36 protein-coding genes and 3 tRNA genes are annotated in these 43,179 nt (G+C 59.9%); 18 read left to right on the forward strand and 21 right to left on the reverse strand.

Annotated elements, in window-relative coordinates; all coding sequences use genetic code 11:
* Positions 1 to 4,149 precede the first annotated feature (4,149 nt).
* From RIN13_RS13905 to rpmH, 8 genes are all read right to left on the reverse strand, one after another.
* Positions 4,150 to 5,430, reverse strand: a complete 1,281-nt coding sequence (locus tag RIN13_RS13905) for a ParB/RepB/Spo0J family partition protein (RefSeq protein ID WP_309107934.1) — start codon at positions 5,428 to 5,430, stop codon at positions 4,150 to 4,152.
* Positions 5,431 to 5,495: 65 nt separating this feature from the next.
* Positions 5,496 to 6,560, reverse strand: a complete 1,065-nt coding sequence (locus RIN13_RS13910; protein WP_309107935.1) for a ParA family protein — start codon at positions 6,558 to 6,560, stop codon at positions 5,496 to 5,498.
* 86 nt (positions 6,561 to 6,646) lie between these two features.
* Entirely contained in the window at positions 6,647 to 7,297 is a 651-nt protein-coding gene (gene rsmG, locus RIN13_RS13915; RefSeq protein ID WP_309107936.1) for a 16S rRNA (guanine(527)-N(7))-methyltransferase RsmG, read from the reverse strand.
* A gap of 18 nt (positions 7,298 to 7,315) precedes the next feature.
* Positions 7,316 to 7,882, reverse strand: a complete 567-nt coding sequence (locus RIN13_RS13920) for a R3H domain-containing nucleic acid-binding protein (protein WP_309107937.1) — start codon at positions 7,880 to 7,882, stop codon at positions 7,316 to 7,318.
* Positions 7,882 to 8,856, reverse strand: a complete 975-nt coding sequence (yidC, locus tag RIN13_RS13925; RefSeq protein ID WP_309107938.1) for a membrane protein insertase YidC — start codon at positions 8,854 to 8,856, stop codon at positions 7,882 to 7,884. Before yidC ends, RIN13_RS13920 begins: the two co-directional genes overlap by 1 nt.
* A gap of 16 nt (positions 8,857 to 8,872) precedes the next feature.
* On the reverse strand, positions 8,873 to 9,268 hold the full coding sequence (gene yidD, locus RIN13_RS13930; protein WP_375164777.1) for a membrane protein insertion efficiency factor YidD: 396 nt from the start codon (positions 9,266 to 9,268) through the stop codon (positions 8,873 to 8,875).
* Complete coding sequence (gene rnpA / locus RIN13_RS13935) at positions 9,261 to 9,671, reverse strand: ribonuclease P protein component (RefSeq protein WP_309107940.1); 411 nt, start codon at positions 9,669 to 9,671, stop codon at positions 9,261 to 9,263. Before rnpA ends, yidD begins: the two co-directional genes overlap by 8 nt.
* A 40-nt stretch (positions 9,672 to 9,711) precedes the next feature.
* Positions 9,712 to 9,849, reverse strand: a complete 138-nt coding sequence (gene rpmH / locus RIN13_RS13940) for a 50S ribosomal protein L34 (protein ID WP_062008104.1) — start codon at positions 9,847 to 9,849, stop codon at positions 9,712 to 9,714.
* 464 nt (positions 9,850 to 10,313) lie between these two features.
* Between rpmH and dnaA the strand changes: the two genes are divergently transcribed.
* From dnaA to RIN13_RS14000, 12 genes are all read left to right on the forward strand, one after another.
* Positions 10,314 to 11,735, forward strand: coding sequence for a chromosomal replication initiator protein DnaA (gene dnaA / locus RIN13_RS13945; RefSeq protein ID WP_309107941.1), 1,422 nt, complete (start codon positions 10,314 to 10,316; stop codon positions 11,733 to 11,735).
* Between the two features lie 537 nt (positions 11,736 to 12,272).
* Positions 12,273 to 13,397 (forward strand): DNA polymerase III subunit beta, encoded by a 1,125-nt coding sequence (gene dnaN, locus RIN13_RS13950; protein ID WP_309107942.1) that lies wholly within the window; start codon positions 12,273 to 12,275, stop codon positions 13,395 to 13,397.
* A gap of 27 nt (positions 13,398 to 13,424) precedes the next feature.
* Complete coding sequence (gnd, locus tag RIN13_RS13955) at positions 13,425 to 14,309, forward strand: phosphogluconate dehydrogenase (NAD(+)-dependent, decarboxylating) (protein ID WP_309107943.1); 885 nt, start codon at positions 13,425 to 13,427, stop codon at positions 14,307 to 14,309.
* Between the two features lie 35 nt (positions 14,310 to 14,344).
* Positions 14,345 to 15,541 (forward strand): DNA replication/repair protein RecF, encoded by a 1,197-nt coding sequence (gene recF / locus RIN13_RS13960; RefSeq protein WP_309107944.1) that lies wholly within the window; start codon positions 14,345 to 14,347, stop codon positions 15,539 to 15,541.
* A complete protein-coding gene (locus RIN13_RS13965; RefSeq protein WP_309107945.1) occupies positions 15,534 to 16,100 on the forward strand; it encodes a DciA family protein in 567 nt (188 codons plus the stop codon). Before recF ends, RIN13_RS13965 begins: the two co-directional genes overlap by 8 nt.
* A gap of 422 nt (positions 16,101 to 16,522) precedes the next feature.
* The gene (gyrB, locus tag RIN13_RS13970; RefSeq protein WP_309107946.1) at positions 16,523 to 18,610 is read left to right on the forward strand and encodes a DNA topoisomerase (ATP-hydrolyzing) subunit B; all 2,088 of its coding nucleotides are present in this window, start codon (positions 16,523 to 16,525) and stop codon (positions 18,608 to 18,610) included.
* A 59-nt stretch (positions 18,611 to 18,669) separates the two neighbouring features.
* Positions 18,670 to 21,402, forward strand: a complete 2,733-nt coding sequence (gene gyrA, locus RIN13_RS13975) for a DNA gyrase subunit A (protein WP_309107947.1) — start codon at positions 18,670 to 18,672, stop codon at positions 21,400 to 21,402.
* Complete coding sequence (locus RIN13_RS13980) at positions 21,399 to 22,031, forward strand: DUF3566 domain-containing protein (protein WP_309107948.1); 633 nt, start codon at positions 21,399 to 21,401, stop codon at positions 22,029 to 22,031. The genes gyrA and RIN13_RS13980 overlap by 4 nt, the downstream gene beginning before the upstream one ends.
* An 84-nt stretch (positions 22,032 to 22,115) precedes the next feature.
* Positions 22,116 to 22,189 (forward strand) — tRNA-Ile (locus RIN13_RS13985).
* A 59-nt stretch (positions 22,190 to 22,248) separates the two neighbouring features.
* Positions 22,249 to 22,365, forward strand: a complete 117-nt coding sequence (locus RIN13_RS13990) for a DLW-39 family protein (RefSeq protein ID WP_309107949.1) — start codon at positions 22,249 to 22,251, stop codon at positions 22,363 to 22,365.
* 72 nt (positions 22,366 to 22,437) lie between these two features.
* A tRNA-Ala gene (locus RIN13_RS13995) sits at positions 22,438 to 22,513 on the forward strand.
* An 80-nt stretch (positions 22,514 to 22,593) separates the two neighbouring features.
* The gene (locus RIN13_RS14000) at positions 22,594 to 23,502 is read left to right on the forward strand and encodes a DMT family transporter (protein WP_309107950.1); all 909 of its coding nucleotides are present in this window, start codon (positions 22,594 to 22,596) and stop codon (positions 23,500 to 23,502) included.
* Positions 23,503 to 23,524: 22 nt separating this feature from the next.
* Here RIN13_RS14000 and RIN13_RS14005 read toward each other — a convergent pair whose 3' ends face one another.
* Together RIN13_RS14005 and RIN13_RS14010 are read right to left on the reverse strand one after the other, a co-directional pair.
* Entirely contained in the window at positions 23,525 to 24,397 is an 873-nt protein-coding gene (locus RIN13_RS14005; protein WP_309107951.1) for a glycosyltransferase family 2 protein, read from the reverse strand.
* A gap of 123 nt (positions 24,398 to 24,520) precedes the next feature.
* A complete protein-coding gene (locus RIN13_RS14010) occupies positions 24,521 to 25,507 on the reverse strand; it encodes a hypothetical protein (RefSeq protein WP_309107952.1) in 987 nt (328 codons plus the stop codon).
* 154 nt (positions 25,508 to 25,661) lie between these two features.
* Between RIN13_RS14010 and RIN13_RS14015 the strand changes: the two genes are divergently transcribed.
* Positions 25,662 to 26,207, forward strand: coding sequence for a peptidylprolyl isomerase (locus tag RIN13_RS14015; protein WP_309107953.1), 546 nt, complete (start codon positions 25,662 to 25,664; stop codon positions 26,205 to 26,207).
* 10 nt (positions 26,208 to 26,217) lie between these two features.
* Positions 26,218 to 27,102, forward strand: a complete 885-nt coding sequence (locus RIN13_RS14020) for a rhomboid family intramembrane serine protease (RefSeq protein WP_309107954.1) — start codon at positions 26,218 to 26,220, stop codon at positions 27,100 to 27,102.
* 727 nt (positions 27,103 to 27,829) lie between these two features.
* Here RIN13_RS14020 and RIN13_RS14025 read toward each other — a convergent pair.
* Positions 27,830 to 28,435, reverse strand: coding sequence for a DNA-3-methyladenine glycosylase I (locus tag RIN13_RS14025; RefSeq protein ID WP_309107955.1), 606 nt, complete (start codon positions 28,433 to 28,435; stop codon positions 27,830 to 27,832).
* A 46-nt stretch (positions 28,436 to 28,481) separates the two neighbouring features.
* Positions 28,482 to 28,733, reverse strand: coding sequence for a cell division protein CrgA (locus RIN13_RS14030; RefSeq protein ID WP_247041683.1), 252 nt, complete (start codon positions 28,731 to 28,733; stop codon positions 28,482 to 28,484).
* A gap of 173 nt (positions 28,734 to 28,906) precedes the next feature.
* Here RIN13_RS14030 and RIN13_RS14035 point away from each other — a divergent pair, with 173 nt between their 5' ends.
* Genes RIN13_RS14035 through RIN13_RS14045 form a run of 3 tightly spaced genes read left to right on the forward strand, consistent with a single transcriptional unit; the run spans position 28,907 to position 30,485 of the window.
* Complete coding sequence (locus RIN13_RS14035; RefSeq protein ID WP_309107956.1) at positions 28,907 to 29,677, forward strand: class E sortase; 771 nt, start codon at positions 28,907 to 28,909, stop codon at positions 29,675 to 29,677.
* A gap of 2 nt (positions 29,678 to 29,679) precedes the next feature.
* Positions 29,680 to 29,850 carry a hypothetical protein gene (locus RIN13_RS14040; protein WP_247041681.1) on the forward strand — a complete coding sequence of 57 codons (171 nt, stop codon included), beginning with the start codon at positions 29,680 to 29,682 and terminating at the stop codon, positions 29,848 to 29,850.
* A complete protein-coding gene (locus RIN13_RS14045; RefSeq protein ID WP_309107957.1) occupies positions 29,847 to 30,485 on the forward strand; it encodes an aminodeoxychorismate/anthranilate synthase component II in 639 nt (212 codons plus the stop codon). Before RIN13_RS14040 ends, RIN13_RS14045 begins: the two co-directional genes overlap by 4 nt.
* A 109-nt stretch (positions 30,486 to 30,594) precedes the next feature.
* On the opposite strand, the gene pknB is transcribed toward RIN13_RS14045, so the two are convergent.
* Genes pknB through RIN13_RS14080 form a run of 7 tightly spaced genes read right to left on the reverse strand, consistent with a single transcriptional unit; the run spans position 30,595 to position 40,214 of the window.
* On the reverse strand, positions 30,595 to 32,514 hold the full coding sequence (pknB, locus tag RIN13_RS14050; protein WP_309107966.1) for a Stk1 family PASTA domain-containing Ser/Thr kinase: 1,920 nt from the start codon (positions 32,512 to 32,514) through the stop codon (positions 30,595 to 30,597).
* A gap of 31 nt (positions 32,515 to 32,545) precedes the next feature.
* On the reverse strand, positions 32,546 to 34,357 hold the full coding sequence (locus RIN13_RS14055) for a protein kinase (protein WP_309107958.1): 1,812 nt from the start codon (positions 34,355 to 34,357) through the stop codon (positions 32,546 to 32,548).
* Positions 34,354 to 35,811 (reverse strand): penicillin-binding protein 2, encoded by a 1,458-nt coding sequence (locus tag RIN13_RS14060; protein WP_309107959.1) that lies wholly within the window; start codon positions 35,809 to 35,811, stop codon positions 34,354 to 34,356. The genes RIN13_RS14055 and RIN13_RS14060 overlap by 4 nt, the downstream gene beginning before the upstream one ends.
* The gene (locus RIN13_RS14065) at positions 35,808 to 37,268 is read right to left on the reverse strand and encodes an FtsW/RodA/SpoVE family cell cycle protein (RefSeq protein ID WP_309107960.1); all 1,461 of its coding nucleotides are present in this window, start codon (positions 37,266 to 37,268) and stop codon (positions 35,808 to 35,810) included. The genes RIN13_RS14060 and RIN13_RS14065 overlap by 4 nt, the downstream gene beginning before the upstream one ends.
* A complete protein-coding gene (locus tag RIN13_RS14070; protein ID WP_309107961.1) occupies positions 37,265 to 38,977 on the reverse strand; it encodes a protein phosphatase 2C domain-containing protein in 1,713 nt (570 codons plus the stop codon). The genes RIN13_RS14065 and RIN13_RS14070 overlap by 4 nt, the downstream gene beginning before the upstream one ends.
* Positions 38,978 to 38,979: 2 nt before the next feature.
* Complete coding sequence (locus tag RIN13_RS14075) at positions 38,980 to 39,471, reverse strand: FHA domain-containing protein (RefSeq protein ID WP_309107962.1); 492 nt, start codon at positions 39,469 to 39,471, stop codon at positions 38,980 to 38,982.
* Positions 39,468 to 40,214, reverse strand: coding sequence for a DUF3662 and FHA domain-containing protein (locus tag RIN13_RS14080; RefSeq protein WP_309107963.1), 747 nt, complete (start codon positions 40,212 to 40,214; stop codon positions 39,468 to 39,470). Before RIN13_RS14080 ends, RIN13_RS14075 begins: the two co-directional genes overlap by 4 nt.
* A 365-nt stretch (positions 40,215 to 40,579) precedes the next feature.
* On the opposite strand from RIN13_RS14080, the gene RIN13_RS14085 reads away from it, so the two are divergent.
* Positions 40,580 to 40,662, forward strand: a tRNA-Leu gene (locus tag RIN13_RS14085).
* 99 nt (positions 40,663 to 40,761) lie between these two features.
* On the opposite strand, the gene RIN13_RS14090 is transcribed toward RIN13_RS14085, so the two are convergent.
* Entirely contained in the window at positions 40,762 to 41,469 is a 708-nt protein-coding gene (locus RIN13_RS14090) for a FadR/GntR family transcriptional regulator (protein ID WP_309107964.1), read from the reverse strand.
* Positions 41,470 to 41,479: 10 nt separating this feature from the next.
* Positions 41,480 to 42,607 (reverse strand): mandelate racemase/muconate lactonizing enzyme family protein, encoded by a 1,128-nt coding sequence (locus tag RIN13_RS14095; RefSeq protein WP_309107965.1) that lies wholly within the window; start codon positions 42,605 to 42,607, stop codon positions 41,480 to 41,482.
* Between the last annotated feature and the right edge of the window lie 572 nt (positions 42,608 to 43,179).

The raw sequence follows: 43,179 nt of genomic DNA on the forward strand, positions 1-43,179 counted from the left end.
CATGGGCTGACACCTTGTTGCAACGTTCACCGCCGAAACCGACCACGGCCGGCCCAGTCGATAGAACGTTGTCCTTCCCAGCGTTCAAAGACAAGGATTCCGCCACTGCATTGACAGGTGAGGTTCTTAAATCCCGGTGATCAACACGATGGTCCGAGAGCGCTCTTTCGGGGTGCCGTGAGGTGACCAGGGTGGGCGGTTCGGCGATATAGTCACCGCTATGTCTGCGCGGGAGCCCGACACCACATCACCGACACCCAGAGTTACCACAACTGGAGCAACCAACGATTGCACCAGGACCTCTATATCGATGATCGGGAAGTCAGCGCCCATCCGCATCCAATGTTTCACGTGAAACAGAACGCCACCACCGGACGCAAGCCAAGCTGCTGCCAGCAGGGCGGCGGCTATACCAGCAGGCCACTCCTCCTATCCGTATGTTTACGGTAGTCCCAGCCATCTCCGGATAGGACGTGGGCAGGACAAGAGTTCGCGACGGAGGCTCTGGAGGCCTTGATTGTGTGAAGCCTCGCAAAGACCGGAGCCAAGACCTCCCAATGCTTATGGTGCCCTAGGACTAACAATCCTGCGGCGGACTCCAGTTCCCCCATGGAAGTGACCGCACCGCCATCTGCCCGAGGCGCCGCACGTGCACGTCTAGGGACCGAGCGCGCGGAGATGCGGGGGCGAACCGGAGTTGCGGATGAGGGAAGACGGTACACAATTCGGGCCAAAACGAGAGGTCGTGTTCCGGGACTTGAAGCAATCCCGACAGCACTTTTCTTGTCCGATGCATTTTCGCCAAAAACATTGAGCCAGTCTTGGTGGCCGTAACGGGGTGACTAATCCACAGTCACCAGGAAAGTTATCCACAGCGTTACCCACAGGCGAGTGAGTCGAAATTCACAGGGGTGCTTCGGGACCGCACTGGCATCACGAACCACAAACTACTGCAAACTAGCGGTGGCCGAGTACCGACGGCGCCGAGTATACACACGCCATTGACACCGCAGCCCGGCCGGCTTCTCACGAAGGCGGGGAAACGACCCTTTTAGGGCGTCTTTACGCTGTCACTTGGGCCGTTTAGCCGGTGGGTTGTCTCAAAGCCGTCGTTTCACGTGAAACATCCAATGAAGCCCCACACGTGACTCCGAGGTGCAGTCAACCAAGGAGTCCCAACCGTCCCGCACGTGCCGCCACGACATGGCCAGACCCAACACTTGTCCACAAAGTTATCCACAGGGATATCCACCACGCTATCCACTATCTTCCCGGTTATGCACACCGCACGAAGTAGACGCCGCAGGGACGAGACAGCTGTTCCTGAACGACCGATAAAGGACAAACTCGGGGGCAGCGCCAGCGCGTCCCGCCAAAGACAATTTATGAGGATAACCCATATAGGCGTTGAGGAGCACGTACCAAGCGACTTGGTGTTGCCTGTCCCGGCGGGCCGGAGCTGATAATTAGCAGGGACACAGACGCGGCGGCATACGAACCTGGGGGCGCGTCGGAGACCGATCGGAGAAATCAGGCCCGCAAAGTTATGAGTGGACTTGAATGATCTTTGGTGCTGAAAGCTGCGTGAACGATTCATTGAGAGATCTAGTAGAAGCAGACTCTTAGCCGGCAGCAGCAGTGGGGAGAGCGACGGCCGCCTGGTCCGCGGTCGGGGGAAGGACGGGAGGACTGCGGGAGTAGTGCATATAGTCTGCCTCGCTAGAACGGGGTTCTGGAACGCTGATGGAGCTAGTCAGGCGCAAGGCTCGGGGATGGCCAGGGGCGACACTAGGCACCATCGGATGGTTCCGACGGTGGCCGCTCTGTTCCCCGACAGCTTCTGGTTACGGTTAGAGGGAATATCCAGGTCCTCTTGTTCAAGGCAGCTGTCGTCTGGGGCTGACCCATGGGTGGCGTTGCTACTGATTCAGACGCATTGATATCATCCACTGGATCCAACCCTCGTCGTGTCGCCACACCCGGCCCTAGTCGCCTTTCGCGCCCGGGCTGGGCGGATCGCGTGCTGCCGGAGGGCCCTTGGTGGTGGTCTCCGTGGATGAACACCATATCCATTCCCGGGCATCCCAACTATTCCCTAGGAACGGGTAGACATGCACCATCGTTGGCTTGCAGCGACGACCAGAGAGCAGTCCCTGGGTTGCTACTCGTCCTGGTTATTGCAGAGCCGCTGGTATCGGTGACATGCTCGGCTCTGCGGGGGAGTCGGGAACTCGATCGCCGTACCCACGCCTACTAGCGCTCACTGTGATTCGGCTCTTGTTCTTGATAGCGGACCAGCTGTTTGACCGCAACATTCTTAGCCAAAAGCCAGCAGCCCTGTCCGAGTGTTCCACTGAACAGGACCATACTGCTGCTGTCGGCAAGACTGTGCTTCGTGATTCCTGCCCGGGCTGGTGTAGGAATCGCGTTTCACGTGAAACACTCAATTAATGTGTGCCACGATCTGGTAGTGCTCCAGGCCCGCGGCGGCGGCGGGCAACGTCGGAACACGTAACCCGTCGGCGCAGTGTTTGTCGAATGCCCCCACCTAGAACGCAAAAGCCAGCGACTAAAAACGCTGAATACAGATGACAATTCCGTTCTGCGTTAGCCTTCCCGTATACAGGTGACCACGCAAAATCTTGAAGCAATTGCTTCGACCGGCGGCCCGTCTGGCCGCGAGGTTGCCGCTGATGGGGTGTTCCAGGCTTCGAGGGGAAGGATGACAACTAAGGAACACACGAGAACCAGTGACGACTCTTCCCGCAACGTATCCGAATCCTCCGAGCCAAAGAGTGGCAGGGAACCGGTAGGGTGCCGATCTTGAAAGTCTGATTTGTTGATTGAGTGGCAGTTCGATCGCTCATCGGCGGCTATCGGCTTGAAGCGCCGGCAGGCTCCCAGGGCTGCAAACTGATGCAGGCATGCTTCCTTCACCACCGTTTCACGTGAAACAGTGAGCATTTTGGCGCCCGGAACAAGGACCGTAGATATCTTCAATAAATAGTTCGTGCTTGGGGCTCTGGAGGCTTCTCTTGCAGGACACATGTATGCTGATCAGGCGAGTGCGATTCACGGCCCAAGGTGACCGAATAGGACTAAGGCTGCCGACTCATAGCAGCGAGGATGCAGACGTCTCGCAGGTTGCTCGACTACACCACCCATACAGCCGTGTTCGCTGTCATTCGTTCGTATTTCGCGATCAGTAGCCCTGCTCTAAGTTGCTAAAAAGCATCGGCGCTGTAGCCACACCATTACGCCTGGGATGCCAACGCACCGGCACAATCCTGTGGACATGATCCCAATACTGCTTAGTTGATATCCATCGTTCCCATGAAGATTGGGACTAAAGCTATCTGACACTTTGAGCAGTTGACTGCAGTGCCCGATGAGCTCCCTGTCTCCCTATCTTTCACGTGGAACCCGCCCCTAATGAGGTTCTGAGCGGGCTCGTCAGAACCGGAGGTCCATTCGCCGCGTGTATGTTCGCCGCTTTGCCACTCGTGTACAAGGCTGCGACGATTTGTTTCTCGTTCTTATCCAGATCGACTGGTTTCACGTGAAACATCGCGCGGACCCTGGACCCGTCCTCAGATTCGTGAGCTAGTTCGGTCTGCAGCGCATTCTGTAGGTTCATTCCCCGCCGCCAGTGAACCTTTGCTGGCTGCCGGTGACTCTCAGACCAAAGCGTTTTCAAAGCCGCTAGTCCACAGAATAGAAACAAGAGAACACTACAAACACCAGTCCCGGGATCATTCGCCATCAATTGACCGCAGCGTTCTCACCAGGTGACCATATTCAGTTGTCCCACAACACAAGCAGGTAGGGGACAGGATTCGATGGACTCCGCTAGCAAGAGAAACAGCGACATGCGAAAGAACACTGGCTCCCCTTAGCCGTGGCCTTAGTCTGAACCTGGGAAGCGGCACTATCGATGGCCAAACCTTAAAAGTTCAGACGAGGGCTCGAACTCGAAGGCCGCGATGCTCTAGCGAAAACACTTCCCACCAACAGCACAGTCGACCGGAACAGGCGCGGAGATATCCTTAACCCGGCTGCCACGAAGGAGTCGGCGCCCATCAAGTGGCTTTCCGGTTAATGACCAAGGGGCCTGTTTCACGTGAAACAAGCCCCTTCAACGCGATAGATTCAGTTTTCCGAGTTGGGAGCAAGAACTTCCATGATGCGATTGAGGTCCTCAACGCTTGCAAACTCGATGCTGACGCGGCCTTTACGTGCACCCAGGGAAATCTTAACGTTAGTATCCAACCGGTCAGAAAGGGACGACGCAAGATAGTCCAAGCGCTCGTGCCTTGCCCCCGGGCGCGGAACGTTGTTCTTAGTCGGAGTAGCCGGCGCCTGGTAGAGGGTGACTGCTTCCTCGGTAGCGCGGACGGACATCCCCTCTGCCACAATCTTCTGAGCAAGGCGTTCCATTGCAGCGGCATCAGGCAGTGAAAGCAAGGCCCGCGCATGACCGGCAGATATCACACTGGCTGCCACGCGCCGCTGGACCAAGGGAGGGAGCTTCAGTAACCGCAGTGTATTGGAGACCTGTGGGCGTGAACGGCCGATACGGTCTGCCAACTGCTCATGGGTTGTCCCAAAGTCCTCAAGCAACTGCTGGTAGGCAGCTGCTTCCTCCAATGGGTTCAGCTGGCTTCGATGCAGGTTCTCGAGGAGTGCATCCCTGAGCAGATCGTCGTCAGTCGTGTCACGGACGATCGCAGGGATGGTAGCCAGGCCGGCGGCCTGTACTGCACGCCAGCGACGTTCGCCCATGACAAGCTCATACGGTTCTCCACCCTTTTCGGTTGAGGTCCTTACCACAATTGGCTGGAGGACACCGATTTCACGAACGGAGTGCACGAGCTCCGCCATGTCGTCTTCATCGAAGACAGAACGGGGCTGTTTACGGTTCGGGTGAATATCCTTGACGGGAATTTCAGCAAAGCGGACCCCGGGGACTTCAACGAGATCGACTTCCTGGCTCAGGTCCGAAGTCTCCACGATGCCATCGTCGTCGGACGGAGGTGTCTCACCAATATCCGTGCTGGGAGCATTGTCCGCTCGGGGATCAGCGTCCTTCTCGGTTGCCTTGGCCTGGACACCCCCCGGGGTAGTTCTCGGTGCCGACGCGCTCTTCCTCGCACCAGAAGCTGTTGTCTTCGCTGGCCCGCTGGTTTCCGTGCCTGCTGCCTTCTTTGTTCCACGCGCAGCTGGCCTCGCCGGCTTGTCCTCCGTTGGAGCCGGGAAAGCGTCGACCTCGCTCGGAGGAGTGATCGCCGAGGCGGTCTTCCGGGCTTCAGGAAAGAAAAGATCCACAGGCCGAGACGGCGACGGTGACCCGTTGCCGGATCCGTTGGTCGGCGCGGAACTTGGAATGAGTGCTCCAAGTCCACGGCCCAGGCCGCGTCTCTTTTCGCTCATTGGATAATTCCCTCCATTGGACGAGCCGGGAAGTCCTGGCTCTGGTTGGTGCAATTCTTGAAATTCTAGCGTTCAGCAATTTCGGCGGCAGCTTCCAAATATGAAAGTGCGCCGCTGGAGGAGGGGTCATACGTCATCACGGTCTGTTGATAGCTGGGTGCTTCCGAAATACGTACAGAGCGCGGAACCACGGCGCCCAGGACTTGCTTCGGGAAGTGCTGGCGAACTTCGGCCGCCACCTGGGCTGCCAGGTTGGTGCGTCCGTCATACATCGTTAGGAGGATTGTTGATACCTCGAGATCTGCATTCAGGTGCTTCTGGATCATCTCGATGTTTTTCAGCAGCTGACTGAGGCCTTCCAGTGCGTAGTACTCACACTGGATGGGGATGAGAACCTCATCAGCAGCACAGAATGCGTTGACAGTGAGGAGGCCGAGGCTGGGTGGGCAGTCGATGAAGATGTAGTCGAGGCGTTCCTCGCCGTTCTTCACGCGTTCCTTGGCGTAGACGTCAATGGCCCTGCGAAGTCTCTGTTCCCTAGCGACCAAGGAGACCAACTCAATCTCTGCGCCGGCGAGGTGGATTGTGGCGGGAGCACAAATCAGGTTTTCGATGTCAGGGCAGGGAGCCACAACTTCATGCAGCGGCATGTCATTGATCAGAACGTCGTAGATGCTGTCGACGTCAGCGTGGTGTTCGACACCGAGGGCCGTCGAGGCATTGCCCTGGGGATCAATGTCTATCACAAGTACATGGAGTCCGGCGGCAGCCAGGGCGGCAGCAATGTTGACCGTCGTGGTGGTCTTTCCCACGCCGCCTTTTTGATTGGAGACGGTGAAGACGCGGGTCTTCTCAGGTTTAGGAAGCTCACGCCCCAGAAGCCGTTCACGCCGCCTGTTCTCGTGGGCAAGGTCCCTCGCGATGGGGCTGGAGTCGTCCATGGTATCCATAACGTTACTGAGCCCCCCGGAGATAGTTTCACGTGAAACTGCAAGGCTGGCTTCCTCGAAAATCGAGCCAGCACGGAATGGCGGCAAAGCCTGAGTCGTGGAAGGCGCGACCATGGCACGCGCTGACCCCAGAGACACAAACGGCGGAATCCGCTGCGTGGAGGCTTCGCTACTCGTCATGTGACACACTCACTCTCATTCGGCTTTTCATGCCGTTCACTAGCCTAACTGCTTACCCCTCCAGACGAATGGCGCATTGCCAGCGACTAGGCGATCTTTTGAGCTGACCTCACGATGATTCGCACCACGGTTGTGGGCTCCTCCAGGAGTTCCTGCCCAACAACTACAACCGACGTCTCAACGCCTCCGAGTTTTCGGATGACCTTGGCGGCTTTATCAATCTCTTCGTGAGCGCTTCTGCCCTTGATAGCCACTACCTCGCCCTGTCCTGCAAGGAGCGGGATGGTGAGCCCGGCCAAATTCGAAAGGGCGGAGACAGCCCTGGCGGTAACGACGTCGGCAGTTACCATTCCTACGGCCAGTTCGGCCCGTGTCCGCATCACTGTGACGTTATCGAGACCGAGATCATCGACGACTTCCTGCAGCCAGATCACTCGCCGCTCAAGAGGTTCGATGAGCGTCAGTTCCAGGTCAGGCCTGGCGATCGCAAGACACAGCCCCGGAAGTCCGGCACCGCTTCCCACGTCAGCGACGTGGCTGCCATGCGAAATTTCACTTTCAATCACGGCGCAGTTCAGGACGTGACGGCTCCAAAGGCGAGGAACTTCACGCGGACCAATCAGTCCACGTTCGGTGCCGGATGTGGCAAGGTGCTCCACGTACCTCTTGGCAAGATCCAGTCGGTCCCCAAAGATGGTAACGGCAGCCTTGAGTTCAGTTTCGGTCAGTTCAACCATGATGAGCAGCCTGGAGTCTTAGTCGGCGGACACAACGATGTGCCGGCCAGCGCCTTCACCTTCGGACTCGCTAACGAGTCCCAAATCGGCAACTGCGTCATGCACGATCTTGCGTTCGTAGGCGCTCATCGGTTCCAGTGCAACTGCCTTGCCTGATTCCTTGACTGCCGCGACCGCATCTTCAGCAATTTTCTGAAGGTGGCCAGCGCGTTCCTGACGATATCCATTGATATCCAGAACAAGCCGCGAACGATTTTCTGTAGCCGAGAGGACCGAAAGCCGGGTCAGCTCCTGGAGTGCTTCCAGCACCTCGCCGTCAGGGCCTACAAGGCTCTCCAGGCCGGACGAATCATCCTCAGCCACGATGGAGATATAGGTGCGTCCGTTACGGACTTCAATGTCAATGTCACCGTCGATGTCCGCGATATCAAGCAGCTCTTCCAGGTAGTCAGCTGCGACGTCGCCTTCTTCTTCCAGGCGGGTTGCCGAAGACCCCTTGTCCGGGTTCCCGGCGTCGTTCTGCGCATCGTCCTGGTCTTCAACAGCCTCAACGGGCGTGGATTGTTCGGTGCTTTCGACAGACATTACTTCTTCTTCCTGTTCTTACGTTGTGGCTGGACGCGCTGGCTCCTGGCTTCGACAACGGCAGCGGCGGCAGCGGCTTCGGCTTCAACCTTTTTTCCGCCCAGGATGGGCAGGGCGGGCAGCCCCTTGGCGGCACGGCGCTCGGCGAGGGCCTTGGCGGCCGGGGAACCCGGCGTCGGCATACGACGGATCACAAAGAACTGCTGGGCCATGGTCCAAAGGTTGGTGGTGGTCCAGTAGATCAGGACACCGATCGGGAAGTTGATACCACCCACGCCGAAGACGATCGGCAGGATGTACAGCATCATCTTCTGTTGGCGCATGAAGGGGCTGGCCATGGCTTCTTCAGACATGTTCTTGGCCATGATCTGCTTCTGGGTGATGAACTGCGAGGCAGTCATGGCCAGAATCATCACGATTGAGAGGATCCACACCGCGACCACGTTGCCGCCAGGGGGTGTTCCATGAAGCAGCGTGGCTGACAGCGGAGCGCCGAAAATGCTCGACTGATCGAACTGCACTACCTGTTCGTGGCTCATTGCGCCGATGCCCTTGCCGGCCACGGCATTCGAGCTAATGCCAGAAAGCACCTGGAAGAGGGCGAAGAAGAACGGCATCTGGATCAGCATGGGCAGGCAGGCCGAGAACGGGTTGGTGCCGTGCTTCTTGTACATGGCCATCTGCTCCTGCGCCATGGCCTGGCGGGACAGCTGGTCTGTTTTGCCCTTGTACTTGTCCTGGAGCTTCTTCAGGTCCGGCTGCAGGAGCTGCATTCCGCGCTGGGCCTTGATCTGCTTGACGAACACAGGGATCAGGGCCGCACGGATCACCAGCACCAGCCCGATGATGGACAGCGTCCAGGTCCAGCCGTTGGCGGCGGGCATGCCAATGGTGCTCAGGCCCTCATGGAAGCCCACCATGATGATGGACACAAGCCACTTGAACGGAAACATGATTGTTTCAAAGAAGTCCATACGATATCCCTATTCGTCAGGCCGCAGCGCGGCCTTCTCCATCAGTCTGAGCAGCCAGGTACTTGTCCGGATTATTCAGCACAACAATTGTGGGGGTCTGGTTTTCAGGCCATTCCCGGTGGCCGGCGGGGACATGGTCCACACCACCGGCATTCCATGGATGGCAGCGTCCAAGACGGCGGACAGCAAGCCAGCTTCCCTTGACGGCGCCATGGACGGTGATTGCTTCCAGGGCGTAGGCCGAGCAGGAAGGAAAAAATCGGCAGACCTGACCGTAGAGGGGGGAAATCACCTTGCGGTAGGTCTTAAGCAGAACGATAAGGACGTTCCGCGGCAGATCCCAAATGAATCGGCCCAGGAGCAACGCTGTGCCTGGGATGAAAGGGACGACGGCGGCACTAGGCTTATGCACGCGGTGTCCCTTCCTGTTGGATCTCGGTTGAAGCCGCTGAAGCGGCCCGGGAAAGGCGGCCATCCAGCCGTTTCATGGTTGATTCCAGAGCGGCCTTGTAATCTGCCGACAACTGGTCCCAGCTCGCGGTTGCGGATGCAGGCAGAGCCCTCACCACAATCGCGAAACCGGCAGGATATTCCTGCAACGACAAAGCAGCCGCTTCTCTCAGTCTCCTCTTAACGAGGTTCCTGACCACAGCGTTCCCGACACTCTTGGAAACGATGAATCCGAACCGGCTGGGTTCATCGGCAGCAATAGCTACCGTATATAACACTACGTTCCGGCGTCCATTGCGGGCGCCGGAACGTACAGTATTTGAAAAATCGGTTGAAGTCCTCAGACGGTTCCTGGTGGCTAGCACCTTTAAACTCGCACAGGGATGTTGACCGACGAGTCAGTATTTAGGCCGACAGTTCGATGCGTCCCTTGCCACGACGGGCAGCCAGGATGGCGCGGCCGGCACGGGTACGCATACGAAGGCGGAAGCCGTGCTTCTTGGCTCGACGGCGGTTATTCGGCTGAAAAGTCCGCTTGCTCACGTTAGTTACTCCAGTGGATCAAAGGTGCGCCCACCCGATCAAAAAGGGGAAGAACTGGCCGACGCTAAGTTTTGTATATGTCCGCTGCTCTCAGCTCCTGATGCGTATGGCGCCGGGAGGTTCAATGAGGTCGAAAAGCGGACACAAAGGACTTCACAACGTTAGGGCAATAAGCCACCCCCAGTCAAACTGGAAGGTACAAGCAAGGCTGTCCCCAACTGTGGTTAACCCCTTGTTTCTGCCTGTGGATGAAGTGGGTCACAAGGCCGGTTTCTGAACAACAACAGTGTAATTATCCACAAGGCACTTCCCAGCTATCTTCTGGCCTTTTCATCCCCTAGAGTGGCCCAGTAGCCGATTATCCACGGTCTGTGTATAACCCTGTGGATGAAGCTGAACCAGAACCCTGGTTTCACGCTTGTGGCTGCCGGTAATGCAGGCAAGCAAGTTTGAGGGAACCATCCATGACAGTAGACGAAGCCAACCACGCAAATACTGTCGGAAGTTCCTGGCGCCGGGTTGTCACGCTTATGGAACAGGACCACAGGGTGTCACCCCGGCAACGTGGCTTCGTTATTCTCGCCCAGGCACAAGGGCTTATTGGCTCCACCCTCCTGGTTGCTGTTCCCAATGAGCTCACCCGAGAAGTTCTTCAGACCCAGGTGAAAGATGCCCTGGACGATGCCCTCCGCAACGTTTTCTCCGATGACATCCGCTGTGCTATCGACGTCGACACAGATTTGGTCCCCCTTCACACGGAACCGGAGCCCGTCGTCGAACTTGCCCTCTCCGCTGATGCGGCCGTGGAACTCAAACCACAGCCCATGTTGCCCAGCACTTCCCACGAATTCGGCCGGCTGAACCCAAAGTACGTCTTTGACACGTTCGTGATCGGTTCCTCCAATCGCTTCGCGCACGCGGCTGCCGTAGCAGTGGCTGAAGCTCCAGCCAAGGCATACAACCCGCTGTTCATCTATGGCGACTCCGGTCTGGGTAAAACCCACCTCCTCCACGCGATCGGCCACTATGCGCGGCGCCTGTACAGCGGGATCCGGGTCCGCTACGTGAACTCCGAGGAATTCACGAACGACTTCATCAACTCCATCCGCGACGATGAGGGTACAAGCTTCAAGACCACATACCGGAACGTCGACGTCCTGCTCATCGATGACATTCAGTTCCTGGCGGGCAAGGACCGGACGCTGGAAGAGTTCTTCCACACGTTCAACGCCCTGCACAACAACAACAAGCAGGTTGTGATCACCTCCGACCAGCCGCCCAAACTGCTGGCAGGGTTTGAGGACCGGATGAAATCGCGGTTCGAGTGGGGCCTCCTTACGGATATCCAGCCGCCCGAACTTGAAACGCGTATTGCAATCCTCCGGAAGAAAGCACTGAGTGAGGGACTATCCGCGCCGGACGATGCCCTTGAGTACATCGCCTCCAAGATCTCAAGCAACATTCGTGAGCTGGAAGGCGCCCTTATCCGCGTCACTGCCTTCGCGAGCCTCAACCGCCAGCCCGTTGACGTAGGCCTTGCCGAAATGGTGCTGAAGGACCTGATCACCGACGACGGCGCCCAGGAAATCACGTCGAGCCAGATCCTGACGCAGACAGCTGACTACTTCAAGCTCAGCATGGAAGAGCTTTGCAGCAAGTCCCGCACCCGCACTCTGGTGACCGCACGCCAGATCGCCATGTACCTGTGCCGCGAACTGACCGATATGTCCCTGCCCAAAATCGGGCAGGAGCTGGGCGGCCGCGACCACACCACGGTGATCCACGCCGACCGCAAGATCCGCGAACTGATGGCCGAGCGGCGTGTGATCTACAACCAGGTCACTGAACTGACCAACCGGATTAAGCAGCAGCAGCGCAACTCCTGACCAGGACCGACGCCCGCAACTCCTACCTTATTAACAGGGGCATGTGGATAAGCCTGTGGACAGTTAAGGGGACAACCCCGTCCAATGGGCTTAAAACCCTTAAGCCATCTGTGGATCAGCGAAACGGCCGAAAAAGTTGTCCCCATCCACACCCTGTTTAAAACCTGCTCCACCCACAATCCATGAACAGGGCAGAACCGCGGAACCATACTGCCGGATCGGGTTATCCACAGTTTCCACAGCAGTTATTAACACTACTAATCCCAAAAAATTGAAATTCCCTCAAACAACAATTTCCTGACTTGTACCTTCCGGACGCCAAACCCCCTGCTCGAACCACCACGGCGCCAACCGGGGATGGGTTAATCCCGGATCTTCGGGCTAAGCTGTCAGCAGCGCTCCCATCCTTGGGACTTTCTGTGGTGGTCCATGTGAAAACCATGCAGGTCCGACGGTGGGGGCACATGGTTTTGGGGACCTTCAGCCTGGAGCTCCCCGATCAGAAACGACAGCAGCAATGAAAGGCGGCACCCTTCCGTGAAGTTCAGAGTCGAACGGGACGTCCTGGCAGAAGCCGTCACATGGACAGCCCGGTCGTTGTCTCCGCGGCCGCCCGTCCCGGTACTCTCCGGACTTTTGCTCAAAGCCGAAGCCGGAACCGTCAGCCTGTCGAGCTTCGATTACGAAACCTCCGCGCGGCTCGAGATCGCTGCGGATATCGCGGACGAAGGAACCATCTTGGTCTCCGGCCGGCTCCTGGCAGACATCTGCCGCAGCCTTCCGTCCGCTCCCGTGGACATCGAAACCGACGGCAACAAGGTCACGCTCACGTGCCGTCGCAGCAGTTTCCACCTTGCGACGATGCCTGAGGCTGAGTATCCGCCCCTTCCGGCTCTGCCCGCCATCAGCGGCACAGTTTCAGGAGATGCCTTCGCGCAGGCCGTTTCACAGGTGATTATCGCGGCGAGCAAGGACGACACTCTACCCATCCTCACAGGCGTTCGGATGGAAATTGAAGACGACCTCATCACGCTGCTGGCGACCGACCGGTACCGTCTGGCGATGCGCGAAGTGCCCTGGAAGCCAGTCACGCCAGGCGTCTCAACAAGTGCACTGGTCAAGGCCAAAACACTCAACGAAGTAGCGAAGACCCTTGGCGGCAGCGGTGACATCAACCTGGCCCTGGCCAACGATGACAGCCGGCTTATCGGTTTCGAAAGCGGCGGACGCACCACCACCTCCCTGCTGGTTGATGGTGATTACCCCAAGATCCGCTCACTTTTCCCCGACACAACACCGATCTACGCCACGGTGCGGACCCAGGAGCTTGTTGAAGCAGTCCGTCGTGTTTCCCTGGTTGCAGAGCGGAACACTCCTGTGCGGCTTGCCTTCAGCCAGGGGCTGCTAAACCTCGACGCCGGCACCGGTGAGGACGCGCAGGCTTCAGAAGAACTTGAAGCCCAGCTCACGGGAGAGGACATCACCGTGGCCTTCAACCCGCATTATCTGGTGGAAGGCCTCAGCGTGATTGAAACGGCGTTCGTCCGGTTCTCCTTCACCACCGCCCCCAAGCCGGCCATGATCACGGCTCAACGCGAGGCCGACGGCGAAGACCAGGATGACTACCGGTATCTCGTGATGCCAGTACGCCTTCCCAACTAGAACCATCAGCGCAGAGAAGGGTTTCCCGTGCACATCGGACTAATCGGCCTTGGCAAAATGGGTTACAACATGCGCGAACGGCTTCGTCAAGGCGGCATTGAAGTCACAGGTTTGGATAGAAACCCCGAGATCACGGATGTAGCCTCCGTCGATGAGCTCATCGCGGCCGTACCTGCACCGAGGATTATCTGGGTCATGGTTCCGGCCGGCGAGATTACAGATTCTGTCATCAGCAACCTCGGCGACAAGCTGGAAGCCGGGGACCTCGTCATAGACGGCGGAAACTCCCGCTTCACTGAAGACCAGAAGCATGCGGCTTCCCTTGCCGAAAAAAGCATTCACTTCGCTGACTGCGGAGTGTCCGGTGGCGTGTGGGGACTGAAGAACGGCTACGGCCTGATGGCCGGCGGCGAGGCGGCCGACATCGAGCGAGCCATGCCGGTTTTTGATGTGCTGCGGCCAGAAGGAGAACGCGCCGACAGCTTCGTCCACGTGGGCGGGGTGGGAGCCGGGCACTACGCCAAGATGGTTCACAACGGGATCGAGTACGGCCTGATGCAGGCTTACGCCGAAGGCTACGAACTGCTCGCGGCCAAGGACATCGTCGTGGATCTGCCCGGCACGTTCCGTGCCTGGCAAAAAGGCACAGTGGTGCGCTCGTGGCTCCTGGACCTCATGGTGAAAGCCCTGGACGAAGATCCCGGCCTGGCCTCCATTGACGATTACGTTGAGGATTCAGGCGAAGGACGCTGGACTGTCGAAGAGGCAATTGCGAACGCCGTCCCGGCACCTGCAATTACGGCAGCTCTCTTTGCGCGCTTCTCATCCCGGGAGGACAACTCGCCGGCTATGAAGATGGTTTCCGCCCTGCGCCAACAGTTCGGCGGCCACGCCACCCGCCCGGCTAAATGAGGGTGATACGCCGCCCTCAAGGATTCTGAAAAAGCGTGTACCTACAGCACCTTTCCCTGACTGATTTCCGCAGCTATGCCCAGGTGGACCTGACCTTGGAACCGGGGATCACCGTGTTGTTGGGTTCCAATGGCATCGGAAAAACGAATCTGATGGAAGCCATCGGTTATCTCGCCACTCTCAGTTCCCACCGGGTGAGTTCGGATGGTCCGCTCCTTCGTTTCGGTGCAGACCGGGCCCTGATCCGGGCAAAGCTGGTCCGGGGCGATCAGTCAACGGTCCTTGAACTTGAGATCAACGCCAGCCGGGCCAACAGAGGAAGAATTAACCGCAGCAATCCGGTGCGCTCCAGGGATCTGCTGGGAATATGCCAGACAGTCCTCTTCGCCCCCGAAGACCTGGCGCTGGTCAAGGGCGACCCTTCAAACCGCCGTCGCTTCCTCGATGAACTTCTCGTCAGCCTTTCGCCTCGTCATGCCGGAACCCGGAGTGACTACGACCGCGTGCTGAAACAACGCAACGCCCTTTTGAAGTCTGCCCGGACGGGTAGATTCACGGCTGGACATGAAGCAACACTTGATGTCTGGGATCAGCATATGGCAAGGGCCGGCGCTGAACTCCTGCATGCCAGGCTTGAACTCGTTGAGCGGATCCGCCCCCACCTGGGAAGTGCGTACGAGCAACTGACTGACGGGTCAAAGGCGGCCGGAGCCGTGTATCGCTCAACACTGCTGACCCAACTGGACGACGACGGCGCCACCCCGGTTTCGGGAACCGCCCCTGCCGAGGCCGGGAATAGGACCGAGGATCTGGGAAGACTGTCTGTTGACGAACTGACTGACCGCTACGTTGAGGCCTTCGCCGCTTCGCGCCGAAAGGAACTTGAGCGCGGAATCTCCCTGGTAGGGCCACATCGGGACGAGCTGGAGCTGGTTCTTGGTGATGCGCCTGCCAAGGGATACGCCTCCCACGGGGAAACCTGGTCCATGTGCCTGTCCCTGAGGTTGGCTTCGTACTATGTGATGCTGGATGACACCCGGACCGGCGGGTCCGCCCCCATCCTTATTCTCGACGACGTTTTTGCGGAGCTGGATGTACAGCGTCGGCGTAAACTGGCTGCAATCGTCAGCGGTGCCGAACAAGTGCTGGTTACAGCCGCCGTCGACGCCGATATTCCGGAAGAGTTGGCTGGGCGGCGGGTGAAGGTCATCCCAGGAGGAATCGATGAATAGGGACGACAGGAGTGCCGGCGGCCTGCAACCGGGCCGTGACCCTGATGAAATCGATGCTGCCCAGGTGGCACTGAACCGGATGAGGGAAGCCGCGGCCGCCCGGGGTGAAATCCGACGTGCCGCTCCCCGCGCGGGCGGCAATCTGCAGAAACCAGGGCGCAGCGAGAGGGGAACCCGGGGGTTCACCCAGTTCCACGGAACAGGCCGGGATCCTTTAGGCCTTGGAAAAGTGGTGGGGCGGCTGGTTGCCGAACGCGGTTGGACTTCCCCGGTGGCCGTGGGTTCGGTCATGGCTGAATGGGCCACCCTTGTTGGCCCGGAGATTTCTGCGCACTGCACGCCGGAAAGTTTTACTGATACCACGCTGCACGTCAGATGCGATTCCACGGCCTGGGCAACCCAGCTTCGCCTGCTCAGCATCAGTCTGCTGGAGAAGTTCCGGACCGAGCTGGGCGATGGAGTGGTGACAAGCATCAAGGTACTTGGCCCGGCAGCGCCAAGCTGGCGCAAGGGCGGACGCACTGTGAACGGACGCGGACCGCGCGATACCTATGGATAAGCAACACGCGTTGTACGGCCGTACCGGGATGATTGGTGCTCCAGGCCGCCGTCCAGACTCTTGAAAAATGCACAAACGGCGTGTAGGGCGCTTCAAAGGCCCCGAGTCGTATAGGCACCCATTCGGTGGAGTGTTCGGCCCTTCCAGCGTGGACCAATGGCCTCTCGTGGGCACGTTGGGTCCGGAAGGGGCGCCGAAATGCGGGATTGAGCGCCGTTACACGGTAGAATGGTCGGAGATAACTGGACGCCGGTGAAGCGTTGACTGAGTCCGTTTTCCTGCGTGTTCCAGCGTTGCGGGGGGCGGTCTGCCAGTCAGCCGAGTAGCCGGCGTCAACAGTGACGTGCCTGTTGGCGGCTGCGATCTCCCCTCGAGATGGCAACGGCCGGCCATCATCGATTACAGAGGAGTCGAAAGCGCCTGTGTCTAACGACAATACAGAAACCCTGACAGCGGAGTTCGCAGAAGAAATTCCTAATCCGGATACACCGGTGGATAAGGCGACTCCAAGGGAATACGGCGCCAGCGACATCACGGTCCTCGAAGGCCTTGAGGCTGTTCGTAAGCGCCCCGGCATGTACATCGGTTCAACCGGACTCCGGGGCCTCCACCACCTTGTGTACGAAGTGGTGGATAACTCCGTTGATGAGGCGCTGGCCGGATATTGCACCCACATCGAGATCACGCTGCAGGCGGACGGCGGCGTCAAGGTTGTGGACGACGGCCGCGGCATTCCGGTGGACCTGCACCCCACGGAGAAGAAGCCCACCGTGGAGGTCGTTATGACCATCCTGCATGCCGGTGGCAAGTTCGGCGGCGGCGGATATGCAGTATCAGGCGGCCTGCATGGCGTGGGTATCTCCGTGGTGAACGCACTTTCGAGTCGTGTGGATACCGAGGTACGCAGGCAGGGCCATGTCTGGCGGATGTCCTTCGCTGACGGCGGCAAGCCCCAGGGCGGGCTGGTGAAAGGCGAAGAAACCGACACCACCGGAACCACCCAGACGTTCTATCCGGATGCCGGCATCTTCGAGTCAACCGTGTTTGATTTTGAGACCCTGCGTGCCCGGTTCCAGCAGATGGCCTTCCTCAACAAGGGCCTTCGCATCACCTTGACGGATGAACGCCAAGCCGCGGCCGGCGTTGACGAGGCCGGGGACCTGAACCTGGATACCGTCGTTACCGAGGGTGAAATCACTGCTGAACACCGCACGGTGGTGTACCAGTACAACGACGGCCTGCTTGATTACGTGAAGCACCTGAACTCCAGCAAGAAGGTTGATGTAGTCCACGAGGACGTCATCGCTTTCGAGACTGAGGACACGGAGCGGCACATCGCCGTCGAGATGGCCATGCAGTGGACCACAGCGTACTCGGAAAGCGTCCACACTTACGCCAACACCATCAACACCCATGAGGGCGGCACCCACGAAGAGGGATTCCGTGCAGCGATGACCTCCCTCATCAACCGTTACGCGCGTGAAAAAAGCATCATCAAGGAAAAAGAAGAAAACCTTACGGGTGACGATATCCGTGAAGGCTTGACGGCCGTCATTTCAGTCAAGCTCGCAGAGCCCCAGTTTGAAGGGCAGACCAAAACCAAGCTCGGAAACTCCGAGGTCAAGGGATTTGTGCAGCGCGTGGTCACGGACCAGCTCGGAGACTGGCTGGAGCGGAACCCTGGCCCGGCCCGGGACGTGATCCGCAAAGCCATTTCCGCGGCCCAAGCCCGCATGGCTGCCCGCAAAGCGCGCGACAATGCGCGGCGTAAGAGCCCCCTGGAATCATTCGGGATGCCGGGAAAGCTTTCTGACTGCTCTTCGAAGGATCCGGAAAAGTGCGAGGTCTACCTCGTGGAGGGTGACTCAGCAGGCGGTTCGGCCAAGCGAGGCCGGAACCCGGAAACCCAGGCCATCCTGCCGCTTCGCGGAAAGATCCTGAACGTTGAACGCGCCAGGCTGGACAAGGCACTCGGCAACAACGAAGTGCAATCGATGATCACTGCCTTCGGCACAGGCATCGGTGAAGACTTCAACCTTGCCAAGCTCCGGTACCACAAGATCGTCCTGATGGCGGATGCTGACGTTGATGGCCAGCACATCACCACCCTCCTGATGACGCTTCTCTTCCGCTACATGCGCCCGTTGATTGAAAACGGATTCGTGTATCTGGCGCAGCCGCCGTTGTACCGGATCAAGTGGTCCAATGCTCCCCACGACTACGTCTACAGCGACCGGGAACGCGACGCCAAGCTGGTATCCGGCCAGGCCGCCGGCCGCAGGATTCCGAAGGACAACGGAATCCAGCGCTACAAGGGTCTGGGCGAAATGGACTACACCGAGTTGTGGGACACCACCATGGACCCGGACCGGCGAACCCTGCTCCAGGTAACCATGGAGGATGCAGCAGCGGCCGACCAGACTTTCTCCGTTTTGATGGGCGAGGATGTTGAATCACGCCGGAACTTCATTCAGCAGAACGCCAAGGACGTCAGGTTCCTGGATATCTAGAGCTTTTACGGCCTGGCTATTCTTGAACCGACATATACCTGAAATGGAATTAATGAACCATGAGTGATGAAACACCTGAAGTTCCCGACGAGTCCGGCGACGCCTTGGAGCCCGTAATTGAAGGCAATGTGCTGATCGACCGTGTAGAGCAAGTGGACCTGCAGACGGAAATGCAGCGGTCCTACCTTGACTACGCCATGGCCGTCATTGTTGGCCGTGCGCTCCCCGACGTGAGGGACGGCCTGAAGCCTGTCCACCGCCGCGTCCTTTACGCAATGTTCGACGGCGGCTACCGCCCGGATCGCTCCTTCAACAAGTGCGCCCGTGTGGTCGGCGAGGTGATGGGGCAGTATCATCCGCACGGTGACACGGCTATCTACGATGCTCTGGTCCGCCTGATCCAGGACTGGACCATGCGGTACCCACTCGCGTTGGGGCAGGGTAACTTTGGCTCACCCGGCAACGATGGCGCAGCTGCTCCGAGGTACACGGAAACCAAAATGGCTCCGCTGGCCATGGAAATGGTTCGCGACATCGATGAGGAAACCGTCGATTTCCAGGACAACTATGACGGTAAGAACCAGGAACCTACCATCCTTCCGGCGCGGTTCCCCAACCTGCTGGTCAATGGGTCCTCGGGCATCGCCGTCGGCATGGCCACCAACATCCCGCCGCACAACCTCCGCGAAGTTGCTGACGGCGTGCAGTGGTACCTGGCCAACCCGACGGCCAGCCGCGAGGAGCTGCTCGAGGAGCTGCTGCTGCGCATCAAGGGCCCCGATTTCCCCACAGGCGCGCAGATTCTGGGCCACCGGGGCATTGAGGACGCCTACCGGACCGGTCGGGGTTCAATTACCATGCGTGCCGTGGTCAACGTCGAGGAACTCCAGGGACGAACCTGCCTGGTAGTTACCGAGCTGCCCTATCAGGCCAACCCGGACAACCTTGCGATCAAGATCGCTGAGCTGGTCAAGGACGGCAAGATCCAGGGAATCGCTGACCTCCGCGATGAAACCTCAGGCCGTACCGGTCAGCGCCTGGTTATCGTGCTGAAGCGCGATGCCGTGCCAAAGGTGGTGCTGAACAACCTTTACAAGCACACGCAGCTGCAGGACAACTTCTCTGCGAACATGCTGGCGATCGTGGATGGCGTGCCGCGGACGCTCAGCCTGGATGCTTTCATCCGCCACTGGGTGACCCATCAGCTTGATGTCATTGCCCGCCGCACGCGTTACCGCCTGCGCAAGGCCGAGGAGGAAGCGCATATCCTGCGCGCACTCCTGAAGGCGCTGGACATGCTCGACGAAGTTATCGCACTGATCCGTGCGTCCAACACCACGGAAGCGGCCCGCGATGGGCTGATGCAGTTGCTGGACATCGACGAACTCCAGGCACGCGCCATCCTGGACATGCAGCTGCGCCGTCTCGCGGCCCTGGAACGTCAGAAGATCCAGGACCGTCATTCGGAACTTGAAGCCCTCATCACTGAGTACAACTCCATCCTGGCCTCCGAGGAGCGTCAACGGGAGATCATCAGCAACGAGCTGGCCGAGATCGTAGCTAAACACGGTGACGACCGCAGGACGCACATCCTGATGGGATTCGACGGCGACATGTCGATGGAAGACCTCATTCCGGAAGAGGAAATGGTGGTCACCATCACACGCGGCGGCTACGTCAAGCGGACCCGGAGCGATAACTACCGCTCCCAGCAACGCGGCGGCAAGGGCATCAAGGGTGCCCAGTTGCGCGGCGACGACGTCGTGGAGCACTTCTTCGTCACCACTACCCACCACTGGCTCTTGTTCTTTACCAACCTGGGACGCGTTTACCGTGCCAAGGCCTACGAGCTCGCCGAAGCCGGCCGTGACGCCAAGGGCCAGCACGTGGCGAACCTGTTGGCGTTCCAGCCCGACGAACACATTGCCCAGGTCTTGGATCTCAAGGACTACCAGCACGCGCCTTATCTGGTCCTGGCCACCAAGCGCGGACTGGTGAAGAAGACGCGGCTGGAGGATTACGACACCAACCGTTCCGCTGGTGTCATTGCCATCAACCTGCGTGACGGCGATGAGCTGGTATCGGCTCAGCTGGTTTCGGAAACAGATGATCTGATGCTGGTCTCACGCAAGGGCCAGTCCATCCGCTTCACGGCGACCGACGATGCCCTGAGGCCGATGGGTCGGGCAACATCCGGTGTTACGGGCATGAAGTTCCGTGAGGATGACGAACTCCTCGCTGCCAACGTCATCACCGAAGGATCCTACGTATTCATCGTCACCGATGGAGGCTATGCCAAACGGACCGCTGTCGAAGAATACCGCCTTCAGGGCCGCGGTGGCCTTGGCATCAAGGTGGCTAAGCTCGCCGAAGGACGAGGCGATCTTGTGGGCGCCCTGATTGTCCAGGAAGAGGATGAGGTTCTGGTGGTCATGGAGGGCGGCAAGGTGGTCCGGTCCTCCGTTGCGGGTGTCCCGGCCAAGGGCAGAGACACCATGGGTGTCATCTTTGCCAAGCCTGACAAGAATGACCGCATCATTGAGGTAGCCAGGAACAGTGAAAGAGGCATTGAGGGCGAGGACGACGCCCTGGATGAGGACGCTGACGAAACCGGAAGCCTCGCTGACGTCGCGGAGGAAACTCTGGCTATTGCTGCTGATGACGTAACGTTGGCTGAAGATAACGGATCACGCGAGGGATCCGCAGAAGCAGAATCAGTACTCTCCCTGCCGTCCGATGCTGAATCGGACGGGGATGTGCTGGACGAAGACACTACCGGAGGTAACGAGTGAGTAATTCCGACTCATATCCCAATCCGAGCAGCGGCGTTCCAGGCGGAACCCGTCAGCCGGTGACCGCTCCGCGGGTGAATGCCCCAGTGCGTCCGCAGCAACGACCCAGCACCCCCCCGGGTGCACCGGCGCAGCGGCCTCCCGCTCCAGGTCAGCGTCCTGCCGCTCCCGGACAGCGCCCCACAGCCCCGGGACAACGTCCTGCAGCAGGCCAGCGGACCGGTCAAAACACGGCCGGACTCATCAAACCTGCTCCCAAGGCAAAGGTCCGAAGGGCGCGGCTTCTCGTCAGCAAGGTTGACCCTTGGTCAGTGTTGAAGATGGCCTTCCTGCTGTCCGTAGCCTTGGGTATTGTCACAGTGGTCGCGGCAATTGTCCTGTGGACCGTGCTTGACCTCACAGGTATCTTCGATCAGGTGGACAGCCTGCTGGGCACTCTCGCCGGTTCCGAAGGCGGCGGCTTTGAGCTGAAGAAGGTCGCATCCCTCGGACAGGTGGCCTCCTTTGCGACGATCATCGCCGTCGTGAATGTGGTCCTGCTGACAGCCCTGTCCATGTTGTCCGCGGTGCTTTACAACATCTCAGCCACCTTGGTGGGCGGTATCGGCGTCACTTTGACGGACGATTAAGAGCTGGATTTCCACCCAAAAGCCTCGATTTGAGATCGGGCCGGGATGTGCTGTAAAGTCATATCTCGGCCCGATGAGGCATCGGGGCGTATAGCTCAGGCGGTTAGAGCGCTTCGCTGATAACGAAGAGGTCCCAGGTTCAAGTCCTGGTACGCCCACGGAACCTGCACAGGTTCAAGGAAAGATTCAGGTAAAACTGGGTCGGAACGGGGTGCATGTGAAGAAGTTGCTGGTTGTTGCAGCGGCGGTCGCAGGCGTCCTGCTCTACAGGAAAGTGCAGGAATCCGAAGCCCGGAAAACAGTCTGGAGCGAATCAACCGATACGGTTGACTAGCGCGGACTCCCGGTCCGGAAGCTGGCAAGAGGCTTCCTGGAACTGGGGTATGATTGACGGGTTGCTTGTTATGGGGGCATGGCGCAATTGGTAGCGCACCTGCTTTGCAAGCAGGGGGTTCGGGGTTCGAGTCCCCGTGCCTCCACCATAAGAATGAGTCCCGGCCAGCAATGGCCGGGACTCATTGCTTTAACCGCTGGCCAAGATGGGCCGGGCTACAGTGGGCAGGTGACGTTTCTTATCGCGGCTCTTGGGGTGCTGGGAGTAGCCTCCTCGGGGCCGCTCATCGCCGGGACGCTTGGTGCCACCACTGTCAGTGCCCTGGCCATAGCTTTCTGGCGCAATGCAATCGGTGCTGCTGTCATGGTGGCTCCGGTAGTGGTCCGGGATCGGCACGAGCTCGGACGGATCAGGGCCTCTGAGTTCCGTTGGTGCCTTATTGCCGCAGTTGCGCTGGCCTTGCACTTCGCCTGCTTCATCACGTCCCTCCAACTGACGTCGGTGGCCGCTGCGACAGCCCTCGTCTGCCTGCAATCCGCCTGGATTGCAGTGATTCAGTTGTTCCGCGGGATCAGACACAGCTGGACGGTGTTGGCAGGGTTGGCGATTGCCTTTGTTGGCGTCGTGGCGATCACGGGATTCGATATGGGAAGTTCACCGGAGGCGCTGGCAGGGGACTTGCTGGCCGTCGCTGGAGGTGCGCTGGCCGGCCTGTACACCCTTGCTGGAGGAAAGGCCCGGCAGACCATGACTACAGGTTCGTACACGACCCTCTGTTATGGAATGTGTGCCGCCGTGGTTGCAGTGTTGGCCTTGTTCTCCGGCCAGCCCCTCATTGGGTTCGAAGCTGCCGGCTGGTTGGGTATCGTCGCCATCACAGTCTGCGCGCAGTTGGTGGGCCACACCGCGTTCAACCATTTGCTGGCGACCATGAGTCCCCTCTTGGTATCGATGATCATCCTGCTCGAGATCCCTGGCGCAGCTCTGCTCGCAGCCGTGTTCCTGGCGGAAACCCTGCCCGCCGGCACCTACGCCGGCCTGGCTCTGATCCTGGTTGGCCTCGCCGTCGTCGTGGCCGGACAGCGCAGCTCCGCCCGGAAAGCAGTGCCCCGGCTCGCGGAGCTTGGTACGGACTGATCCGGGGAATGCCCGCGAGAAGCTATTGCCCACCGCGGGTCTTGGGCTGGGCAGTATTCACTGTGTGGATCGCCCGCAGCAGCTTGGCCGGGAAATAGACCGAGAAGAACACCACCATGGGAGCCTTCAGGGCCATTTTCTTCACGTTGTGCGCTTTATAGGTGCGGTCGAAGCGCGTTACGTAGTAGCGGTAGTCCCGAGGCGAGTCTTCCAGACGCCGGGCTGACATTCCGGACACCATTTGGGGCCAGTACTGCACCTTGAGTTCATGGTCTGCCAGGTGGAGCGAAAGATCGATGTCCTCGTGCATCTCGTCTTTTTCGTCACGGCACGTCTCTTCCCGGATGGTCTCCCACGCCGAGCGGCGCATCGCCATGTTGGAGCCAAAGAGGAAGTGGTACTGGTGTTTGGCCAGCTTGAGCATTAGCTGGCGCATTTTGTCATCAGCCTTGAGCCCGAAGCGGCGCATTGGCATGTCGTAGTAGACCACGGGGCCTGTCGCGGCCTGGACGGACGGGTCCTTGAACGCTTTTTGAACCTGTTCCACCCAGTCAGGCTCAAGGACCGAGTCCGCATCGATACGGCCCAGAATGTCGCTCCGGGCGTGATCCAGTCCGAAGTTCCTGGTGGGGATCAGGCCTTGTTCCTTGTGCTGGCTGAGCAGGATGATGGGACTTTCAGGATATTCGAGCTGCATCTGCCGAACAATCTTGGCGGTGCGGTCCTTGGACTTGTTGTCCACCACGATGATTTCGTCGGCCGGAACAGATTGGTATACGGCAGCAATCAGGCATTGCCGTATGACGCTCTCCTCGTTGAAGGCCGGGATAACAATGGAAACGCTCGGCAGGGGGTCAGCGTTCGAGGTATCCTCGGGGGCTTTATCGGGTGACATCAGTCCAAATTTAGCACCCATAAGGTTGTCCTCAGCCGGTACCTGACGGTTTCCAACCGCAGAAAGGGCCCCGCCTCGGCGGAGCCCTTCCCAATTTTCAACCCACCGCGCGGGTGGTATCAGTTACTTCCCAGCGGGCTTTTCCGCCTCACTGGTTCCGTTCGTGTTCATGCCGGCGGCGATGTTTTTCACAGCAGTCTTGGCGTCCGTGGCAACCTTGGCGGTGGCGTCGCTGGCAGCGTCCACGGCGTCGCCGGCGGCCGAGGCAACGCCGCGTGAGGAGGCGGCTGCTTTGTCAGCGACGTCGGCGACTTCCTCACCCGTATCTGCCACCACACCGGTTGCCGCATGCTTGCCATCAGCAAGGGCATCGCCCACGGACGTCGCAGGAACCGGAGCAGGAGTCACCGGGGTGGTGCCAACAGGGGTGGGCGTCTTCCAAGGATCCTCCACGGGCTTGGAGGCCTTCCAAGCCGCGACACCTGCTGCTACGGCAGCAGCGATCACTCCGAAGATCAGCAAACCGCGGTTCTTCGACTTCGGAGCTGCAGCCTTTTCCTTCGTGACGGCGCGGGTGGCTTCAGCAGCGGCGGCCTTCAGCTGGTGGCTGGTGGTCTGTGCCTGCTCCTGGATCGTGTGGACAATTCCCACGTCACCAAGCTTCTGGGCCACTGCGTCCACACGAGCCGGGGCATTCTCCAACGTGCGATGGACGACGTCGGACGCCTGGCCGATCTGATCTGAAAGGCGCGGCAGGTATTCCACTACAACGCGGTCGCGGGCGTTGGCGATGACCGGGGTGGCTTTATCCAGAGCCTCGTGAAGCCGCGGAGTGGCGCCCTCTACTACGTCATGGATCTTCGGCGCCAAGGTGGCCAGGCCATCCTGGATACGGGGGGTGACGGTGGCAACGCCGTCGGCCAGGTTATGGGCCGCCGACTTCAACCCTTCCTGAATCTTGGGAGAGGCGGTGTCAATGCCATGCTGCAGGCGGGGAACTGCCCAGTCCACCGCAGCCTCCACGCGGGGGCCGGCCCAGTCCTTGGCATTCTCTACTGCGGAGCTCACTGACTGCTCCACGTCGCGGGCAATACGATCCGATTTCTTCACAACTACCTCCCGATTAATGTGGCGGTTCTTTCGTTAGCCTACGTGGATTGAACCTCACCGGCTATTCTTCAGCGGCAATTCCAATGGATTTCACCCAGCGCGGAACTCCCGTCCAGACTCTTTGCACCCGTACCCACCATGGAAGAATGGCTTTATGACTGCCATCGCAACTGCAAAAGCAACCATTCACACGAGCCTCGGCGACATCGTCGTCAACCTCTTCGGCAACCACGCGCCCAAGACCGTCAAAAACTTCGTCGGACTGGCAACGGGCGAGCAGCCCTGGACGCACCCCGAAACCGGTGAGGACAAGACCGGTACCCCGCTGTACAACGGCACCATCTTCCACCGCATCATCAAGGACTTCATGATCCAGGCCGGCGATCCGCTGGGACGCGGCGTGGGTGGACCGGGCTACAAGTTCGACGACGAAATCCACCCCGAACTGACCTTCAACGCACCCTACAAGCTGGCCATGGCCAACGCCGGAATCCAGATGGGCAAGGGCACCAACGGCTCGCAGTTCTTCATCACCACCATCCCCACCGACTGGCTGCAGGGCAAGCACAGCATCTTCGGGGAAGTTGCTGACGAGGAATCGAAGAAGGTAGTGGACGCCATCGAGGGCGTCCGTACCGGCATGGGCGACCGTCCCGTCGAGGACGTCACCATCAACAGCATCGACATCGAACAGCTCTGATTCAGCCCGCATGAGTTACGGAATACCGGCGGCCGAGCCGTCCGCCCAGATCCCGGTTTGTCCCAGGCATCCGGATCGGCCTTCTTACGTCAGGTGCCAGCGCTGCGGCCGGCCTGCGTGTCCGGAGTGCCAGCGGGCGGCCGCCGTCGGGTTCCAATGCGTTGACTGCGTCAACGAAGCAGCGCGGGCCACGCCGGGTATCAGGACCGTTTATGGCGGCGCCGTTGCCACGGGCCGGCCGTTGGTGACATTCGCCATTATCGCCGTCTGTGCATTTGTTTACGTGCTGCAGTGGGTGGTTCCCGGACAGTTTGTCTACGAACAGTTCGCCTACAACAACGCATTCGTCAGCCCGGAATACCCTAAATTCGAGCCGTGGCGGATGCTGACCTCGGCCTTCCTGCACTCCCAGGGATTTATCCTCCACATTGTGCTGAATATGTACATGCTGTGGATGTTCGGCCAAGTCCTTGAACCGCTGCTGGGCCGCGCACGCTTCTTGGCCGTCTATCTGATCTCAGCCCTCGGGGGCTCTGTTGGTTACCTCATGCTTACCCCGCTTTACACGCTTGGGCAGGACAGCCTCTATGGAGTGGTCGGCGCTTCGGGCGCAATCTTTGGACTCTTCGGCGCCATGCTGGTGGTCCAGAGGCACCGGGGCGGAGATACGCGGCAGCTTTGGGTCCTGATCGCTATCAACGGGGTCATCGGCTTCATGGTTGCAGGCATCGCGTGGCAGGCTCATTTGGGTGGGCTGGTCACCGGTGCCGCATGCGCCGCTGTCGTTGCCTATACGCCCAAGGGCAAGCAGCGGGGGCTCCTTCAGGCCGCTGGACTTGTGCTGGTACTGGCGGCTCTGGTGGCCCTGTCCTGGTCCCGGGTGGCAACAGCTTAGGTTCCTTATTTCGCAACCCTATCCCCCGGTGGCCTAAAGGCCGCCGGGGTTTTTTGTGGCTCTGATTATCCGGCCGATGTCTCGTGGGAACAGGCGGGCCCTCGGTTCCTCGAACTTATCCACAGGGCTTATCCACAGTGTGCGTAACTTACATGGATGTAGTTCAGCTCGTCCGTCAGGACAGAAGCCCAATGCTGGCGGCTTTTCACGAGTCGAAGGCGGCATTGTCCCCAACTGTGGATAAGTGAGGAGGACCGGACTGTTCTTAAGTGGACAACTTTTTCCACCTCCAAGGTCCTTTGTTAACGCTCCAAGGGCGCCTTGGTGCTCAAATCCACAGAATTATCCACAGGTGTTAATAACGCAGGCCGCCAAAGGATGCGCGGTATTCCTTGCTGCTGGGCGGAAATGAGTGGTGAGTAGCGGTTAGCAGGAGATCTTATCCCCAACTGTGGATAAGTTTGTGGAAGCCCTGTGGAGAAGAACGCTCCGCAGCCCGCGGCGTTGGAATATCTTAGAAGCTCCTTGGATATCCACACGCCAATCCACAGTGTTAATAACTTACAAAAATGTCATTCGGTATGGAACTTCAGAGTTGTGGCGTCTACAGGGGCCCACGAGACGCTGTGGCCCGGACTTATGCACACTGTGGATAACTTTGCCCACAGCAGGCGGGTCAGCCTCTCAACGAACCGTCAATAATGCAGCCTTCACGTTCTGGCTGTGCTTACGAGCTCCAGATGCCGGACGAGCCTCTCCTGTGGCTGTCCACAAGATGGGTGTCGATCATCCCAATGGCCTCCATCAGGGCGTACATCGTGGTTGGTCCAACGAACACAAATCCGCGCTTACGGAGGGCCTTGGACAGGGCGATTGACTCAGGCGACGTCGTGGCGGTTTCCGCGAGCGTCTTCGGCCTGGGTGTGGTTGCAGGTTTGAAACTCCATACAAAGTCCACCAAACCGCCGTCCGGCCTTAATGCAATGGTGGCCTGGGCATTCGTGATGGCTGCACGGATCTTGAGCCGGTTCCGGACGATTCCGGGATCCAACAGGAGCCGTTCGACGTCGGCCTCGGTGAAAGCGGCGACAGTCTCGGGGTGGAAGTTGTGGAAAGCTGCCCGGAAAGCGGGACGTTTCCGCAGAATGGTTGCCCAGGAGAGTCCGGCCTGAAAGGCTTCAAGGCTGATGCGCTCATACAGCCCCTGCTCATCCTGAACGGGAAGTCCCCATTCGGTGTCGTAGTACTCCCGCAGCAGCGGGTCGCTGGCCGCCCACGGGGGTCGCGCCAGCCCGTCGTCGCCGACGACGGTGCCGTTGTCCTCAGCAGTCATGCTTCAGCTTTCCCCGTCCAAGGACGTGGACGAACACCTCAACTGTTCAGGAACGCCAGCGCGTGGTCATGAGGAAGCCGAGAATGGCGATGCCGAATCCCGCAACGATGTTCCACGACTCCCACTCGCGAACCGGAAAAGCGCCTTCGCTGATGTAGTACGTGATGATCCAGAGCAACCCGATGATCATCAGGCCGAACATGACCGGTTTGAACCACACCGGGTTTGGCTTGTAGGCCTGCGCTGCTGCCGGCTGTGCCGCGGATGCAGTCCTCTTGCGTGGCTTTGACTCGGGCACGGGTCCTCCTTGGCGGGCTGAATCAAGAGTGGCGCCCTCGGCTTGGTATCCTGCAATGAGGAAACGTCGGCGGTCAGTGCCCTCTTGGTCACGTCTGAATTCTTACTAGCAGCCAATTCTAGCTGTAATTCAGCCGGTGCCGGTGCCGCCGCTCACGCCGAAGGGGAGAATCAGTGCTGCTGCAGGAGAAGGAGACGCGCGTTGCTGTGCCACCGCCGCGCGCCGGTGTTCTCCGCACCGCTGTCCAGGTCATGGGTGAGCTGCTCATTACGGCGGGGGTCATTCTGCTGCTGTTCGTGGCTTGGCAGCTATGGTGGACCAACGTGGAGTCTGATGCCAAACAGAGCGAAGCAATAAAGAACTTCGTCCAGGAACTGGGACCGCCGACTCCGGCGGCGCCTGCGAATCCGGCAGACTATGGACCGCCGGTGGTCTCGGAGCCTCCAAGTCATGCCGAAACAATCGGCATCATGTACGTTCCCCGCTTTGGAGCCGACTACACGCGGCCCATCGTCCAGGGCACTTCCACTGATGTCCTGGATACATTGGGGCTGGGTCACTACAAGAACACGTCCATGCCGGGAGCTGTGGGAAATTTTGCGGTTGCAGGGCACCGGCAAACCCACGGTGCGGTGCTGGACAACATCCATACACTCGTTCCCGGGGACAAAATTTACGTCCAGACCAAGGACGGATTCTACGTCTACGTCTTCCGTAACAACCAGGTTGTATTACCCACCAGCACGGACGTGCTGCTGCCAGTACCGGCCCAACCCTCGGCTACCCCGACCGAAAGCTTTCTGACCATGACCAGTTGCAACCCACGCTTCGGGGCGCAAGAGCGCATCATCGCTTACTCTGTGCTCGAACGATGGCAACCTGCCTCGGCAGGGCCGCCGGCCGAAATCGCCGCGCAAGTGGCTAAAGCCCGCGGGGAGGGTTAAGGATGTACGGCTGGATATTCCGCCATCTTCCCGGGCCCCTGTGGCTGCGGATTCTGACATCGCTGGTGCTCGCTGCCGCGGCAGTGGTCCTGATGGTTCAGTTTCTGTTTCCCTGGCTCTCACAGTTCACCCAGTTCACCGACTCAACGATTGGTTCAGTAACCCAGCCATGACTACCAAAATCCTTGTCGTAGACAACTACGACAGCTTCGTTTACACCCTGGTTGGTTATCTCCAGGAGCTGGGGGCGGAAACCACGGTGGTCCGAAACGACGACGTCACCCTCGCGGAGGCCATCGAGCTGGCTGAGACCCGCGACGGCGTACTGGTTTCCCCCGGCCCCGGCACCCCGGCCGAGGCCGGCGTCTGCATTGAACTGATCAAATGGTGCGGAGATCAAAGCAAGCCCATGTTCGGCGTTTGCCTGGGCCATCAGGCCCTCGCCGAAGCGTATGGCGGAACAGTGACCCATGCCCCTGAGCTGATGCACGGAAAGACCTCGCTGGTCGAACATCACGGGACAGACGTATTTCAGGGTCTGCCATCTCCGGTCACGGCCACCCGCTACCACTCACTGGCAGCGGTGCGAGGGACCATCCCGGAGGTCTTGGAAATCACCGCCGAAACAGCCACTGGCGTGATCATGGGGCTGAGGCACCGGACTGCGCCTTTGAGTGGCGTGCAGTTCCACCCGGAGTCCGTTCTGACAGAAGGCGGATACCAGATGCTGGGGAACTGGCTGGAGTCCTTGGGAATGACCGGGGCTGCCGCTCGTGCCGGAAAATTGAGCCCGCTCATCAAGCACTGAGACCTCAAGCGCTGAGGCCACTGGGTCAGCCTACCCGGAAGGTGTGGCAACTTAGCGGCCTGCTGCGGCTGGCCGGTCCTGTCGTTGGACGGCCAACTCTCTTGCCGCCCTACTCCTTGGACGGCGTAGCCGACGGCGTGGGGCTCGGTGTAGGCGGAGGTGCGGGCTTGGCCACGGTCACCGTTATTGTTTTGCCTTGTTCTACGAGAGCGTTCAGCGGATCGCTTTGCTCCGTCACGCGTCCGGGTTCCACCTGGGAATTTTCGACTTCCCGAAGCGCCATCACAAGACCGAGGTCTTTCAGTGCAGCCTCAGCTTCGGCCTTCGGCAATCCCCGCAGTTCCGGCATGGAGACCTTACCGGTGGAGACCACGATCTCCACTGTGCTGCCTACTGCAACCACTTGCCCAGGAGCAGGATTGGTGGTGATGACAATCCCCGCAGGAACGGTGGCGCTGTTGGCCATGGTGGTTGCCGGGGCGCCCACAAGGCCGGATTGGCGGAGGACATCCCGCACTGCAGCCTCTGTTCTCCCGGCCAGCCCTTCAGGGATCTTTACGGCACTGGGACCCTCGGAAATGTTCAGGATGACATCTGAATCCGGATCCAAGGACGTCCCCGCAGCCGGCACTGTTCCGATCGCGAGTCCCTTGGCAATGTTGTCGTGCTGAACCCGTTTAATCTGCGGACTCAAGCCGGAGCCGTAGAGCTTTTGCAGGGCTTCAGACTCAGTCAGCGAAGCCACAGCAGGGATATCCACCTGAGCCACCGGAGGCGGGGGCTGATTAACAATGCTGTAAACCCACGCGCCGCCGCCAGCCAGCACCAACAAGGTGAAGATGACCAAAGTGGCGATCCAGGTCCGACGCCGGGATTTCTGCCTCGGTGTACGCTCGCGTTCCGGTTCAAAGCTGAGGGGCAGTTCCGCTGCCCCTGGCGAATCGTAGGCTGCGGCAGAGCTGACCGAACCGGCGTCGTCTCCCCCGGACGTGTCGCTCAAAGGCCTGATCCTGCCGCTGGGCGACTCGTCGAGGAACTTGGCGCCAGTAAGGGATAAGGCCGTGGTCTCAACAGCCCGCTCCGTAAGGGGAACGGTATGGTTCGGATCAGTTGGCGCCTCAGTTTCAAGGAGTTCGGGCACGGCAACACCGTTGCGTGCAGCACGCAAGGCCCGACGGAAGGCAGCAGCATCCTGGAAGCGATCCGCCCGGTTCTTCTGGAGCGCTTTGGCCAGAACGGTGTCCAGGGCAGGAGTGACGTCCGGATTGAGCGTACTCACAGGCTCAGGAATTTCCCGGACGTGCTGGTAGGCCACTGATACAGGACTGTCACCGATAAAGGGGGGTCGCCCGGCGAGCATTTCATACAGAAGGCAGCCCGCTGAATACAGGTCGCTGCGTGCATCCACCGTTTCACCACGCGCCTGTTCCGGTGACAGGTACTGCGCTGTTCCCACTACGGCCTGCGTTTGCGTCATTGTGGCCGAAGAGTCCGCCATGGCTCGGGCAATACCAAAGTCCATGACCTTGACTGAACTGGATTTGGTGCAGAACATGACGTTGGCGGGTTTGATGTCACGGTGGACAATTCCCGCTTTGTGGCTGTACTCCAGTGCCGACAGGACGCCCAAGGAGAAATCTATTGCTTGGTCGATGGTGACTTCATCTGCACGGATCAGATCCCGGATCGTCTTGCCCGAGACGTACTCCATGACGATGTACGGCACCCTCACGGTGTCCTCTGGCCCGCCGGGCACGGCATGCTCACCAGTATCGTAGATAGCAACGATCGAAGAGTGATTCAGGGCAGCGACTGCCTGCGCCTCCCGCTTAAAACGGGCCTGAAACTGCGGGTCCCGGGCCAGGTCAGGGCGCAGTAGTTTGACTGCAACAGTACGTCCAAGACGGGTATCAACCCCGCGATAGACGTCCGCCATGCCGCCCCGGCCAATCAGCTCGCCGAGTTCGTAACGACCGTTAAGGACGCGCTGGGTATCCACCGGAAGGCTATCCTCCCGGTGTGACGGCATACGGGGCGAGTCTGACACGGTTCTGCTCTGCCTAAGGAGCCGGTGAGGTAGTAGTCGGACCGGAACCCAATCCCAACGGCTTGGAGAGGTGATAGGTCACCACGGATCCAGCGGGTACTTTCATTCCGGCTTCGGGATCGGAACTGACGAAGGTTCCGACGGGTTGGGTTGGAGCGCCGGACTCGTCATCACCCTTGGCCCAGCGCAACCCGGCGGCCTGAATGGCCTGCTGGACCTGGGTTTCGGTGCTCCCCACGCTGATGGCCGGAACCGACAGCATCTCCGGGCCTTTGGAATAAGTCACTGTGATGGTTTCGCCGGGCTGCACGGGTCCGGACGGATTGATGTCGGTCACTGTACCTGGTGCGGCATCGTTGAAGACCTCCTCACCCTTGACCGTCAACCCAAGGCCAATAAGCTCTGCCCGAACCTGGTCATAGGGACGTCCCTTGTAGGCGTCCGGTATGAGGTTGATGGCAGTCGGCGTGCTCTGGGTAGCGGAAGGAGAGGGACTCGGCGTCGGTGAGGCTGATGTCCGGGTCGGGGAGGGCGCGCTGCTGGTGGGTGCACTGACAGACGGGGCAGGAGTGCTTGCCGCCGGCTGGGGGAACAAGAGCCCCGACTGTGTCAGGAGGAAGCCGATGAGCGCGAAAAGGACCAACAGGATTAGCGCGATCAAAGGCCAGGTCCAAGGGCTGCGCCCGCGTCGCTGAGGCTCATCAACGGGTTCGTCGTAGTCCTCTTCCTCCTGGATCCAACTCCGCTCGGCCGCGAGGGCATTTGCGCGTGAGAGGGTATTCCGGGCTCCCCCCTCGTCCCCATTGGCTGCTGCGGCTCCTGCCGCTGCACCCGCGGCAGCCGCGCCGAGAACCGGCAAAGCGGAGGTCGACGTCGAACCGTTCCTTTCAGCGCTGGATCCAATGACGCCGGTGGGTGCTGTAGGAATGTCCACTGGTGCTGTGATAGGTCCGGTTGTCGCCTCGAACAGGAGCATCCCGGGCACCGCGGCATGGGCAGCGGTGATGTCGCCATTGCGGATCGCTTCGGCGGCCTCTGCCAGCTTGATGGCGTTGGCAGGACGGTTCTTGGGATCTTTCGAAAGCATGGACATCAGGAGCGCCCGGACCGGCGTCGAAAGGGTCTCGGGAAGAGGCGGCGGGGCGTCGTTTACCTGGGCCAGGGCAATGGCGATCTGGGACTCACCGGTGAAGGGCCGATGGCCCGTCAGGCACTCATATCCGATCACGCCGAGGGAGTAGATGTCGGAAGAACCGGTAGCTGTCTGCCCGGTCGCTTGCTCAGGGGCAAGGTACTGGGCCGTGCCCATCACCTGGCCAGTCTGCGTGAGCGGCACCTGATCGGCCAGACGGGCTATGCCGAAGTCTGTAACCTTGACCCGGCCCTCCGGGGTGATGAGCAGGTTTCCTGGCTTGATGTCGCGGTGCACCAGGCCCTGGTCATGGGCGACGGCGAGAGCCCGGGCAGTCTGGGCAATGATGGACATGGTGCGGTCAGGTGAGAGCACCTGCTCATGCTCGATAATGCTGCTCAAAGGCTGGCCGGGTACCAGCTCCATGACAAGGTAGGCGGAACCTTCTTCCTCACCGTAATCAAAGACGTTGGCGATACCTACGTGATTCAGGAGGGCGGTGTGGCGTGCCTCGGCGCGAAAGCGCTGGAGGAACCCGGGGTCGCCCGTGTACTCCTCCTTGAGCACCTTTATGGCTACGATGCGGCCAAGGATCAGGTCTTTCGCTTTCCAGACCTCTCCCATGCCGCCAATCGCAATACGAGTGGTCAGCTGGAACCGCCCGCCGAGGGTGATTCCCGTTGTAGGCCTCACTTATTCAACACCGCCTCAAAAATCTTCTTTGCATTCGGACTGGTTAGCTGTGCGCCGGTGGTGATGTCTACATCTTGCATGACGATGGTGACGGCCACCTGCGGGTCGTTGGCCGGGGCGAACCCGGTAAACCATGAGTTGTTCAAGCCATCGGTACCGAGCTCCGCAGTGCCGGTCTTGCCGGCAACCTGGACTCCTGGAACCGCCGCACCCCTGGCGATGCCGTCACTGACCACACTGGTCATCCACTCCGTAATCTGGCGCGAGATTTCCGGGGTGGTAGAGGTGCGAAGGACTTCGGGTTTTGGCTCGTCGATGATCCGGAGATCCGGGGAGCGGAGAGTTTTTATGAGGTTTGGTTTCATCTGAACCCCACCATTGGCAATGGCGGAGGTCATGAGCGCCACCTGCAGCGGAGTTGCCCGTACGTCCCGTTGGCCGATTGCAGACTGTGCCAGCCCGGGGCCGTCCAGGTCCGTCGGGAAGCCAGGCCTGGCATAATCGAGCTTCAATTGATCGCCGAGTTCCTCACCGAAGCCGAATTTTTGGGCCTGGTTCGCGATGGCATCGCGGCCGAGATCCTGCGCAATACTGGCGAAGGGAGTATTGCAGGACTGCTGGAGGGCGAAGGCAAAGCTGGCAGTGTTCTGCGTATAGCAGGTACCGCCCGCGTAGTTGGGCAGCCGGTACTCAATGCCCGGAAACGACAGTTCGGCCGGGTTTGGGAGCACACTGTCCTTGTTGTATTTTCCGGAACTGAGGGCTGCGGCGGTATCTACGAGCTTGAACACCGATCCTGGAGCGAGCTCGGCTCCAGTGGGGCCACTGACGTTCTGGTTCAGGTTGATCCCGGGGACCTGGTTGAGCTCGCTGATGTTTGCTCTGGCGGCAGCTTCATCCTGGGTGGCAACGAGGTTGGGGTCGTACGAGGGCTTGGAAACCATGGCAATGATGTCCCCCGTCTTCGGGTTGGTCACAACGATGGAACCGCGCTGACCGTCCGGGATAAGGTCGTAGGCCAGTTTTTGGATTTCGGGGTCAAGGGTGAGTTCCACCGAGGCCCCCTTCGGTTGGTTTCCGAGGAAGAGCTGACCGATCCTGTCGAGGAAGAGCTGGTCCGAGTTGCCAGTGAGCTGCTCATCCATTGTTTTCTCCAACCCGGAAACACCGAATTCCTTGGAGAAGAAGCCTGTGATTCCGGCGTAAAGTTCCGGCTGCGTGTAGGTGCGCTGAAATTTGCAGGAGTCTGAACCCGGGACGGATTGGGCAATGGGTGTACCGGCGACGATGATGGCCCCGCGGTCGTTGCAGTAGTTCTGGATGAGGGCCCGACGGTTCCACGGGTTTGCCTTGAGCTCGTCTGCCCCGATTACCTGGACAAAGCTGATGGCGCCGAAAATGAGGGCGAACATCGCGATTGCTGCGATCCATGAGTGTCGAATGGCCTGATTCACAGTTGCCTCACCGCCTCAGTCTGGGTGTCAGTCCGGATTTGCGGGTTTCTCCGGGGCGCAGGGGACATGGGTTGCCCGGGAATCGCTGGAACAGCCTGCCTGTTGTCGGTTTCTGTGCCCGGAGGAAGGGGTGTGGTATCCACCGGGCCCCGCGCAGCGTGGGAGATCATCAGGAGCAGGCCCACAATGATCCAGTTGGCGAGCAGAGATGAACCGCCCGCTGCCAGGAACGGAGTGGTGAGTCCTGTCAGCGGTATGAGCCGGGTGACACCTCCGATAACGACGAAGCACTGCAGGGCTATGGCGAACGACAACCCGCACGCCAGCAGTTTCCCGAAGGCATCGCGGGTTCCCAGAGCGGCACGGAAACCGCGGGTGAAGAGCAACAGGAACATCATGACGATGGCGAACAGCCCAAACAGTCCCAGTTCCTCACCGAAAGAGGCAATGATCATGTCGCTGTTGGCGAAGGGCACCATATTGGGCCGGCCCTGCCCCAGCCCGGTGCCCACCAACCCGCCGCTCGCCATCCCGAAGAGGCCCTCGACGATCTGGTAGCTCCCGCCGAATGTCCGGCCGTAGACCTCATCTGTGAAAGCGTTCAGCCAGCCGTTAATACGGAGGCCCACATGCGAGAAGACGTTGGAGGCGACAAACCCGCCGCCCAGGAGCAGCCCCACACCAATTACTACCCAGCTGATGCGGCTGGTCGCGACGTAGATCATGACGATGAAAAGCCCGAAGAACAGCACCGAGGAACCAAGGTCCCGCTGGAAAATCAGCACACCGATGCTGACCAGCCAAGCCGTGATCATCGGTCCCATGTCCTTGAAGCGGGGGAACTGCAGGGGACCGATTTTGCGGCCGGCCAAGAGAATGAGGTCCCTGTTGGAGGAAAGATAGCCGGCGAAGAATATAGCCAGCGTTATCTTGGCGATCTCACCTGGCTGGAACGTCAGCGGTCCCAAACGGATCCACACCCGGGCGCCGAGGATCTCTCCCGCGGAGATGCCGGGGATCAGGGGAAGGACCAGCAGTAAAGCGCTCACCGCAAGCGAAATGTAGGTAAAGCGTCGCAGGACGCGGTGGTCCTTAAGGAACCAGATGACGGCGATGGCAACGGCCATGGCGATCAGGGTCCAGCGCAATTGGTTATTTCCCGTGTCATCGTCGGGGCCGTCCAAACGGTGAATCATGGCAAGGCCAAGGCCGTTCAGCGCGACCACCAGCGGAAGTATTACTGGATCGGCGTATTTCGCCCGGATCCGGAGAACGACATGAAAACCCAGGGCCGCTACGGCTAAGAGGCTTGACTGGAACCAGAAATCAGTGTCGAACGCCTTCTCCTGATCCACGCCAACGAGCGCATTAGCGCTGATTCCAACGGCCAAGGCCAGAAGCAACAGCAGAAGTTCGATGTTGCGGCGGGGTTTGGGGGCGCCATCTGTTTGCGTCATTTCACCACCTCGCAGTTCTGGTTGTTCTGTCCTGGTGAAACAGAGGGGGATTGGGTTGGAGCCGCCGAGGGTGGCGGCGTTCCGGTGGGGCTCGGGGCCGGGCTCGCTGCACCAGCAGTCCCTGACGGCACTGCCCCTGCTGAGGGCGAAGGGCACGCTTCGGAAGGTGAAGTGGTGCCGGTTTCCTGGAGGTTCTTCACGATCCGCTGAGCATCGTAGAGGTCACGCGCAGGCACCGTCTGGCGGACGCGTTGCTGGGAAAATTCAGGCAGGGAGGCCATGGGGATGTCGGTTACCGCTTCGAGGGTGGAGAGCTGGATGGGACCAAGGCGCTGGGAGACGCCGTTGTAGATAGCTACGCGTTGGTCGTACTCCCCGATGTAGTAGCGGGTTTGAGTCCAGGCGTACCCGAGCCAGAGGCCAACGCCCAGCAGAAGCAGGACGACCACTGCAACGGCCATGCTGAGCCAACGCCGCGGCCGAAGTGATGAGCGGTAGTCCTCGTAGTCGTCGCGTGTCTGGTCAGATTTATGAGTGAGGACGGTGGCAGCCCGTCGGGCAACCGTGCGTCCTGCGATGGAAGGAATGGATCCCGTTTCAGCCGCAGTAGCAGCGGCCCCCACGAGTTCATGGGGCCTGCTGGCCAGCTCTTCCTTCAGAACCTCGGCTGACAGATGTTCTCCGAGGTTGGGATCAGTGCTGGTCCCCGACTCGTCTGACTCATCGTCTCCGTGTGATTCCTTGCCGGCATCCGGTCCGGCTGAAGGAGGAGGTGCGCTGGCGCCGTCGGGGATGACAGCGCGGGTGGAGCCCGGATTTGCAGGTGCGGATCCGACAGCCGGCGACGGCGCAGGATCCTCGGCAACAGTGGCTGTGATGGTCTCCGCTGTGGCGTTACCCGTCGAAACAATGTCGACGGCGGCTGTACTGACGTCGTCGAGCGTTTCCTCCGCTATTTCCAGCATCACCACGGTGACGTTGTCCGGGGACCCTGCCTCGAGGGTGAGGTCGATAAGCGCGTCAGCGCATTCGCGTAGGCTTTTTGTCTCGCGCACGGTTCGTTCAACAACGTTGCCCGCGACGTAGTTCAGTCCGTCAGAGCAGAGCAGCCAACGTTCTCCCGGCTGGACGTCCAATGCATCAAGATCCAGTTCAGGACTGGCGTCGACGTCGCCCAGAACCCGCATCAGGACGTTCTTGTGGGGATGCGTTTCCGCCTCTTCGGGCTTCAGGCGGCCTTCGTCGATCAACCGTTGGACGAAAGTGTGATCGACGCTGACCTGTTCGAAGACGCCGTCACGCAGCCTGTAGGCACGGGAATCCCCGATGTGGGCGAAGTGCAGCTTGCCCTCCGCCAGGAGTAAAGCCGTGACGGTGGTACCCATACCAGCGAGCTTTGGATTCATGTGGACGAGTTCCGAAAGCAGGGAGTTCGCCGTTTGGATCTCATCTGCCAGGACGGTGGTGGCATCGTCCTCATAGGTGTCCTGGTCAAGATGGATCATGTCCAGAACGGTGGCAGCAGACGCTACGTCCCCTCCCGCATGGCCACCCATTCCATCTGCCACAACAGCAAGATGGCGGCCCACATAGGCGGAATCATCGTTTTTTGCCCGCACCCGACCGACATGCGAGCGGGCTGCGTAGCGCATGATGAGGGGCCGCTTCGAGGCAACTGCCTTGTCCGCGGGGACGTCCGGGGCGGCCATGGCTATGGCCTCAATTCAATAACCGTCTTGCCGATTCTCACGGGGACGCCGATCTCAACCGGAAGGGCCCGGGTGAGCTGTTGATCAGCCAGATACGTGCCATTCGTGGAGCCGAGGTCCTCAATGAACCAGCGGCTGCCTTGCGGGAACAGCCGTGCATGCCGGCCGGAGGCGTAGTCGTCCTCCAGAACCAGGGTGGCTTCCTGTGCGCGTCCCAACAGAATAGGGCTGGCCGCGAGAGGAATGGTGCGTCCCTTGAGCGGTCCTTCAGTCACCACCAGTTGCCGCGCCTGCTGCTTTACGGGAGAAGGTGCTGCTTCTGCCAGGTTTGGATTGCGCCGCATCTGGCGTGCTGTGGGTACACCTGTTGCCGCCTTCTTGCCGATCATCAGATCACGGCGCATGGCGGCGACAATGCTGAAGATCAGGACCCAGAGCAGCAGAAGGAAGCCGAAGCGAAGAACTGTGATGGTCAGGTCACTAACATCATTCACGCGCGACCACCGGTGTTGGCGGGCAGGAGGCGAAAGACAATTTTGGTCCGTCCCATCGTGATGGTTGAGCCGTCGGTGAGTTCCACGCTACCTGCCACCTTGTGTCCGTTGACATAACTGCCGTTGGTGGACCCGAGGTCCACAGCTTCCGTGATTCCCTTGGTGGTGCGGACCTCAAGGTGGCGCCGGGAAACGCCTGTGTCATCGATGAGGATATCGGCTTCCGACGAACGGCCCAGAACGATCGATGCTGCATTAAGTGAATAGCGCTGGCCGTCGATGTCAAGGACAGGCTGCATCCGTACTGGCTGACGCGCCGGAGCCGCCGGAAGGTTGCTGCGCGGAGCGGGTGGCGCTGACGGCCCACCCGTTGACTTCTCCGTCTTGGAACCGATTTCGAAGTCTCCCGCACGGAGGACGTCGTCGCGTTGGAAGGAGATCCGCACTGGACCCTGGAGCGTATACCCCTGGCTCCGAACGTGGGCGATGACCACATCACAGAGCTCTTCGGCGAGCGGAGTGCCCCATTCCTGGGCCCTGACGAAGTCATCATCGCTAAGCCTGACGTCAAAAACGTTGGGGGCGAGGGTTCGCCCGGCGGCAATGGTGATGGCCTTGTGGTCGACCTCGCGGCGCAGGCGGCTCGCTATTTCCACAGGCTCCACTTGCGCGCGGGAACCGGTGGAGAAGACACCGCGGACGGCCTTTTCAATGCCGCGCTCGACTTTGTCCAGCAATCCCATGGTCCCTCTCCTTTCCTCACGGCTGCCGTGCAGCTCACGCTTTCGAACACAGTTGACCAGACACAACTTCATACCCGGAGGGCATGCAGGGCGCAGCCACTCCTACATCAGATACTACTGGGCACTGCTGTGAATGGCCTTAATGGACAACGCCCACCCCGCCAGAATAGTTCGTTCCGGCCGCCCGTGAAGGCTCCTGCACAGCAGGGCGCCGCACTTTCGACGGCGGTGCTCTTTCTTGGTGCCCTACTGACCCTTGGATGGGCGATTCGCGTTTTACCGTGACTGTCCGTTATGCTTGATCTCGCTGCTTTTACGCAGGTGATGGTCCTGATATTGGACGGTCAACAGCTAAAAGAAGTTGCGCGCGAGTGGCGGAACGGCAGACGCGCTGGCTTCAGGTGCCAGTGTCCGAAAGGGCGTGGGGGTTCAAATCCCCCCTCGCGCACGCAAATAAGAACCCCGGTCTTAGGACCGGGGTTCTTTGCTTTAAGCCTGATTCGGGTCGGGTTTTGCTTTTGGCATCAGTCGGCCGGGGGCTGGGCAATCAGTCGGAGGCACCCCGCTGGGCGGCAATCAACCGGCGTCGGGAGTTCACCAGATGATTGCGCATGGCCGCCGCGGCTGCCGGCTCATCCTGTTCCGCGATGGCCGCATAGATGGACCTGTGCTCCTGTGTCACCTGTTCGAAGTGGTCGCGGGCATAATCCTCGGCTCCAGTGATGAGTCTTGTTCGCGGCATGGCGATCATCGTCGGGCCCAGGTTGGCCAGGCACTCGGAGTAATAAGGATTACCCGTTGCCGCTGCAATGGCCCGATGGAAGCCGTAGTCGGATTTCATGGCATGAGCGGGATGGCCTGAATTGGACATGAATTCTTCGAGCGAACCCTGAACCGCCTTCAACTGACGTTCACTGCGGTTCTTGGCTGCAAGGGCAGCACTTTCACCTTCTACCCCCATGCGGAACTCGAGCAGGTGCAACCGGTCCTCCAGAGTAGCCACAGCCCGCGCTCCGGGCATCGTAGACGGTCCGGCCAGCGGGGGTGTCAGGACAAAACTGCCACGTCCGCGTTCAGTCTCCACCAGTCCCTCTGCCTGGAGCCGGGTCAGGGCGGACCGGACCACCGTCCTGCTCACACGGAACTCGCTGATCAAGGTGTTTTCGCTCGGCAGTTTGTCCCCGGGTTGGATTGTCCCCTCAACAATGCGGTTCCGCAGGTCTGCTGCGAGGTCGGCGGTCAGGTTTCGGCTCATGAACCCAAGATTACGCGCCGACTTCCACCGAATCGGTGGTCCAGGCACGTGCCTGATCGCTGAGGGTCACCCCAAGGCCAAGGCGGTCGGGAACGAGCATTCTGCCATTTTTGGTTTCAAGCCGTTCGTTGAAGAGCGGATCCAGCCAGTCGAAGTGTTCAACCCAGGGCTCAGCCGGATAGGCCGCAGCCAGGTGAAGGTGGATCTCCATGGCAAAGTGCGGGGCAAGTCCAAGTCCGCGTTCGTCTGCCAGGGCGGCGAGGCGAAGGAACTGGGTGATACCGCCTACCCTGGGAGCGTCGGGTTGGATGATGTCACAGCCGTTGGCGGTCATCAATGCTTTATGCTCAGCCACGGAGGCCAGCATTTCCCCGGTGGCGATGGGCGTGTCCAAGGCTTGGGCGAGTTGGGCATGGCCATCGAAGTCGTAAGCATCCAAGGGTTCTTCGATCCAGACGAGATCAAATTCCTCGAGGCGCCTGCCCATACGCAGGGCCGTGGCGCGGTCCCATTGCTGGTTGGCATCGACCATAAGCGGGACGTCCCAGCCTATGTGGTCGCGGACTCCCGCAACGCGCCGCAGGTCCTCTGCAGAATCGGGCAGGCCGACCTTGATTTTGATGCCTCCGATTCCTTCCTCAAGGGATTGGGTTGCACGGGCCTTGACCTCATCCAGGGTGGCGTTGAGGAATCCCCCTGAGGTGTTGTAGGTCCGCACCGAGTCACGGTAGGAACCCAGTAATTTCGCAAGCGGCAATCCTGCCCGCTTGGCCTTGAGGTCATAGAGTGCGACGTCAATTGCCGCCAGCGCCTGGGTGGCCACTCCGGAACGGCCCACTGACGCGCCGGCCCAGAGCAGCTTGGTATAGATCTTGCCGATGTCGTTGGGATCCTCACCGATGACTCCCTGCACGACTTCCTTGGCGTGCGCATACTGGGCGGGGCCTCCGGCACGCTTGGAGTAGCTGAAGCCGAAGCCGGTGTGGCCTTGCTCGGTCAGCAGTTCGGCGAACAGGAAAACCACCTCCGTCATTGGCTTCTGGCGGCCGGTGAACACCTTGGCGTCACTGATCGGCACCGCCAGAGGCAGGCGGGCCGTCGAAAGTTTGACGTGGCGGATGAGATCGAGGCTGCTCATAGTTCTCCCTTGTGCTGAGTGGCGGGCGGCATTGCTCAACTTATATTACAAGCTTCTAACTTGTAATATAAGCTCCCATCAGGAAACGCAAGCTGCTGCGTTTAGAACGTGTGCGCGGCGAAGGGATATCCATCCCTGTCCAACAATTGCTCCCGCAAAGGCTGATTGAGAGTCCCGCACAGGACGCCGAGACGTGAGAGTCTCCTCGGCGCCCAACAGGGACGGGCGGTTCATTGCTCCACACTGGACCGCCCGTCCCACACCACTTCTCCCGATCATTCTTCATTGAACCTATGATCGTCCTACGAAGTTGTGCACATTCGCCGGCAACGGAAGGTGAGCTACCAGCAGGCGGTGACCTGGCGTTTGTGTGCAGCTGGTCAGATGGTTCCCTGTCCTCCACCTGTGTGCGGGAAAAGCCCGTAAGGATTTAGCTTTTGCCGTGCACCTGTTGGGGAGAGGCAACGGCAGCCCACCACCTTGGTCCGGCGAAGCCGGCTACCGTCTCAGCTCATCGGGAAGTTCAACGTCATGCGGATCAAGATCCGGGCGCGGACGAAGGAATCGCAGTG

The sequence above is a fragment of the Arthrobacter sp. genome, from assembly GCF_031179985.1.
GTDB lineage: Bacteria > Actinomycetota > Actinomycetes > Actinomycetales > Micrococcaceae > Arthrobacter.

Bases quoted from the DNA above. Each gene is read 5' to 3' on its own strand.
- RIN13_RS13905 (WP_309107934.1), bottom strand. From the start codon at position 5,430: ATGAGCGAAAAGAGACGCGGCCTGGGCCGTGGACTTGGAGCACTCATT.
- RIN13_RS13910 (WP_309107935.1), bottom strand. From the start codon at position 6,560: ATGACGAGTAGCGAAGCCTCCACGCAGCGGATTCCGCCGTTTGTGTCT.
- rsmG (WP_309107936.1), bottom strand. From the start codon at position 7,297: ATGGTTGAACTGACCGAAACTGAACTCAAGGCTGCCGTTACCATCTTT.
- RIN13_RS13920 (WP_309107937.1), bottom strand. From the start codon at position 7,882: ATGTCTGTCGAAAGCACCGAACAATCCACGCCCGTTGAGGCTGTTGAA.
- yidC (WP_309107938.1), bottom strand. From the start codon at position 8,856: ATGGACTTCTTTGAAACAATCATGTTTCCGTTCAAGTGGCTTGTGTCC.
- dnaA (WP_309107941.1), top strand. From the start codon at position 10,314: ATGACAGTAGACGAAGCCAACCACGCAAATACTGTCGGAAGTTCCTGG.
- RIN13_RS13965 (WP_309107945.1), top strand. From the start codon at position 15,534: ATGAATAGGGACGACAGGAGTGCCGGCGGCCTGCAACCGGGCCGTGAC.
- gyrA (WP_309107947.1), top strand. From the start codon at position 18,670: ATGAGTGATGAAACACCTGAAGTTCCCGACGAGTCCGGCGACGCCTTG.
- RIN13_RS14005 (WP_309107951.1), bottom strand. From the start codon at position 24,397: ATGTCACCCGATAAAGCCCCCGAGGATACCTCGAACGCTGACCCCCTG.
- RIN13_RS14015 (WP_309107953.1), top strand. From the start codon at position 25,662: ATGACTGCCATCGCAACTGCAAAAGCAACCATTCACACGAGCCTCGGC.
- RIN13_RS14020 (WP_309107954.1), top strand. From the start codon at position 26,218: ATGAGTTACGGAATACCGGCGGCCGAGCCGTCCGCCCAGATCCCGGTT.
- RIN13_RS14025 (WP_309107955.1), bottom strand. From the start codon at position 28,435: ATGACTGCTGAGGACAACGGCACCGTCGTCGGCGACGACGGGCTGGCG.
- RIN13_RS14040 (WP_247041681.1), top strand. From the start codon at position 29,680: ATGTACGGCTGGATATTCCGCCATCTTCCCGGGCCCCTGTGGCTGCGG.
- RIN13_RS14045 (WP_309107957.1), top strand. From the start codon at position 29,847: ATGACTACCAAAATCCTTGTCGTAGACAACTACGACAGCTTCGTTTAC.
- pknB (WP_309107966.1), bottom strand. From the start codon at position 32,514: ATGCCGTCACACCGGGAGGATAGCCTTCCGGTGGATACCCAGCGCGTC.
- RIN13_RS14065 (WP_309107960.1), bottom strand. From the start codon at position 37,268: ATGACGCAAACAGATGGCGCCCCCAAACCCCGCCGCAACATCGAACTT.
- RIN13_RS14070 (WP_309107961.1), bottom strand. From the start codon at position 38,977: ATGGCCGCCCCGGACGTCCCCGCGGACAAGGCAGTTGCCTCGAAGCGG.
- RIN13_RS14080 (WP_309107963.1), bottom strand. From the start codon at position 40,214: ATGGGATTGCTGGACAAAGTCGAGCGCGGCATTGAAAAGGCCGTCCGC.
- RIN13_RS14090 (WP_309107964.1), bottom strand. From the start codon at position 41,469: ATGAGCCGAAACCTGACCGCCGACCTCGCAGCAGACCTGCGGAACCGC.
- RIN13_RS14095 (WP_309107965.1), bottom strand. From the start codon at position 42,607: ATGAGCAGCCTCGATCTCATCCGCCACGTCAAACTTTCGACGGCCCGC.